Source organism: Cryobacterium sp. TMS1-13-1 (assembly GCF_004403125.1).
Lineage (GTDB): Bacteria > Actinomycetota > Actinomycetes > Actinomycetales > Microbacteriaceae > Cryobacterium > Cryobacterium levicorallinum.
In genome coordinates this window covers 115,344-172,829 of the sequence record NZ_SOGX01000019.1, presented here as the reverse complement: position 1 = coordinate 172,829, position 57,486 = coordinate 115,344, and the positions used below count along the sequence as shown (strand labels likewise).

The 57,486-nt window shown below is 62.8% G+C and carries 54 protein-coding genes and 1 pseudogene (2 of these 55 running past the window's edge); 44 read left to right on the top strand and 11 right to left on the bottom strand.

Translation table 11 applies throughout. The annotated features are described in order from the left end of the window. From E3T31_RS16790 to E3T31_RS16770, 5 genes are all read left to right on the top strand, one after another. Positions 1-875, top strand: the 3' portion of a protein-coding gene (locus E3T31_RS16790) for an ABC transporter permease (protein ID WP_241978064.1). 262 nt of this gene lie to the left of the window's left edge; 875 of the gene's 1,137 nt are visible here — the last part of the coding sequence; its start codon lies off the left edge, out of view; the stop codon is at positions 873-875. A 20-nt stretch (positions 876-895) separates the two neighbouring features. Continuing rightward, positions 896-1,897, top strand: a complete 1,002-nt coding sequence (locus E3T31_RS16785) for a dihydroxyacetone kinase subunit DhaK (protein WP_134470445.1) — start codon at positions 896-898, stop codon at positions 1,895-1,897. 7 nt (positions 1,898-1,904) lie between these two features. Beyond that, positions 1,905-2,555, top strand: a complete 651-nt coding sequence (locus tag E3T31_RS16780; protein WP_134470443.1) for a DAK2 domain-containing protein — start codon at positions 1,905-1,907, stop codon at positions 2,553-2,555. Continuing rightward, on the top strand, positions 2,552-3,442 hold the full coding sequence (locus tag E3T31_RS16775) for an NAD(P)-dependent oxidoreductase (RefSeq protein ID WP_134470441.1): 891 nt from the start codon (positions 2,552-2,554) through the stop codon (positions 3,440-3,442). The genes E3T31_RS16780 and E3T31_RS16775 overlap by 4 nt, the downstream gene beginning before the upstream one ends. 427 nt (positions 3,443-3,869) lie before the next feature. Beyond that, on the top strand, positions 3,870-4,604 hold the full coding sequence (locus E3T31_RS16770; protein ID WP_134470439.1) for a VOC family protein: 735 nt from the start codon (positions 3,870-3,872) through the stop codon (positions 4,602-4,604). 108 nt (positions 4,605-4,712) lie between these two features. Here E3T31_RS16770 and E3T31_RS16765 read toward each other — a convergent pair whose 3' ends face one another. From E3T31_RS16765 to E3T31_RS16750, 4 genes and pseudogenes are all read right to left on the bottom strand, one after another. Continuing rightward, positions 4,713-6,518 (bottom strand): type IV secretory system conjugative DNA transfer family protein, encoded by a 1,806-nt coding sequence (locus E3T31_RS16765; RefSeq protein ID WP_134470437.1) that lies wholly within the window; start codon positions 6,516-6,518, stop codon positions 4,713-4,715. Positions 6,519-6,682: 164 nt separating this feature from the next. Beyond that, positions 6,683-7,459 (bottom strand): annotated as a pseudogene (locus E3T31_RS16760) (ATP-binding protein); the annotation flags it as partial. A 431-nt stretch (positions 7,460-7,890) separates the two neighbouring features. Next, positions 7,891-8,820, bottom strand: coding sequence for an ornithine cyclodeaminase family protein (locus E3T31_RS16755; protein WP_134470435.1), 930 nt, complete (start codon positions 8,818-8,820; stop codon positions 7,891-7,893). Next, entirely contained in the window at positions 8,817-9,839 is a 1,023-nt protein-coding gene (locus tag E3T31_RS16750) for a proline racemase family protein (protein ID WP_134470433.1), read from the bottom strand. Before E3T31_RS16750 ends, E3T31_RS16755 begins: the two co-directional genes overlap by 4 nt. Before the next feature lie 83 nt (positions 9,840-9,922). Here E3T31_RS16750 and E3T31_RS16745 point away from each other — a divergent pair, with 83 nt between their 5' ends. From E3T31_RS16745 to E3T31_RS16680, 14 genes are all read left to right on the top strand, one after another. Then, complete coding sequence (locus E3T31_RS16745) at positions 9,923-10,594, top strand: GntR family transcriptional regulator (protein ID WP_134470431.1); 672 nt, start codon at positions 9,923-9,925, stop codon at positions 10,592-10,594. A gap of 211 nt (positions 10,595-10,805) precedes the next feature. After that, positions 10,806-11,981, top strand: coding sequence for a branched-chain amino acid ABC transporter substrate-binding protein (locus E3T31_RS16740; protein ID WP_134470430.1), 1,176 nt, complete (start codon positions 10,806-10,808; stop codon positions 11,979-11,981). A gap of 79 nt (positions 11,982-12,060) precedes the next feature. Further along, positions 12,061-12,954, top strand: coding sequence for a branched-chain amino acid ABC transporter permease (locus E3T31_RS16735; RefSeq protein ID WP_134470428.1), 894 nt, complete (start codon positions 12,061-12,063; stop codon positions 12,952-12,954). Position 12,955: 1 nt separating this feature from the next. After that, positions 12,956-13,996 carry a branched-chain amino acid ABC transporter permease gene (locus E3T31_RS16730; protein ID WP_134470426.1) on the top strand — a complete coding sequence of 347 codons (1,041 nt, stop codon included), beginning with the start codon at positions 12,956-12,958 and terminating at the stop codon, positions 13,994-13,996. Beyond that, complete coding sequence (locus tag E3T31_RS16725) at positions 13,993-14,787, top strand: ABC transporter ATP-binding protein (RefSeq protein WP_134470424.1); 795 nt, start codon at positions 13,993-13,995, stop codon at positions 14,785-14,787. Before E3T31_RS16730 ends, E3T31_RS16725 begins: the two co-directional genes overlap by 4 nt. After that, positions 14,780-15,484, top strand: a complete 705-nt coding sequence (locus tag E3T31_RS16720) for an ABC transporter ATP-binding protein (protein ID WP_134470583.1) — start codon at positions 14,780-14,782, stop codon at positions 15,482-15,484. Before E3T31_RS16725 ends, E3T31_RS16720 begins: the two co-directional genes overlap by 8 nt. 2 nt (positions 15,485-15,486) lie before the next feature. Beyond that, the gene (locus E3T31_RS16715) at positions 15,487-16,785 is read left to right on the top strand and encodes an aconitase X catalytic domain-containing protein (protein WP_134470422.1); all 1,299 of its coding nucleotides are present in this window, start codon (positions 15,487-15,489) and stop codon (positions 16,783-16,785) included. Further along, positions 16,766-17,230, top strand: a complete 465-nt coding sequence (locus E3T31_RS16710; protein ID WP_134470420.1) for an aconitase X swivel domain-containing protein — start codon at positions 16,766-16,768, stop codon at positions 17,228-17,230. The genes E3T31_RS16715 and E3T31_RS16710 overlap by 20 nt, the downstream gene beginning before the upstream one ends. A gap of 52 nt (positions 17,231-17,282) precedes the next feature. Continuing rightward, the gene (locus E3T31_RS16705) at positions 17,283-18,476 is read left to right on the top strand and encodes an FAD-binding oxidoreductase (RefSeq protein WP_134470418.1); all 1,194 of its coding nucleotides are present in this window, start codon (positions 17,283-17,285) and stop codon (positions 18,474-18,476) included. Then, on the top strand, positions 18,466-18,822 hold the full coding sequence (locus E3T31_RS16700; protein ID WP_134470416.1) for a (2Fe-2S)-binding protein: 357 nt from the start codon (positions 18,466-18,468) through the stop codon (positions 18,820-18,822). Before E3T31_RS16705 ends, E3T31_RS16700 begins: the two co-directional genes overlap by 11 nt. After that, positions 18,819-20,279, top strand: a complete 1,461-nt coding sequence (locus E3T31_RS16695; RefSeq protein ID WP_134470414.1) for an NAD(P)/FAD-dependent oxidoreductase — start codon at positions 18,819-18,821, stop codon at positions 20,277-20,279. The genes E3T31_RS16700 and E3T31_RS16695 overlap by 4 nt, the downstream gene beginning before the upstream one ends. Continuing rightward, entirely contained in the window at positions 20,276-21,211 is a 936-nt protein-coding gene (locus E3T31_RS16690) for a dihydrodipicolinate synthase family protein (protein ID WP_134470412.1), read from the top strand. The genes E3T31_RS16695 and E3T31_RS16690 overlap by 4 nt, the downstream gene beginning before the upstream one ends. A 30-nt stretch (positions 21,212-21,241) precedes the next feature. Continuing rightward, positions 21,242-22,243: a proline racemase family protein gene (locus E3T31_RS16685; protein WP_134470410.1), complete on the top strand. Its 1,002-nt coding sequence runs from the start codon at positions 21,242-21,244 to the stop codon at positions 22,241-22,243. 7 nt (positions 22,244-22,250) lie between these two features. Next, complete coding sequence (locus tag E3T31_RS16680) at positions 22,251-23,840, top strand: aldehyde dehydrogenase (NADP(+)) (protein WP_134470408.1); 1,590 nt, start codon at positions 22,251-22,253, stop codon at positions 23,838-23,840. Between the two features lie 57 nt (positions 23,841-23,897). Here E3T31_RS16680 and E3T31_RS16675 read toward each other — a convergent pair whose 3' ends face one another. Together E3T31_RS16675 and E3T31_RS16670 are read right to left on the bottom strand one after the other, a co-directional pair. Next, on the bottom strand, positions 23,898-25,361 hold the full coding sequence (locus E3T31_RS16675; RefSeq protein ID WP_134470581.1) for an ATP-binding protein: 1,464 nt from the start codon (positions 25,359-25,361) through the stop codon (positions 23,898-23,900). Between the two features lie 23 nt (positions 25,362-25,384). Further along, complete coding sequence (locus E3T31_RS16670) at positions 25,385-25,786, bottom strand: hypothetical protein (protein WP_134470406.1); 402 nt, start codon at positions 25,784-25,786, stop codon at positions 25,385-25,387. Between the two features lie 143 nt (positions 25,787-25,929). On the opposite strand from E3T31_RS16670, the gene E3T31_RS16665 reads away from it, so the two are divergent. Continuing rightward, entirely contained in the window at positions 25,930-26,241 is a 312-nt protein-coding gene (locus tag E3T31_RS16665) for a thioredoxin family protein (protein WP_134470404.1), read from the top strand. A 259-nt stretch (positions 26,242-26,500) separates the two neighbouring features. On the opposite strand, the gene E3T31_RS16660 is transcribed toward E3T31_RS16665, so the two are convergent. Together E3T31_RS16660 and E3T31_RS16655 are read right to left on the bottom strand one after the other, a co-directional pair. Then, positions 26,501-27,964 (bottom strand): SCO6880 family protein, encoded by a 1,464-nt coding sequence (locus E3T31_RS16660; protein ID WP_134470402.1) that lies wholly within the window; start codon positions 27,962-27,964, stop codon positions 26,501-26,503. Between the two features lie 2 nt (positions 27,965-27,966). Continuing rightward, the gene (locus tag E3T31_RS16655; RefSeq protein WP_134470400.1) at positions 27,967-29,268 is read right to left on the bottom strand and encodes a conjugal transfer protein TrbL; all 1,302 of its coding nucleotides are present in this window, start codon (positions 29,266-29,268) and stop codon (positions 27,967-27,969) included. A gap of 5 nt (positions 29,269-29,273) precedes the next feature. Here E3T31_RS16655 and E3T31_RS16650 point away from each other — a divergent pair, with 5 nt between their 5' ends. The 10 genes from E3T31_RS16650 to E3T31_RS16605 all read left to right on the top strand — a co-directional run bounded on the left by E3T31_RS16650 (position 29,274) and on the right by E3T31_RS16605 (position 40,836). Beyond that, the gene (locus tag E3T31_RS16650; protein WP_134470398.1) at positions 29,274-30,584 is read left to right on the top strand and encodes a hypothetical protein; all 1,311 of its coding nucleotides are present in this window, start codon (positions 29,274-29,276) and stop codon (positions 30,582-30,584) included. Between the two features lie 376 nt (positions 30,585-30,960). Then, a complete protein-coding gene (locus tag E3T31_RS16645; protein WP_241978061.1) occupies positions 30,961-31,764 on the top strand; it encodes a restriction endonuclease in 804 nt (267 codons plus the stop codon). A gap of 450 nt (positions 31,765-32,214) precedes the next feature. Further along, positions 32,215-35,721, top strand: coding sequence for a MobF family relaxase (mobF, locus tag E3T31_RS16640; RefSeq protein WP_134470394.1), 3,507 nt, complete (start codon positions 32,215-32,217; stop codon positions 35,719-35,721). 141 nt (positions 35,722-35,862) lie between these two features. Then, entirely contained in the window at positions 35,863-36,216 is a 354-nt protein-coding gene (locus E3T31_RS16635; RefSeq protein ID WP_134470392.1) for a type II toxin-antitoxin system RelE/ParE family toxin, read from the top strand. Between the two features lie 65 nt (positions 36,217-36,281). After that, on the top strand, positions 36,282-36,584 hold the full coding sequence (locus E3T31_RS16630; protein ID WP_134360672.1) for an XRE family transcriptional regulator: 303 nt from the start codon (positions 36,282-36,284) through the stop codon (positions 36,582-36,584). Between the two features lie 185 nt (positions 36,585-36,769). Further along, entirely contained in the window at positions 36,770-37,450 is a 681-nt protein-coding gene (locus tag E3T31_RS16625; RefSeq protein ID WP_241978060.1) for an alpha/beta hydrolase, read from the top strand. Positions 37,451-37,762: 312 nt separating this feature from the next. Further along, positions 37,763-38,524: an SDR family oxidoreductase gene (locus tag E3T31_RS16620; RefSeq protein WP_134470390.1), complete on the top strand. Its 762-nt coding sequence runs from the start codon at positions 37,763-37,765 to the stop codon at positions 38,522-38,524. Positions 38,525-38,875: 351 nt separating this feature from the next. Next, entirely contained in the window at positions 38,876-39,295 is a 420-nt protein-coding gene (locus tag E3T31_RS16615) for a sulfate permease (protein WP_174844898.1), read from the top strand. 36 nt (positions 39,296-39,331) lie between these two features. Beyond that, positions 39,332-39,598 (top strand): hypothetical protein, encoded by a 267-nt coding sequence (locus tag E3T31_RS16610; protein WP_134470388.1) that lies wholly within the window; start codon positions 39,332-39,334, stop codon positions 39,596-39,598. Positions 39,599-39,606: 8 nt separating this feature from the next. Beyond that, a complete protein-coding gene (locus E3T31_RS16605; protein ID WP_134470386.1) occupies positions 39,607-40,836 on the top strand; it encodes a hypothetical protein in 1,230 nt (409 codons plus the stop codon). A 1,069-nt stretch (positions 40,837-41,905) separates the two neighbouring features. Here the strand turns inward: E3T31_RS16605 and E3T31_RS16600 are convergent. Next, positions 41,906-42,211 carry a hypothetical protein gene (locus E3T31_RS16600; RefSeq protein WP_134470384.1) on the bottom strand — a complete coding sequence of 102 codons (306 nt, stop codon included), beginning with the start codon at positions 42,209-42,211 and terminating at the stop codon, positions 41,906-41,908. An 827-nt stretch (positions 42,212-43,038) separates the two neighbouring features. Here E3T31_RS16600 and E3T31_RS16595 point away from each other — a divergent pair. Continuing rightward, the gene (locus E3T31_RS16595; RefSeq protein ID WP_134470382.1) at positions 43,039-43,233 is read left to right on the top strand and encodes an AlpA family transcriptional regulator; all 195 of its coding nucleotides are present in this window, start codon (positions 43,039-43,041) and stop codon (positions 43,231-43,233) included. 203 nt (positions 43,234-43,436) lie between these two features. Next, positions 43,437-43,910, top strand: coding sequence for a hypothetical protein (locus E3T31_RS16590; protein ID WP_134470380.1), 474 nt, complete (start codon positions 43,437-43,439; stop codon positions 43,908-43,910). A gap of 605 nt (positions 43,911-44,515) precedes the next feature. Here the strand turns inward: E3T31_RS16590 and E3T31_RS16585 are convergent. After that, entirely contained in the window at positions 44,516-45,097 is a 582-nt protein-coding gene (locus E3T31_RS16585) for a hypothetical protein (RefSeq protein WP_134470378.1), read from the bottom strand. 1,605 nt (positions 45,098-46,702) lie between these two features. Next, positions 46,703-47,125, bottom strand: a complete 423-nt coding sequence (locus tag E3T31_RS16580) for a hypothetical protein (protein ID WP_134470376.1) — start codon at positions 47,123-47,125, stop codon at positions 46,703-46,705. Between the two features lie 282 nt (positions 47,126-47,407). Here E3T31_RS16580 and E3T31_RS16575 point away from each other — a divergent pair, with 282 nt between their 5' ends. The 12 genes in view from E3T31_RS16575 to E3T31_RS16520 are tightly spaced (at most 40 nt apart) and all read left to right on the top strand, a layout consistent with a single transcriptional unit that may run on beyond the window. Further along, a complete protein-coding gene (locus tag E3T31_RS16575; protein ID WP_166788547.1) occupies positions 47,408-47,698 on the top strand; it encodes an acyl carrier protein in 291 nt (96 codons plus the stop codon). Between the two features lie 40 nt (positions 47,699-47,738). Continuing rightward, the gene (locus E3T31_RS16570) at positions 47,739-48,959 is read left to right on the top strand and encodes a beta-ketoacyl-[acyl-carrier-protein] synthase family protein (RefSeq protein ID WP_134470372.1); all 1,221 of its coding nucleotides are present in this window, start codon (positions 47,739-47,741) and stop codon (positions 48,957-48,959) included. Beyond that, positions 48,956-49,858, top strand: a complete 903-nt coding sequence (locus tag E3T31_RS16565) for a hypothetical protein (RefSeq protein ID WP_134470370.1) — start codon at positions 48,956-48,958, stop codon at positions 49,856-49,858. The genes E3T31_RS16570 and E3T31_RS16565 overlap by 4 nt, the downstream gene beginning before the upstream one ends. Continuing rightward, positions 49,855-50,913: a DUF4872 domain-containing protein gene (locus E3T31_RS16560; protein ID WP_134470368.1), complete on the top strand. Its 1,059-nt coding sequence runs from the start codon at positions 49,855-49,857 to the stop codon at positions 50,911-50,913. The genes E3T31_RS16565 and E3T31_RS16560 overlap by 4 nt, the downstream gene beginning before the upstream one ends. Then, positions 50,910-51,527 (top strand): 4'-phosphopantetheinyl transferase superfamily protein, encoded by a 618-nt coding sequence (locus E3T31_RS16555; protein ID WP_134470366.1) that lies wholly within the window; start codon positions 50,910-50,912, stop codon positions 51,525-51,527. Before E3T31_RS16560 ends, E3T31_RS16555 begins: the two co-directional genes overlap by 4 nt. Next, complete coding sequence (locus tag E3T31_RS16550) at positions 51,524-52,711, top strand: ABC transporter permease (RefSeq protein ID WP_134470364.1); 1,188 nt, start codon at positions 51,524-51,526, stop codon at positions 52,709-52,711. The genes E3T31_RS16555 and E3T31_RS16550 overlap by 4 nt, the downstream gene beginning before the upstream one ends. A 23-nt stretch (positions 52,712-52,734) precedes the next feature. Beyond that, complete coding sequence (locus E3T31_RS16545) at positions 52,735-53,193, top strand: thioesterase family protein (RefSeq protein WP_166788546.1); 459 nt, start codon at positions 52,735-52,737, stop codon at positions 53,191-53,193. Continuing rightward, positions 53,180-54,622, top strand: coding sequence for an NAD(P)/FAD-dependent oxidoreductase (locus tag E3T31_RS16540; protein ID WP_134470360.1), 1,443 nt, complete (start codon positions 53,180-53,182; stop codon positions 54,620-54,622). Before E3T31_RS16545 ends, E3T31_RS16540 begins: the two co-directional genes overlap by 14 nt. Then, on the top strand, positions 54,619-55,716 hold the full coding sequence (locus E3T31_RS16535; protein WP_166788544.1) for a beta-ketoacyl synthase N-terminal-like domain-containing protein: 1,098 nt from the start codon (positions 54,619-54,621) through the stop codon (positions 55,714-55,716). Before E3T31_RS16540 ends, E3T31_RS16535 begins: the two co-directional genes overlap by 4 nt. Then, positions 55,713-56,456, top strand: coding sequence for a 3-oxoacyl-ACP reductase FabG (gene fabG, locus E3T31_RS16530; RefSeq protein WP_134470357.1), 744 nt, complete (start codon positions 55,713-55,715; stop codon positions 56,454-56,456). The genes E3T31_RS16535 and fabG overlap by 4 nt, the downstream gene beginning before the upstream one ends. 2 nt (positions 56,457-56,458) lie before the next feature. Next, a complete protein-coding gene (fabZ, locus tag E3T31_RS16525; protein ID WP_134470355.1) occupies positions 56,459-56,887 on the top strand; it encodes a 3-hydroxyacyl-ACP dehydratase FabZ in 429 nt (142 codons plus the stop codon). Then, positions 56,884-57,486 carry the 5' portion of an ABC transporter ATP-binding protein gene (locus tag E3T31_RS16520; protein WP_134470353.1) on the top strand. 99 nt of this gene lie beyond the right edge of the window, so only the first 603 of its 702 coding nucleotides appear in the window; its start codon is at positions 56,884-56,886; its stop codon lies off the right edge, out of view. Before fabZ ends, E3T31_RS16520 begins: the two co-directional genes overlap by 4 nt.

Here is a 57,486-nt window from a genome sequence, read left to right as displayed (position 1 = left end):
TGATGCTCGTGATGCTTACCGGCGGCATCGACCTGTCACTGGTGGCGATCGCCAATTTCTCGGCCATCACGATCTCAACGTTGCACACGGCGGTCGCCGCAAGCGACCCTGGCCTGGCGGATAATCTCGGATTTCTCATCGTGCTTGCTGGAATCGTGGCCGGGATACTAGGCGGGGCCTTCAACGGATTCCTGGTGAGCGTCGTTGGGATCACGCCGATCCTGGCGACTCTGGCGACCATGCAGATCTACAATGGAATCGCCATTGTTTGGACGGGCGGATCGACCCTCTATGGGGCCCCGACCATGCTCGGCGCAATCGGTCAAGCTGCGGTCGCCAACATCCCCTTGCTGTTCATCATCTTCGTCTTCACGGCCGTTCTGGTGGCCGTGCTCGTGAATCGCACGGCCCTGGGTCGCATGATTCAACTTGAGGGCGCCAACACGGTGGCGGCACGCTACTCGGCAATTCCCCGACGCGCGGTTCTCATGAAGACCTACACCGTGGGTGGCCTGCTCGCGGGCCTCGCCGGAGTGCTGTTCCTGGCGCGCAACCCCACGGCATCCGCCGACTACGGGTCTTCCTATGTTCTGCTCGTGATCGTCATCGCCGTTCTCGGGGGAACAAATCCGAATGGTGGCTTCGCCTCGGTTTTCGGCGTGGTGCTCGCGACACTCACGCTCCAGGTCGTCTCGAGCGGATTCACCGCGATTCGACTCTCGTCGTATGAGTACGCCATGGCCCAGGGCGTGATCCTGATCACGGTCATGATCATCGACTCGATTTCATCAACACGAACGAAACGGCCGAAGAAGACGAAGGCGCCGCCCGGCGCCGACACGACGACTTCCGACGCTGCCCTAGTACGAACCTGAGCTGGAAAAGGACCAAGACAATGAAAAAAATAATCAATGAGCCCAGCGCCTTCGTGGACGAGTTTGTCGAGGGGATTCTGCTGGCCCACCCCACCCTGCTCAAGACTCCCGGCCCTGACCGTCGTGTGCTGGTGCGAGCGGATGCTCCCGTCGCCGGCAAGGTCGGCATCGTCACGGGCGGCGGATCGGGACACCTGCCCCTCTTCAAGGGCTATGTTGGGCGCGGCCTGTGTGATGGCGTGGCCATCGGAAACGTCTTCTCGTCTCCCTCCTCCGCCCAGGTCTTGGAAGCGACCAAAGCGGTGAGCGGCGGGGCTGGGGTGCTGTACCTGTATGGCAACTACGGCGGCGACGTCTTCAACTTCGACCTCGCGACCGACATGGCTGAACTCGAAGGCATCGAAACCATGACGGCTGTCGGGCGCGACGACGTGGCCAGCCAGCCGCAGGAACGATCCGCTGACCGCCGCGGCGTTGCGGGCATCATGTTCGCTTTCAAAGCGGCCGGCGCAGCCGCCGAGCGCGGCGACTCTCTGGCGCAGGTCGCCGCCGTTGCGGAAGACATCATCGACAACACCGCCACGATGGGCATCGGCCTGTCGCCAACCATCCTGCCCACCACCGGCAAGGCGAGCTTCGAGCTCGGTGACGGCGAGATGGAGGTGGGCATCGGCATTCACGGTGAGCCCGGATTCCACCGTGGCGCCGTTGAGACGGCAGACCGCATTGCCGAGATGCTGACAGAACGTCTGGTGGCCGACCTCGGCATCACCTCCGGCGCCCGAGTCGCCGTGCTCGTCAACGGCATGGGCGCGACGCCGCTCGAAGAGCTCTACCTTCTCTTCCGGCGGGTGCACCAGCTGCTGGCCGAGCAGGGCATCTCGATCGACAAGAACTACATCGGCGAGTACGCCACGAGCCTCGAAATGGCCGGAGCATCCATCTCGTTGCTGACGCTGAACGACGAGCGCCTCGCTTTGCTCAATGCCCCCGCCGAATCACCGTTTTTCAAGGAAGCGTGAGTCAACCATGAACGGAATTGAACTAAGCATCGCGGTTCGCAACTGCCTCCGGGAGTTCACCACCCACTCGGACGAACTGGGCGAACTTGATCGTGCCCTCGGAGACGGCGACCTGGGCATCACGGTGTCGCTGGGTGCCGCAGCCGTCGAAGAGGCGCTGGCCGTGCTTCCGGACGGGGCCACCCCCGCCGAGGTCGTGCTGGCCTGTGCCAAGGCATTCGCGAACGCGAACCCGTCGACCATGGCCGCGCTCGTGGCCGGCGCCCTGCTCGCTGGCTCGCGAGTGTGGGGCAAGGCCGAATCGATCGCCGGAGAGCAGATCGGGCAGTTTGCGCTCGCTGCCGCGGAATCCATCAGCCAGCGAGGCAAATCCCAGGTCGGCGACAAGACGATTCTTGACGCGATGTTCCCCGCGGCCGAAGCGCTGCTCAACGCTGCGCCCGAGGAAGACGCACTCGGCTCGGCTATTACTGCTGCCGAGAACGGAGTCATCGCGTCGAAGGAACTCCAGTCCCGACGCGGGCGAGCCTCTTGGCTGCAGGAACGCAGCATCGGACTTCAGGACCCGGGGGCAACGGCGTTCCTCAGATTCCTTCAGTCCTGGCAATCCACGAACACACCGGCAATCGCAACGACAACAGGAGAGCAGACAAAATGACGCAGATCGCATTCCTCGGACTCGGAACCATGGGGCTCGGCATGGTGAAAAACCTGCTCGCGGCCGACCACAGCGTCACCGTGTGGAACCGCTCAGACGCCCCTGTTGCGGAGGCCGTCGCGGCTGGCGCGACTTCGGCGCCCAGCGTGGCCGCAGCGGTCGACGGAGCAGAGGTCGTCATGTACTGCTTCAGCAATGACGAAGCGGTGCGTTCGGTTGTGCTCGAAGCCGGGGGACTCGCATCCGTCGTTGACAGCAGCTCCATCGTGATCGACCTTTCCACGATCAGCCCTGAGGCCAGTGCCGCCGAGCGGGAAGCGTATGAGGCGAAGGGTGTTCGTTTTCTGGACGCTCCCGTCTTCGGTTCGCGGGGGGAAGCGAACAGCGGCGGTCTGTGGATCGTGGTCGGCGGAGATTCCGAGGTTTTTGATCTCGTGAAGAACGTTTTCGAGCCCATCAGTGAGACCGTGCACCTCATGGGTCCCGGCGGCTCCGGCGTGCGGATGAAACTCGTGGGCAACCTCGTAGTGGCGTCGCAGCTGCTGGCCCTGGGGGAGTCGCTCTCCTTGGCAGCGAAGGCGGGGCTCGATCTGAAGAAGGTTCTTCAGGTGCTCGAGGTGACCGACTTCCGTTCGCCCATCTTCGACGGTGTCGGCCCGGCCGTGCTCGCCGATGACTACTCGCCGTCGTTCGCCCTGAAGCTCATGCAAAAGGACGTCGGGCTAATCCAGGACTTCGCCTCCGGGCTCGGAGCGGCTGTGCCCACCGTGACGGCGGCCTCGCACTACGTGAATGCCGCGATGGATGCCGGCTGGGGAGAGGAGAACGCCTCCGCGCTCATCAAGGCGCTCGCCGACGAATCGGGAGTGTCCCTCGCCAGTAGCTGAGTGCCTGGAGGGGTCTCGCCGGGTCTCGACACGCTTGCAAGCTCGCGGCTCAACCAGCGGGTTGGTCGCTCTCGCACCCCACGAGGCCAACTCCCCGTGGTCACAATTCAGGACGAACGCCGCCGAGCGGCGTCCGCTTGCCCGGACCAGTACGGCCGCGGTGCTTCATATATATAGGGGAGGCGTGCACTTGGCGGGAGCACTCCCAAGACCTAGTGGATGACAGCTCTCGAACGTGATGTGTTGCGAAGCGGTGTGTGTCGGTGGCGGCGCTCATGCGCCCACAACCTACTCAGGTGCACCTGCCGCACCATAGCGTTCGCGCCGGCAGTCGACGGGAGCCAGCCAGCGCGGCGGTTCTGGTACCTGAAGATTGACATGGGCATTGTCTGGTCTCGAATGAGACCGGCCAATAGGCTTGGGCGCCATGGCCCTTCGACTGGTTCAGGTGAATTTCAAGGCACGGGATGATTCAGCGCTCGGCCAGTTTTGGGCGGATGCGCTCGACTGGGGCGTGTCCAGCGAAGGTCCCGGCGTGACCAACCATGAGCCCCCCGGCTTGGTCCTGCCGGATCCGGCCGCCGTCTGCGTCGATGTCGTCACTGTGCAAGACCCCGAGTCCGTCAAATACCGTGCACACCTCGACCTCGCCACCTCTTCATTGGCTCATCAAGCGGAACTGGTCGCGCGATTGAAGACGCTGGGCGCGACATCCGCTGATATTGGTCAAGGCGACGTGCCGTGGACGGTTCTGGCCGACCCAGAGGGCAACGTCTTCTGCGTGCTCGAGCCTCGAGCGATCTACGGGGATACCGGGCCGATCGCCGCAGTGGTCGTCAGCTGTGCGGATCCACGGGCGATGGCACGGTTCTGGAAAGTGGCTATGGACTGGACCCTCCACGAGGTGACCGACGATTTTGCACGGCTGCGGTCGGCGGCGGGAGTCGGTCCATATTTGGAGTTCGTTCGCGTAGCCGACATCACCGTGTGGACCCGCGTCCACCTCGACCTGCGACCGTACCCACACGACGACCAAGCGGCTGAAGTCGCTCGACTGCGAACCCTGGGAGCGATGGATGCCGACATTGGGCAGGGCGACGTGCCGTGGGTAGTTCTCACTGACCCCGAAGGCAACGAGTTCTGCGTTCTCACTCCGGGGTGAGCACGCAGTGGTCGGGGTCACACAGGTATAGCGGATGCTCCCAGTTCGGAAATAAGGTTTTTCGCACGTAAACGTCGGCGAACGCAATCTCGAGCGCCGAGTTCGCTGTCAGTCCGGCTCGTTGACCTGCTCAGGCGCGGGCACCTTCCGAGTCGGTACTCGCATCATCCCTTCGATTTCCTCTCGGTTCGCCCGCAGGTCCTTAGCATCCGACCGCGCGGTCCACATCTGCAGGCTCGCGATGATGGGCGGCGCCGCGCGCAGCATAATGAGGCCGGTGCCGAAGGGCAGGGTACGGATTGTGTCGGGCGGCATGATCGGCACTCGTCGGATCGAACGCTGCGATGACCGTGAACCGCGATCGCCGATGGTCGTCGAGTCGGTCGTCTCGTCGCGGTCGCCGATCAGGGTCGAGAGGTCGTGCAGGTCGCGCGAGTTGGAGCCGCCGCCCAGCACGATTTTGACGATAGAGGAGTCCCAGATGGTGCCAGCGGCGTTGTCGCTCCACTTCGTGCGGGCCTGAGCGAGCGACTGCAGCACGGGCATGGTGGTGATCCCGGTCCCGCCGCCCTCTGCCATGAGCGTGGGGAGCGAGGGGAGCGGTGCAAGGTTGCCGATCTCGTCGAGGGCGAGCAGCAGCGGCGGGTCTAACCGTGCGCCCGCACTCCGGGCAGCGATACGGCGAGCAGTTTCGACGAGGTCTTCGACGAACGCCGACACGAGAGCGGCCGAGTTGTTCGAGCCGGCGCCGGTGGCCAGTAGGTAGAGGGTGCCGTTGCTGCGCAGAAACGCTTCGGGGTCGAACTCCTCGCCCTCCGGCGGGGAGACGGAATCCAATACGCGTGGGTCAGCCAAGGCACCGAGCGAAAGTGAGACGCCCTGCCAGATGGAGTCGCGCGTGCGCGGGTCGGCCTCGAGCGTGGCCCGGAGAGAGTCGCCCCAGCCGGTGGCCGCTGCGGGAGTGCTCAGCAGGATGGAGACGGCGTCGTGGGCGGCGGCCGGGTCGAGGGTCCAACGAAAGAGGTCCGCCGGAGAGCAGCGGTCGAGCGCGGCAGCGTGCAGCATCGACTGCAGTGCAGTGCGGGTTTTGGCTTCCCAGAATCCGCCGCCGTCGACGCCGCCCGCGGCCAGTCCGGTTCCGGCAGCGAGACCGGCCGCGCGGATCATCGCCGTGAGCGGGTCCTCGCAGCCGCGGATCGGTGACCATCGCAACCCGACCGGCACGCCGGCAGCCAGTTGCTGCGGATCGAAGACCGCCACCGGCCCTCGCCGTTGCCGCGCGCGCAAGGTCGTTGTGAGGTTGTCGGGTCGCGTCGAGGTGGTCACGACCGGGCCCGGCGCATCGAGGATGGTATTGATCACAATGTGTGCGCCCTTGCCGGAGCGCGGCGGTCCGATCACCAGGATCGAGTCCTCGACGCTCGCCCACACCGCACTACCGCGCGATCGCCCGATTCGATAGCCGACGTCGGTCGGTACGGCCTTCGCGAGCGATGGGCGAAGGTGCTCAGCGCGCTTCATGATGGCCGAATGCGACGCGGCATGTGCGACCTCGGCACGGGTCGCTAGGCCGGCAATGCGGTTCGGGTCGACCGTCTTCGTGACGCTGCGAAATATGTGCCACAACCCAAAGGCCAGAGCGGATGCCAGCCCCACCAGCACGATCATCGTCACCCAGTATGCGACCGGGTTCAAGCCGGGTGCCCTCAGGGCAGTTGCGCGGCTGCCCGGGTTTAGAAGTACAGCCAGCCCAGTCTCTGGCCCGCCAGTTGGCTGCGCGATCCCTATTGCCCAGGCCGCGACAGTACCCGAGCCGCGAAGCAGCAGAGCTAGCACCGCGGCAGCGATCAGGAGCCCAATGCCGAGATTGGTCAGCTCGTCGCCGAGGTCGGTCTGCGGTCGTTGGGTAGTCATCCGCTTATCAATTCAGACGGCCGAACCGCCGCGTCGGGGGGGAGCGAGCGAAGCTTCGCCCGCAGGAGAAGCAGGCACACACGGCGCTGGGCTCGGGTAGCCCGCGAGCATCGTTCGGGCTCTTGTTCCATGGCTAGCCTCCTCATTCAATACACGGTGCGCAGCTACCGCCCCGACGTCATGCGCGCCGTCGTATCAAACGCCGCGAGCTCGTCAGGGTGCAGTTGATGCTGCACGACAAAGCTGCGATCCTTCACGCGCCACAACCCCTGCCCGGTGCCGAGCGCAGGCAGCAGTTTCTGCTCAGTGCGGCTCAATCCGAGCGCACTCGCCGTGGATCCGAGCTGGTCCGGTTCTTGCCGGTACACGATGCGCGTCTCGGCGTTCGCCAGCAGCGACGATGCCAGTGCGCGCATCGCGGACCCGGAGTCGCCGACGTTGTCGAGGTCGCTCAGCTTGTGAAAAATCAGCATGTTGGCGATGCCGAAGTGGCGAGCGAGCCGCCACTGGGCATCCATTCGGCGCAGCAACACCGGATACGCCATGAGCCGCCAGGCCTCGTCGTAGATGACCCAGCGCTGGCCGCCGGCCGGGTCGGCGAGGGCCGATTCCATCCACGCCGACGAGCACGTCATCAGCACCGAGATGAGCGTCGAGTTCTCGGCCACCCGCGACAGGTCGAGCGACACCATCGGCAGCGACGGGTCGAAGCGCACCGTCGATGGTCCGTCGAAGAGTCCGGCGAGGTCTCCAGCCACCAGTCGGCGCAACGCATGGACGACGAGGCGGCCCTCGTCGTCCTCGGGGTTGGGGGAGAGGATGCGATCAACCACCATCGGCAGGATGGGTACCTCCGCGCTCCGCACCGCATCCGCCAGAGCGAGATCGATAGCCGTGTGCTCGAGCGGGCTGAGTGGTCGCTCGAGCACGGTTTCGGCGAGGCGGTGGTAGGTGATGGGTCGTGGCGTGGACAGAAATTTGTGTTGAGATTCTATTGAGGTACGTGTGGGAGAGCGCCAGGCCCACTCCCTTTAGCCACCAATCAAAGGACGGAGTTGCGCAAGTCGAGGCCGAAGAAGCTGGCGTAATTTTCCCGATGGTAGCTGGTCAGCGGTACCGGCAGCGGCAGCGGCAGGGGCAGGGGCAGAGTAGAAGGCGCGCCAAAAATGGTTGATTCGGCACTGTCGTCAACAACGACTTGCCCGCAATCAGAGATAACGTGACATTCCAGGTGACGGCGTTAATCGCTCTACCGGTTCGTGAAGCAGCGAGAGTGAACGGCGTTCGAAGACGAGCCGACATCAATGCACTCTGCTTTGTCTCGTGGGTTAGGCGCACGAAAAAAGGAGCTGAGTACCCCCGTGCGGTTTTGTCACCTCTCAATTCGATAGACTTCCGCGGCAACGACCAGGTCTTCCCACGACATTCCGGAGCTCTTGAAGACGCGTGGTCGCATGCGATCGACGGCGGTCTCCTCGACGATGATCTGTCGCATTGGCACGAGCGATTCGGCGGAAGCGAGACCTTCACGGATCGGAATGATCAAATCGCCCGCCTCGCGCAGGGCGGCCGTGGTGTCTTCAACCACGATTTGTCCGCGAGCGACGAGTGCAGAAGGCAACTCGCGAGCGTCAGGTTCGTGCGATCCGACGGCGATCGTGCACGAATCATCCGGAACCAGCATTCCGTCAAACAAGGGCTCCCTGGCAGTAGTCGCGCACACGATCAGCTGGGCATCGCGTACATCGTCCGCGGTACCGACGCGCGCGGCAAGGCCAGTCGCCTCGATTCGCGCTGTCAGCTGGCCGGAACGCTCCTGGTTGCGTGCGACTATTACGACCTTGCCGATCAAACGGATCGACCGTAGGGCCTGGATGTGGCCCCAGGCCTGCGGGCCGGACCCGAAGACCACGAGGTTCTCGATTTCGGCGGGCGCGAGAAAGTCCGCGGCCGCGGCTGAAACCGCTGGGGTGCGCAGAGTCGTTAGCGCCGTGCCGTCGAGCAGGGCAACCGGGCTGAGCGTCGCAGCATCCATCAGCACATAGATTCCCTGGATACGCTGTCTACCGATCGCCGGGTTGTTGGGCGCGACGCTGGCGATCTTGACGCCGACGAACTCAGGCGATTCAGTCGGCATGAGGAGAAGCTGACCGTTCCTTAGATCCAGGATGCCGCGGTCGAAGTCGGCCGCAGGGTCGAGACCGGCTAATAGGTCGCGCTGAACAGCGCGAACGGCCGCGCCGAAATCTACGCGGGCGAACACCTCATCGGCGGAGATCCAAGGGAGCGCGCCGGCAGTCATCGCAACACCAATCCCGTTCCAACCGGGTCCGACGGGTCAAGAGTAAAGATGTGTTCTCCGGTCTTGTATGCCATTCCTTCTACCTCGGGGATGATTGCGCCTGGTTTCCCGGCTGGCCCGGCAAGGCGTGCCCGGCCGAGGAATCGGGTGCCCACGATGGAGTCGTGCGTGAACGTCTGCCCGGTGCCGAGACGACCGGAGTCGGCGAGAAGCGCCAGCCGCACTGCGGTGCCTGATCCGCAGGGGGAGCGGTCCACCCGTCCGTCCGCGAACACGGTCACGTTCCGCTGGTGGGGACCATCAGCGGTGTCACCGAGGTCGTCGAAGATGATCGTGCCATAAATTCCGCTCAGTCGATCGTCATCCGGATGCTGCGCCATGTCGCTGTCGTTCAGCGCCCACTTGATCTCGCGTCCAATCCCGAGGAGCGCGTCGTAGTGCTCCGGGACGACGGACAGACCGAGCTTCGACGCTTCGACGCAGGCGTAGAGGGCACCGCCGAAGCCGAGGTCGACTGACACCGGCCCGCGGGAGGTCTGCACCAAGACATCGCGGGCGACCGGATACGAAGGCACGTTTTCGAAGACTACGCCGGTGATCGCACCGGCTGTCTGCCGAACGTGGGCGACGACCCGGCCGGAGGGTACGTCGATCGTGACCGGCGTCACTCCGTCCGCCGCCGCCGAGACCCGACCGGTCGCAACTGCCCAGACCCCGAGCGCGATTGTGCCGTGACCGCAGGCGGTCGAGAATCCGTCGCCGTGCCAGAACAGTGCGCCGAAGTCTGCGCCCGCGTCGTCGGGCGGAACGATGAATCCGCCGTACATATCTGCGTGACCGCGTGGCTCGCGGCAAAGGAGCTGTCGGACCGCATCGACCTCGTCCGAACCCTGCGCGTACACGCGTCGTTCGGCGACGGTTGCTCCGCTGATTTCGGGCATTCCATCCAGCACGATTCGGAAGGGCTCACCAGCTGCGTGGTAATCGATTGTCCGAACAGTTGACGTAATATGGCACATATCATGATCGTATCGAGGCCGAGCAGTCGTCGCGAGTCCTCCGCGAATAGTCTTGGTCGTTCCGCGATGAGAGGGAGTGCACAATGACCGTCTCCGCAATTCACAAGGTTGAGCAGGGGGTGAGCCTGCGCGGTCGCATCGGTGAATCCCTCTCGGCAGCCATCATCTCCGGTGAGCTTGCGCCAGGCGCCCTCGTATCTGTGCCCACTCTCGCCGCCCAGTTCGAAGTTTCGGCCACGCCCGTACGCGAGGCGATGCTCGACCTCGAGCAGCGAGGATTCGTTACCTCGGTCAGAAACAAGGGTTTCCGAGTTACCGAAGTCAGTGAAAAGGACCTTCGGGAAATCGTCGAACTGCGCCAGCTCCTCGAAGTCCCGGCCATGCGCTCGCTCGCTTCCAACTTCCCGATAGCCACGCTTCCGATGTGGCGGGCCATGGCCGCAGAGATCACCTCATATGCGGACAGCTCCAACCTCAGTGGGTTCATCGAACGTGACCGCGATTTTCACCTCGGTCTCCTTGCGCTGTACGGCAACAAGCGACTCGTCGACGCGGTGCGAGAACTGCGGCAGCAAACCCGCATGGTCAACCTCGTCCGTATGCGGGAAAGCAACAAGCTGCACGATTCCGCCCAGGAGCACCACGAGATGCTCGATCTCCTCGAGCAGGGCGACGGCGAGGGGCTCGAAAAGCTCATCATCGTGCACCTCAGCCACGTCGTCAGTTGGTGGTCCGGAGCGCTCGCGGGGCAGTGATGGGGCTTCTCGCCCGCCCCGGCAGAAGCGACAAGAACTTAATCCAATTGTAATATGTCACCCATTACATTGTTGTTTTCCACGTTAGCCTGAGAAAACATCGCCCGCGGGGCGAGGTGCAGTCGGGGAATTTCATAACGTTGACGGCGCAGTGGGTGTTATGTCATATTTTACTGGATCCCTGATTGTCACCATCAATGGAGAGGCAGACATGAAATTCGGAAAACGCGGCGCAATACTGCTCGGCATGGCCACAGCGATACTGCTCACGACTTCGGCCTGTAGCGGCGGCCTGCTCGGCGGTGGAGGCAGTGGGGGCGACAGTACGGACGACTCGGGCCCGATCAAGCTTGGCATGGTCATTCCGATCTCGGGGAGCAGCGCTCCGACTGGTGCGTATATGAAGAACGGTGCTCAGCTGGCCATCAACGAGATCAACGAGGCTGGCGGAGTGCTCGGTCGACAGCTCGAGCTGGACGTGGAAGATGAAGCCTGCGACGCTCAGCAGTCCGTGGCCGGTGCCAACAAAGCGGTCTCCAATGGTGTCGTCGTCTCGGTCGGCGGATACTGCTCGGGCGCGACCCTGCCGGAGATCCCGATCTTTGAGAAGGCCAACATCCCGATGATCATCCCCGCGGCGAACTCGCAGGATTTGGTCAACCAGGGCGCAAAGAACGTCTTCATGATCAACGGTACGGGCAAGCAGCAGTCCACCGCGGCTCTCGCCTTTATAAAGAAGCAAGAGTTGGGGACCGTTGCCCTAGTCGACGACAATACGAGCTATTCCAAGGACATTAACATCGAGACGAAGTCGCAGATCGAGGCAGACGGCTCCGTGAAGGTCGTCCTGAGCACCTCGGTGACGGCCGGGGAGAGTGACTACTCGTCAGTCGTGCGCGACATTATGGGCGCTAACCCCGCACTCGTCTATTGGACCGGTTATTACCAGGAGGGCGGCCTGATCATCAACCAGCTGAAGAATGCTGGTTTCGCAGGGCAAATCATGGTGGCCGACGGAAGCGTCGATGCGTCACTGTCTCAGATCGCGGGAGCGGGAGCTGACGGTGTCTACGCCACGATGACGCAGACTCCTGACACGCTCAAGGGTGCCGAAGACTGGATCGCCAACTACAAGAAGGCGTTCGACTCTGACCCCGGGCCGTACTCGACCCAGTCCTACGATGCGGTCCGCCTCGCGGCCGAGGCGATCAAACAGGCCAAGAGCACCGATGGAGACGCCATCATTACGGCGCTTGAAGCCGTTGACGGGTTCCAGATGTTCTCCGGTCCGCTCAAGTTCACCGCCGAACACACGCTGTCCAGTGGCGGCTTCGTGATCCTCGTGATCGAGGACGGCAAATTCGTGCTTGAGGACGACCTGTCCTAAATCCGTACTGATGGATGCCGCAGCCGACTGCTCAATTTGGCTGCGGCATCCATCACCCAGGCTCATGGAATGGATTGGCATGATTCAACTCATTTGGGACGGGCTGTTCGTCGGTTCCTTCTACGCCCTGATCGCTCTGGGCTACAGCATGGTCTACGGCATCATCAAACTTCTCAACTTCGCGCACGGCGACATCTACATGCTGGGCGCATTCATTGGTTTTGCCGCTCTCACCTCGGTGGGCGGTATCCCCGCGTCGCTCTCCATCGGCGCACTGCTGGTCGTAATGCTGGTCAGCATGCTGCTCACCGGCACGGCCGGCGTCCTCATTGAGAGACTCGCCTACCGTCCGCTTCGGGGCGCGCCACGCCTCGCTGTGCTGATCACCGCGGTTGGAGTCTCGTTCTCGCTTGAGTACGGCATCAGCGCACTCGCCGGGCCCAACCCGCGTGCGTTCCCCATCAGGCTCGAAGGCAACGTCTTCGTCCTGCTCGGGGCCCGCATCTCGCTGCCGCAGATCATCCTTATGCTTATCGCTGCGTTGCTCATGGTCCTACTGAACTTTTACGTTGAGAAGACCTCGACGGGGCGGGCTATGCGCGCCATCTCGTTGGATCGCAACGCCTCGCTTTTGATGGGCATCAACGTCAACCAGGTGATCACCCGCACCTTCTTCATCGGCTCGGCGCTGGCGGGAGCTGCCGGCGTAATGGCGGGCGCCTATTACGGCAAGATCGATTTCCTGATGGGATTCATCATCGGGCTCAAGGCGTTCACCGCCGCGGTCATCGGTGGCATCGGCAACATCAAGGGCGCCATGCTCGGTGGACTGGTACTCGGTTTCGTCGAAGCGTTCGGCGCCGAGTGGTTCGGTGGCCAATGGCGCGACGTCTTCGCCTTCGCCGTTCTCATCCTCTTCCTGACACTGCGGCCCACCGGAATTCTCGGACAGCGCGTTACGGAGCGTGTCTGAAATGAGCGAAAACGTCAACACGACCCTCGCGCCCCGGAAGACGAGGCCGCCCGCCTCGCGGATCTCTCGGCTGTTTGAAAGCAAGCAGCTCGGCTGGATCGCCCTTGCCATCGCCCTGCTCATCCCGCTCCTGATCGCGACACCGTACTCACTGAACGTGATGACAACTGCGGCGATCTTCGTGCTCCTCGCCTCGGGCCTGAACATCGTGGTCGGCTACTGTGGTCTGCTCGACCTCGGCTACATCGCCTTCATGGCTGTCGGTGCCTACACCGCCGGGATCGTCGCCAAGGCATTCGACCTGCCGCTGATCTTCACGATCCCCGTGGTGATCGTCATGACGGTTCTAGCTGGTCTCATCATCGGCGCGCCAACGCTGCGGCTGCGCAGCGATTACCTAGCCATCGTCACCCTCGGCTTCGGCGAGATCACCCGCATTACCGCCAACAACCTCTCGATCACCGGCGGTCCGTCCGGCATCTTCGGTATTCCCGGGCTGCTGAAGATCGGCGACTTCGACCTGCAGGAACCGGCCGTCTTCTACTACGTCACCGTTCTCGTGGTCGCCGCCTTTGTTCTCGCGGCCGCTCGCTTGGGCAAATCACGACTGGGCCGGGCTTGGCGTTTCGTCCGTGAAGACGAAGACGCCGCGGAGGCCATGGGCATCCACACCTACAAGGTGAAGCTGATGGCCTACATCTTCGGCGCGGTCTGGGGCGGGTTCGGCGGCATCCTGTTCGCCGCGCATCTCTCAGCAGTCTCACCACAGAGCTTCATTTTTCTCCAATCGGCGCTCGTGCTGATGGCCGTGGTGCTCGGCGGCATGGGCAATATGCGCGGTGTGGTCATCGGCGCCGTGGTGATCAGCCTGCTGCCCGAGCTGCTGCGTGACCTGTCCAGCTACCGGTACCTGGTCTTCGGACTATTGCTGGTCGTGGTGATGGTGTTCCGTCCGCAGGGATTTTGGCCAGCGCGTGGGTACGAGCCTGAACGCGTGGGCGATGTCAGCGACCGCAGACTCGCGAAGGGAACGGTTCGATGACCGCCGTTCTCGAAGTCACGGACCTTCACATTGCCTTCGGCGGTGTGAAAGCCGTCGACGGGTTGAGTTTCTCCGTCGGCGCTAAGGAGATCATCGCCGTGATCGGCCCGAATGGTGCCGGCAAGACCAGCGCGTTCAACTGCATCACGGGCTTCTATAAGCCTTCCGGCGGGGCCGTGTTGCTCAACGGGCAGAATATTACCGGCAAGCGCCCAGCGGACATCGCCGCGGCCGGGGTGTCACGTACGTTCCAGAACCTGCGGCTATTCCCGGACTTGACGGTTCTTGACAACGTGCGCGCCGGGATGCACCTCTACGGCGGACAGAATTGGCTGGACGCTATCCTGCACACCCCCCGGTTCAAGCGCAGTGAGGCCGCCTACACGGAGGAGGCTCACCGCTGGCTCGACTTCGTGGGCTATTCCGGCGCCCGAGGGGTGCCCATCCGCAACCTGTCCTATGGTCAGCAGAAACACGTCGAGATTGCCCGGGCGCTCGCGCGCAAGTCTGGGCTGTTACTGCTGGACGAGCCGGCGGCCGGGCTGAACTACACCGAAAAGCGGGATCTGCTTGACCTGTGCCAGCGAATCCGCGAATTGGGTACCGCGATCGTGCTGATCGAGCACGACATGGGCCTGGTGATGGAGCTCTCGGAGCGCATCGTGGTGATGAACTTTGGCAAGGAGATCGCGGACGGCACTCCGGCCGAGGTCAAGGCGAACCCCGCCGTGATCGAGGCGTATCTCGGTAAAGACGATGACGAGGAGGTACCAGCTCGTGGCGATGCTTGAATTCGACAATGTCGCGGTGTATTACGGCAAAGTGCAGGCGTTGCGCGGCATCAGTCTCACTGTGGAGGAGGGTGAAATCGTCGCCCTGCTCGGCAACAACGGCGCGGGTAAGACCACGACCCTGTCCACGGCCTCCGGGCTAGTCAAGTCGCACAGCGGCCGAGTCTCGTTCAATGGAACGGACATCACCAAGGCGCAGCCCTGGAATGTCGTCGGCGCCGGCCTGATCCACGTGCCGGAGGGACGCCGCATCTTCAGCACCATGACGGTGCTCGAAAACCTGCAGCTCGGCGGCTACCTGGTGAAGGACCGGGCCCTCGTCGCGCAGCGGATCGCGCGGGTCTACGAGCTACTGCCGCTTTTGGCCGAGCGCCGCGCCCAGCAGGGCGGAACGCTATCCGGCGGTGAGCAGCAGATGCTCGCCATCGGGCGTGCGATGATTGCCGGACCAAAGATGCTCATGCTCGACGAACCGTCGATGGGACTGGCCCCGTTGATTGTCGCTCGGGTGATGCAGGTCATTTCTGAGATCCGTGACCAGGGCACGACGGTGCTGCTCGTTGAGCAGAACGCGCGTGCCGCGCTCAAGGTGACCGACCGGGCGTACGTCATCGACGGGGGAACGACCACGATCGAGGGCCGCGCGGTCGACCTGTTAGGTGATCCCCGCATCATTGACGCCTACCTCGGCGCCTGAGGATGACAACCCTGTCTGGACAGGCTCGGCAACCGGTGGAACTGCACCTCACTGCCGACGATGAGGCGAAGCTCTCCGGCGCTCTCGGGCCCGGCATGGCAATGGCCATGCGCATCGTCGTGGCGTTGGCGCGCCTCTCGCTCGCGCCGCAGCTGATCGACGTGGAGTCCGCGCACATCGACGGATGTCTGTACCACGGCCAGGCCGGACTCGACTTTGCCGAGAAACTGGTCGACCTGGGTGCCGTCGTGACCGTACCGACTACGCTGAATGTCAGTTCACTCGACCTCATGCATCCGGGGCTCGTGCGGCAGGGCCCGGCCGAAACGGCAGCGGCTCGCCGGCTGATGGACGCGTACGTTGCGCTCGGTGCCCGGTCGACCTGGACCTGCGCGCCCTACCAGCTGGGCGGGCGGCCAACGGCGGGCACCAATATCGCCTGGGCCGAGTCGAACGCGATCGTCTTCGCGAACTCGGTGCTCGGCGCGCGCACTGCTCGCTACGGCGACTTCGTCGACATTTGCGCCGCCATTACTGGCCGCGTTCCGCTGGCCGGTTTGCACGTGCCGGAAAACCGAATTCCGACAATGCAACTGGATTGCTCGGCGATCCCGAGCCGAGTGCTCGACTCCGACGCGGCATGGGCTGCGCTCGGGTTCGTCGTTGGCCAGCAGGTCGGCGAGAGCGTCTGCATCCTCACCGGAATCGCGCCGGAAGTCGCCGACGAGGACCGCCTCAAGGCGCTCGGTGCGACCGCGGCATCAAGCGGCGGGGTCGCGCTGTTTCACATCGAAGGGGTCACCCCGGAAGCGGTCGCCGCCGCCGCGTGGCCCGCCGACGGGGTACCTCGGGTGGAAATCACCCCGACGATGTTGCGGGCGGCCCGCGATGAGTTGACCACCGCCACCATCGGCGATCGCCTCGATGCGGTGTCGATCGGTACACCCCACTTCTCTCTGACCGAGTTCGCCAAGTTGGCCGAGATCCTCGGCGACGGCGTACCGTTCCACCCATCGTGCACGGTCTGGATCTCCACCTCGCGCGATGTTCTCGCGACGGCCCAAGCGGCCGGGTTCGCGCAGATCTGCGAGGCGTCCGGCGCGAGAATCGTTGTCGACACCTGTACCTACCTGGTGCCTATTCTCGCCGAGACGGTGCGCACGGCCATGACCACCTCTGGCAAATGGGCCTGGTACGCGCCGGCCAACATGGGCATCAACGTGGTGTTCGGCTCCATGGCCGAGTGCATTGACTCGGCACGCGCGGGGCGGGTGATTCGCAATGAGTCGGCTTGGCAGTGACGCTGCAGTACGGCAGATCCGCGCGCTCACGCTCTGCGCAGGAGACGGATTCGGTGACATTCTCTGGCTCGATGAACCGCTATCGTTCTGGGGCGGAACTGACCTCGCCAGCGGGGTCATCACCGACGTGCACCACCCGCAGCGAGGGATCTCCCTGGTTGGCCGCGTGGTCGTGATGAGCGCCTCCCGCGGGTCTAGCTCCTCCTCGAGCGTGTTGGCCGAGCAAGTGCGCGCGGGCGTCGGCCCGGGCGCCATCCTGTTGTCGTCCCGCGACCTGATCGTGACGCTCGGTGCCCTCGCGGCGGCCGAGGTTTACGGAATCCGGATGCCCATCCTGCTCCTTGATGCGGCCGGGCTCGCCCGGCTGCCGCGGACGGGACCGGTCGTGGTTTCCGCGACCGACGCTGCGGCATCCGTCAACTGGTCCGTTCCGAGCACCTTGTAGTGTGTAACATATTATTATCGGGCGAACCAGCGCAGAGCAAAGGCGGAGCGAAATGACCAACGACGTGATCATCGTCGGTGCGGGCATCATTGGCGCTGCTTGCGCACGGTCGCTCGCCGCCGCCGGCTGTGATATCACCGTGGTGGACCGCGGAACGACCGCGGGCGGCACGTCCTCCGCCTGTGAGGGCAACCTTTTGGTCTCCGACAAGGGCCCGGGCCACGAACTCGTGCTCGCCCAGTACGCATCGACGCTGTGGAAGGCTGCCACAGCCGACCTCACCGAGCAGCTCGGCCCGCAGTTCCCATCGGTCGAATACGACGCGAAGGGCGGCCTCGTGGTCGCCACGACGGAGGCCGGAGCCCGCGTGCTGCTCGACTTCGCGGCGAGCCAGCGCGCCGCCGGCGTCGACGCGCGTGTGCTGGACGCCTCCACGGCCCACGAACTCGAACCCGACCTTGCTCCGGGAATCACGGCCGCGGTGCATTACCCGGACGACGCGCAAGTGCAGCCAACCATCGCTACCGAGGCCCTCATTGCCTCGGCCAGGCGCTATGGAGCTCGACTCCTCGAGAACACGCCGGTGACCGGGCCCATCCTCGATTCAGCTGGTGCCCTCGTCGGGGTGAAAACAGCCGCTGGCGACCTGCGCGCGAGCCGGGTACTCATCGCGGCTGGACCCTGGTCGGGCGAGGTGGCCGCGCTTCTCGGGGTACACCTACCGGTGCGCCCGCGCCGCGGTGAGCTGCTCGTCACCAGCCGCATGCCGCACCGAATCTTCCATAAGGTCTACGACGCCGACTACGTGGGCGCCGTCGGCTCCGACGACAGTGCCCTTCAGACCTCCAGTGTGATCGAATCCACGGCCGGCGGCACCGTGCTGATTGGTTCCTCGCGTCAGCAGGTCGGGTTCGACGCGCGCCTCCGCGTAGATGCACTCAGCGAGATCGCGGCTAAAGCCATCCGCCTCTTCCCGTTCCTCGCTGGCGCCGCGGTGATCCGCAGCTACGGCGGATTCCGCCCGTTCATGCCAGACCATCTACCGGTAATCGGCGAAGACCCACGGATGCCGGGCCTCTGGCACGCGGCCGGCCACGAGGGTGCGGGAATCGGCCTCAGCCTCGCCACCGCAGAACTCCTCACCGCGCTCATGCTGAAGCGCCCCACCCCGCTCGACGCGTCCCCCTTTTCCGCAGCACGCGCCTCACTCGCGCCTCACCTCCAGGCGGTCGCATATGCCTTCTAGACTGCTTCCCTTTCGCAAGGACTCGATCCGGCCCGTGTCGCCGACCCCGGTGACGATTACCGTGAACGGCGAACCGACGACCGGCGTGGCCGGGCAGAGTCTCGCCGGGGTCATCCTGGCCGGTGGAACGCTCGGGTTCCGCCAGACCTCTGTCGCCGGGCGTCCGCGGGGCGTATTTTGCGGAATAGGTGTCTGCTACGACTGCTTGGTTGAAGTCAATGGCCAGCGGGACGTACGCGCCTGCCAGCGCCGCGCGGCCGAGGGCGATGTCGTCAGATCTCAGCATGATCCCCTTCCGGCCGGGCCCGGCGAGGCGACCCCAACGCAGGGAGGAACAGCCTCATGACCCAGGTCCTCGTCATCGGCGCAGGGCCGGCCGGGCTTGCCGCCGCCCTCGCAGCGCGCGCGCTGGGCGCTTCCGTGACAGTACTTGACTCGTCCGACCAGCTCGGCGGCCAGTTCTGGCGCCATCTCCCCGCCGCCCGCCCCGCCGCGCGAGAACGCATCCTGCACCACGGCTGGGACACGTTCCTATCCCTCAGCGCCACGCTTGAATCCGACGACGGATGCCGCATCATCTGTTCCGCAAACGTGTTCGCCCTAGAAACGGCGGCGCCCGGCCCCGGCACGGTGCACGTCATCGTCGGCGCCCCCGACGGTGTCGGCCGAAAACGCCTGCGCTTCTCACCCGATGCCATCGTGCTCGCCACCGGCGCGCACGACCACACCCTGCCATTTCCCGGTTGGGACCTGCCCGGTGTGTTCACCGGCGGCGCCGCGCAAGCCCTTGCCAAGGGCGAACGACTCGCCATCGGCCGCCGCGTCATTGTCTCAGGCGCTGGCCCGTTCCTGCTTCCGGTCGCTGCATCGCTGGTCGCGGCTGGGTCCCGCGTGCTCGGTGTGTACGAAGCGAATCGACTCCCTGCGCTGGTACGCGGTTGGCTGCCGCGGCCCTGGCAGCTGCTCGGCGCGTGGAAAAAGGGCGCAGAACTCGGCGGGTACGCGCGCGGCCACCTGGCCCATCGCATCCCGTACAAGCTCGGCCGAGCCGTCGTAGCCGCGCACGGAACCGACCGGGTCGAATCGGTGACCGTGGCGAAGGTCGCGGCCGACTGGACGCCGATCCCGGGAACGGAGCGCCGCATCGCGGTCGACGCCGTGTGCGTGAGTCATGGCTTTACTCCCAGGCTCGAATTAGCAATCGCGGCGGGCTGCGCACTCACCCGGGAACGGTTCGTCCGGGTCGACGACTGCCAACACAGCAGCATTCCTGGTGTTTTCGCGGCCGGTGAAATCACGGGAATTGGCGGCGTCGATCTGGCCCTGGCCGAAGGCACCATCGCCGGCCACGCCGCGGCCGGCGGAGCTGCCGGAGACCGGGAGCTTCGTCCGATACTGCGCAAACGGCGCACCTTCCAAGGGTTCGCCGCGCGCATCGAGGCGGCCCACGGCATCCGCGCCGGCTGGCCGGAGATGCTGACGCCCGACACGATCGTCTGCCGCTGTGAAGAAGTGACCTACGGACAGTTGTGCGAAACCGCGGAGAGCACCGGCTCGAGATCGCTGCGCGCCATGAAGCTCAGCACGCGCGCGAGCCTCGGCATCTGTCAGGGTCGCATCTGCGGGCGCAGCGTCGAAGAGCTCCTCGCCTGCCGCGCCGGGGGCGGATTGGTCGACGGCGTGAGTACAGACCGCCGACCCATCAGCGGCACGATCAGGCTTGGCGAACTGGCCGCCGCGGCGACCCCCACAGACTCCTACCGTCTAACCAGCAAGTCTGAACCCTCGAAAGGAACGTTATGACCAAGCAGGCCTTCGACCTCGGCGGCGTCATCGTCGCTACCACCCTCGCCTTCAAGGAAGACGCCGCTTCCCCCGCCGGCCTCGCAGTCGACTACGACAAGTTCGCCGCCCACTGCGACTGGCTGATCAGCAACGGTTGCCGCGGAGTCGGCCCGAACGGTTCGCTCGGCGAGTACTCCTCCCTGACCGACGACGAGCGCCGCAAGGTGGTCCAAGTGGCCGTCGAGGTGGTCGACGGTCGCGGCCTCGTCATCGCTGGCGTGCACGGTGTCGGCTGGCACCAAGCGAAGCAATGGGCCCAGTACGCCAAGGATGACGGCGCCGATGGCGTGCTGCTACTTCCGCCGACGATCTACCGTGCGAACGAGTCAGAAGTTATTGAGCACTACAAGCGCGTCGCCGAGGTTGGCCTGCCGATCATGGCTTACAACAACCCGTTCGACACCAAGGTCGACCTCCTACCCAGCCTCGTCGCGAAGCTCGCCGAGATCCCGGAGGTCGTCGCGATCAAGGAGTTTTCCGGCGACATCCGCCGAGTGCTGGAAATCAAGGAACTCTGCAATTTAGACGTCATCTCGGGTGCGGACGACCTGCTCTTCGAGTCGCTTGTCGTCGGCGCGACCGGCTGGTTCGCCGGCTACCCCAACGCATTCCCACGTGAGGCTGTCGAGATTTACGACCTGGTCAAGGCCGGAGAAATCCCCGAAGCGCTCGAGCTCTACACTCAACTTGTCGCCGCGTTCCGGTGGGACTCGAAGACCGAGTTCGTGCAGGCGATCAAGCTGTCGGTCGACCTCGCTGGCGGCAGCTACGGCGGGCCGACTCGCCCGCCTCGTGGACCGCTCAACGCGGTGCAGGAAGCCCAGGTCCGGGCGGACACCAAGAAAGCGCTCGACTATATCGAGGCTCGCCGCGTCGTCGTGGCCGCGTAGCTCAGCCATCGCTCCTGAGAGGACTGCACCATGCGTTCGAAACGGATGTTCACGGCCGTCGACTCCCACACCGAAGGGATGCCCACCCGGGTGATCACCGGTGGTGTGGGGGTGATCCCTGGCGCGACCATGAACGAGAAGCGACTGTATTTCATGGAGCATCTGGACGACATCCGTCTGTTCCTGATGAATGAGCCCCGCGGCCACAAGGCGATGAGCGGTGCGATCCTGCAGCCCTCGACCCGACCGGACGCCGACTGGGGCGTCGTATACATCGAGGTCTCCGGATGCCTGCCCATGTGCGGCCACGGAACCATCGGCGTTGCGACGGTCCTGGTCGAAACCGGCATGGTCAACGTGCAGGAACCGGTCACCACGATCCGGCTCGATACTCCGGCCGGGCTGGTGATCGCCCGTGTCGCCGTCAGCGATGGGCACGCCGACTCGGTGACCATCGAGAACGTCCCGTCGTACAGCGTGCGACTCGACGACACGGTGGACGTGCCCGGCTACGGCACCGTGCCATACAGCCTCGCCTTCGGGGGAAACTTCTACGCGATGGTCGACCTCGACTCAGTGAACCTCCCGTTCGACCGTGCCAGCCAAGAAGAGATCCTACAGGCGGGTCTGGCCATCATGGGCGCGATCAACGCCACCAACCCGCCACGGCATCCGGAAATTGACGGTCTCGACCACTGCCACCACGTCGAATTCATCGCCCCCGGATCGACCGCGGAGTATTCGCGGCACGCGATGGCGATCTACCCCGGCTGGTTCGACCGCTCTCCCTGCGGCACTGGGACCTCGGCGCGAATGGCCGAACTCTGGGCACGCGGCGAACTCCCCCTCAACCAGGACTTCGTGAATGAATCGTTCATCGGGTCAAAGTTCACCGGCCGCCTCATCGGGGAAACCACCGTCGGCGGCATCCCCGCCGTCATCCCCACCATCACCGGCCGTGCGTGGGTCACCGGCATCGGCCAGTACCTGCTCGATCCGTCCGACCCCTTCCCCACCGGATTCCAGTTCTAGGAGCACCATGACGTCTGCCATCGCTGCCACCGCTGCCACCGCTGCCACCACGACTCCAGCGCCAACTTCGCCCGCCGAACTCGGACAGATCGCGGAGCGGGCGACAGATGCCGCGCCCCTCTGGGCAGCACTGCCGCCGCGTAACCGCGCGCGCGCCCTCGTCGCCGCAGCGGACGCGCTGGAGGCCAATCGGGCGGAACTGGTTTCCGTCGCGATGAGTGAGACTGGCCTCAGCGAGGCTCGTCTCACCGGCGAACTGACCCGAACGGCCGTCCAGCTTCGACTGTTCGCGGATACCATCGTCGACGGGTCATACCTTGACGTGCGCATCGACGACGCAGACCCCCACTTCGCGCTCGGCGTGAGGCCCGACCTCCGCCGCTACCGCATCCCCGTTGGTCCCGTCCTGAACTTCGCGGCGAGCAACTTCCCCTTCGCGTTCTCTGTGGCTGGCGGCGACACTGCGGCCGCCTTGGCGGCCGGTAACCCGGTGATCGTGAAGGCCCACTCCGGGCACCCCACGCTGTCCGAGCGCACGGGCGCGATCGTGGCCGCAGCCCTCGAAGCTGCGGGAGCCCCGGTCGGAACCTTGCAACTCATCCATGGCCAGGCGGCCGGCGTCGCATTGTTGAAGGATCCCCGCATCGCAGCTGGCAGCTTCACGGGATCAATCCGCGCAGGCCGTATCCTCGCTGATATCGCGGCGGCCAGGCCAGCGCCGATTCCCTTCTACGGTGAGCTCGGCAGCGTCAACCCTGCCTTCGTCACACGGGCCGCACTCGCCACGGGTGCCGACGCAATTGTCGACGGATACATCACCAGCGTTTCCGGGTCGGCCGGCCAGCTCTGTACCAAGCCCGGTTTCCTGTTCTTGCCCGCCGGGCACGGACTCTCGGCCGCACTTGCTGCCCGAGCGGATGCCGTTGCCGAGCACCGTCTGCTGAACCCCGGAATCGCCGCCGGTTACCGCGCTCGGCGAGCTAGCATCCTCGCCGCTCCCGGTGTCATCCCGATCGCGGAGGGCTCACTGCGCTTTGATGACGAGGGGCAAGGCTGGGCCACACCGACAATCGTCAGCGTTCGCGCGGACGACCTGATCGCCCAGCGCGACGCCCTGCTTGACGAGGCCTTCGGACCGCTGTCGATCGTGGTCGAGTATGACAATGAAGACGAGCTGGCCGCTCGTGCCGAGAATTTGTTCGAGGGTAACCTCACCGGAACCGTGCACGCGGGAGTTGGGGAGGCCTCGCCGTCCCTTCGCGCGCTGATCCGGTGGATCGCCGAGCACGCCGGACGGGTGCTCTTCGGCGGCTGGCCGACCGGGGTAGCAGTCACCCCGGCGATGCAGCACGGGGGCCCGTGGCCGGCGACCACCAACGACACCAGTACCTCTGTTGGCAGCGCGGCGATCGAGCGGTTCCTGCGCCCGGTCGCCTATCAGGACGTGCCACAGCCGCTCCTTCCCGAACCACTTCGCGACGAGAACCCCTGGGGTGTTCCGCAACAGCGTGGCCGTGAGGGGGAGTCCCTGACTTGGGGTCAACTAGAGGACGCCGACGAGGGCCTACAACCGGACACCATGGAACCCGCTCTGTAGCACTTCCTTGATTTCGTTCATACTGACCCCCATGGAGCACAGAGCCGAGGTGCGCAGCTATTGCCCGGACGTCATCCGCGCAGTCGTGTCGAACGCCGCGAGCTCATAAGGATGCAACTGGTGTTGCACAACAAAGCTACGATCCTTCACCCGCCACAACCCCTGGCCGGTGCCGAGCGCAGGCAGTAGTTTCTGTTCGGTGCGGCTGAGCCCCAGCGCGCTCGCCGTGGATCCGAGCTGGTCCGGTTCTTGCCGGTACACGATGCGCGTTTCCGCGTTCGCGAGCAGTGACGATGCGAGTGCGCGCATCGCGGACCCGGAGTCGCCGACGTTGTCGAGGTCGCTCAGCTTGTGAAAAATCAGCATGTTGGCGATGCCGAAGTGGCGAGCGAGCCGCCACTGGGCATCCATTCGGCGCAGCAACGCCGGATACGCCATGAGCCGCCAGGCCTCGTCGTAGATGACCCAGCGCTGGCCGCCGGCCGGGTCGGCGAGGGCCGATTCCATCCACGCCGACGAGCACGTCATCAGCACCGAGATGAGCGTCGAGTTCTCGGCCACCCGCGACAGGTCGAGCGACACCATCGGCAGGGATGGGTCGAAGCGCACCGTCGATGGTCCGTCGAAGAGTCCGGCGAGGTCTCCAGCCACCAGCCGGCGCAACGCATGGCCAACCAGGCGACCGTCGGCGGCGAGGCGGCCCTCGTCGTCATCGGGGTTGGGGGAGAGGATGCGATCGACCACCATGGGCAGGATCGGCACCTCGGCGCACCGCACGGCATCGGCCAAAGCGAGGTCGATCGCGGTGTGCTCGAGCGGGCTGAGTGGTCGCTCGAGCACGGTCTCGGCGAGGGCGCCGATCAGGTCGCGGCGCCGGGCTGCCAGCTGCGCCGACCACTCCGCATCTGAAACGGATGCGGCCCGGTGGCCTTCATCGAGCGGGTTGAGCCGATTGCGCAGGCCGTGGCCGAGAATGATGGCCTTGCCGCCGACGGCCTCGGCGACGGCGGTGTGCTCGCCCTTCGGATCGCCCGGCACGTAGACGCGGCGACCGAAGGGGAGTGAGCGGGTGTAGAGCGACTTCGCCAGTGACGATTTGCCGGAGCCGACGATGCCGGCCAGTACGATGTTCGGCGCGGTGATCATCCCCTGTTGGTAGAGCACCCATGGGTCGTAGACGAAGGATCCGCCGGAGTAGAGATCCTGCCCGACGAAGACGCCGGCCGAGCCGAGCCCGGCCTCGGCCAGAAAAGGGTAGTGGCCAGATAACGTCGCCGTGGTGTCCTGATGCTTGGGAAGTTTCAATCGCCCGGGCGTCCGCAGTTGTGAGGGACCGGCCTCGCCGGATTTGGGCAGATAGGCGTCCGATCGCGCTTCGTCCCGCTCGGCCTGCCAGCGCGTGCGCGCCGCGAGGGTCGTGGCCTGCCGCGCATCCGCTTCGATCTTCACGGCCTCTCGCCGGCGCGCTCGACGGTCACGGCGCAGCTCGCCGCGCGGCTCGACCAGCGCGGCCGTGTGCATCCGCTCGGCTACATCGGAGTCTTTCACAGCGTGACCGTGCGCTCGGCCAGGCGGGCTGACCGCGGGGCGGCCCAGATATCGTCTCGACGTGGAGCCGGGCGGGCCGGCTGTATTTCAGTTTCCAGCGGATGCCACCGCAACAACGAAACATACCGGTACGTCCTGCTGTAGGTCAGCGCGTACGGTGAGCCGTCGTGCTCGATGATGTGGTCGGTGCGGCCGGCCGGGATGCGGTCGTAAACGTACCCGTCCTCGAGGGCGGCGTTGGTCGTGGCCTCGCCGAGGTCCCGTGGCTGCAGGTAATCGAAGGCAGCGGATGCTCCGGTTCGGTCGATGAGGCCGAGCACCGCGTCGGCCTCAGTTCCTTGCAGGAAGGCGACACTGATCCATCGAGATGTGCGGTTTTTCGATTCGTACCCAGCCATGCGTCGCTCCAATCACGATTCGCTTCGTCTTGGAGGTGCGCAGTGAACTACGCGGCAGGGGACTGCGGTGACAGAATTGGCAAAGAGGCTCCGCACCGGTCGTTCGATTCGGATCTGGACGACTCCCGCGGAGGACGAAATTAATGGCGATCATCGAGCTGCTCCACATTGCAAACTGTCCGAATTCGGAAGTAACCCTTCAGCGCCTGCATCGCGCAGTCGCGAACACGATGTCCTCGAACACATCGGTTAAGCCGACGCTGGTCGATTCTGCCGAGACGGCCGCACGTTTGCCCTTTGCCGGATCGCCGACGATCCTCGTCGACGGAGTCGATCTCTTCCCGACGGATGGCCGCACCAGGGACCTCGCCTGCCGGATCTATCCCACGCCGAACGGCATGGCGGGAGCTCCGACCCAGCAACAAATCGAAGCCGCGCTCGTCGCTCATGGATGACGCCTCAGAATTAACCTGTTCCTGCTGCGGTGGTTTCTACGCGCGCCGCAGGCTGCACGCACTCAGCGACACCGTCTACATTTGCCGTCGATGCGGGTTGTGGGTCGCACTCCGGTTCAAGGCCGATCCTCTCGGGCACGATCAGCACTGATCGAGATCCCTCGAGCTGTGGGTTCATTGGCGGAGTGGCTCAATATTGACCGTCGCTCCGGCTCAGTTTTCACCGTCGCCGACCCCGACCCCTACGGCGAGGCGATAGTCACACGCTCCGACATAACGGCAACGCCGCCGCCGTGAACGCCTGCGCCTGCTGCCCCACCAGCCGCCGCGTCTCACACGACGCCTGAATTGCCGCCTGCTCGATTGACGCCACAGCGGCGTCGAGCTCATCCACAGTCGGCGCGGTCACGCAGATGAGCCCGGTGGTGCGCAGCACGCCGTGCCCCGCGGTGAGGTCGGCTTCCTGGTGCAGGAGGTCGTCGTATTCGGCGGTGGCGGAGGCATCCTCTATTTGGCCGATTCGGGTGCGTTGGTGGGCGTCGCTGATCAGCTCGGTCTTCTTCTTGCGCAGGTCGCGCGCGGCTTGGTCGGCGCGCACGGGCAGGTAGTGCAGCGATACCGTGCGCAGAATGCCGTTGGTGAAGACCAGCGGCGACAGAAACCCGGGGAACACCTGCGACCGGGGCCACTCGCTGATCCACAGCACCGCATGAAACGCACTGTCCGTGCGGAGATGATCCCAGCTCTCGGCGACCGCGACCGGCCCCGCCGTGGCCAGTGACCGCCCAACCAGAGGATGCCGCTCCAGATCGATACCAACGGCGGGGTCGTAGGCGGTTCGTAAAACCACAGCGAGCTCGTCGGCGGTGAGCCAGCCGCCGACCGTGAGGTCCGCCGCGCGCAGCGCCCCGGTCAGAGCGGTCATTTCCTGCCTCAGCACCGTCGCGGCGCCGCGCATGCCGCCGCCCTGCGTGCGCACCTGACGAGCCGCCGCGCTGAGATCCAGCGATAGAGCGATCGTCGTGGCATGGCGTTCCCCGGCAGGCCCGGCCCGCTCAATCAGATCGCGGTAGGTCGTGGCGGCCCAACTGTCGTCGTCGATGCCGTGCCCCTCCCACCACTCGGCCAGTCCGGTGCCGGAATCGGGCAGCGTGCGCTCCGACACCTGCAGCCGCGCGATCCGCCCGGACCGACAGGCGCCGGCTAGTACGCGCCCCCAACCGACGACGCGGCGATGTTGCTCGTCCGGGTCGAGCAGCGCGAACGCCGGGTGCGACACCGCCACGACCGCGGTGAGGGTTTGCGCGTGCGGGTCGTGGATCATGACCGCCCCCGACTCGGCATCGTTCCACTCGCGCAGCGCGGCCGCGTCGCCCGGCAGCGATAGGGTTCCCACCGGGCGCGGGCGGATGATGCGGCGCCGGTAGGTCAGCTGCTCATGACCCGACCGCCACGCCCAACGGGTGACGACCGGCATCCACTCGACGATCTTGCGCCCGCCGACCGGGATACCGGCGATCACCGCCGCGGTACCCCAGATCGGACTCGTCCACGCGACGCCCGCGGCGCCCGCCGTGTACAGAGCGGCGACGATGGTGAGAGTACCGAGCGACAGGGCGACCAGTTGCGGCGCTGACAGACCCAGCAGGATGCCGCGCTTGGTCAGTCGCGAGAATTGCACCGGGGCGAGGCGGTAGTCGGCGCGGTTCGTGTCGGTGTCCATGGCTACACGTCCTTGATTTTTCGTCCGGCTGGCAGTTCTTGCGGTGAAGCGGATGCCGATGGTCGCCTTGGGTTGGAAGCGGGCGCGCTCGGGGCGCTTGCGTTGCCGGCGTGCTGAGTGTGGGCATCCGCTTTCTGCGCGACCGCGTTGCCGATCTTTGGGCCGGCCTTGGCTGTGGCGCTGATGACCGCAGCTCCGGCGCCGACTCCCGCGGTGGCCACGCCTGCGCCGACTCCGACTGCTGCGCCGCCCGCTCCAGCGCTCGAGCCGGCACCAGCGTTCGCAGACGCGCCTGCACCCGAAGCGCCGGCAGCCGACGATGTGGGACCGGGGCCGCCGCTGCTGGACGAAGGGCCAGCCTGTATCGCTCGACCGCTGCCACCCGGGCCCAGAACCTTCTGCGCGCTGCTCATCATTGGTGCGCTCGGCACCGGCACGGGCCGGTTCAGCGCCGACTTGGCCTCTTGTTCGCTAGACATGGCGTGGTACATGTCGAGACCGACGAAGTTGAGGAACTTATAGGTGATGTAGGGCGCGAAGGCGGCGATGAACATGAGCACGATGCCGGCGATGGGGTCGCTGACGGAGGCCAGATCCGCATCGATCGGGGCCGAGACCTGCGCGACCGCCACCAGAAAGATCACGACGAGCACGAGTTTGGAGAGGATGAGCGCGACCACGAATGCGACCCATTTGGAGAACCAGCCTTTGGCGGCGTCCCAGGTGGCGCCGGCGAGGGCGATCGGTCCGAAGACGATCGCGACCAGCAGGAGTGCTTTGCGGATGAGGAGGGAGAACCAGACGATGGCCGCGCCGCTGATGGCGAGGCCGGCGAGGAAGATCGTGAGGATGGCGCCGACGCCGGGTGCGCCGGGGCTGATCGCGGTGAGGCCGACGGCGAGAAGCGCGATGCGGTGGCCCATGCCTTCCATCGTGTTGCCGCTGGCTTGCACGATGCCGATGGAGAGCTGATCGGTGATTTCGAGGAGCAGGCCGGTGATGGTGATGATAACGAACGATCCGAGAACAGATTTAGCGACGCCGAGCGCGGCACGGGAGAGCGCGGAGGGGTCGCGGTGCACGAGTCCGGTGATCAGTTGCAGGCAGAAGAAGATCAGGGTGACGAAGACGGCGAGGCCGAAGAGCACGTTGTAGACGTCGATGTAGGTCGGGTCGGTGAGGTCGACGAGGGTGGCGGTCGAACCCTTCCAAGGATGAGGTGATTTCGCGACCGGTAGCGATTTGGGAGCACCTGCGAAACCGCGGCGTTCCCGCGGACGAGATCGCGATCTATACCCAGACAAAGGTCGTGCCGGAAGACGCGACTCGTGTTACGTCTCTCGCGGAATTGCAGCCGCACCACACCCACATCATTTGCAACCGGGCACTGCAGGAAGGTTGGGATGATCCGGAGGCGTACATAGAGTACTTCGATGATGAATCGAACTCTTACGTGCGAATTGCACAGGTGATTGGCCGAGCGCTTCGGCAGCCCGGTGCGCAACACTACGAAGACGACCGGCTGAACACTTCAACGCTGTTTGTCAGGGTCGCAAGTAAGACGTTCGACGCTATCGTAGCCGGGCTTAAAGCTGAGTTGAGTCTCTATGCGACCGATGACGCAAATCCGAGCGGTTCGAGCGCGATCCGTGTGGTGACCCGGAAAGATCCACTGCCGGCGATCCCAGTAAAGCTTGGCATCGGCGTAGATGTTTTCCTGCCGCAGTACCAGCTCGGGGAAGCTGAACTTGACGAAGAGATCAAACTGATTGAGGCCCTCTCCCGCCAGCCTTTTGCAAACGATGATCTTATTTCGAGCGGGCAGAAGAGCATACAAAAGATCTCACTTCGGGGTGAAGCCGATAGCACCCGTTATGAGTTAATAGCGGCAAGCATGCGCCGAAAGAACGGCGAATACCTACGTCGCCGAATTCAGATTCGTAGCCGGCACTGTGCGCACCTCTTGGAGCCCGAACTTTTCACTGGAACGGCCTTCGACCAGTGGTCGTGCGGGGGATCAGCTGCCCAGGCGCTGCTGTCGGAACGCGCCGCACACGTCGTTGAAGCGTTCGAATCGACGGTCGAGCTGGTGGCCGTGGAGATACATGGCGAAGAGACTTGGCGACCGACTGCGCATGTACCGACGGTAAATCGATTCCACGAGTTCGAGCACTCTGTCCATGAAAAGTATGCACAGAATGCGTTCTTGCCCGAGGAGCTGGCGTTCGCGAGAGCTCTTGACTCGATGGGTCAAGGTGTTTGGATGCGGAATCCTGTTCGCGGTGACGGCTACGGCATGCAGCTTCCAATCAAGGTTGGAAGTTCCAGTACTTTTTATCCGGACTTCCTCTGGTGGGTCAATGGTGAGTGCTTCGCGATCGACCCGACGGGTGCCCATATTCTCGAAGACAAGGTTCGGGGCAAACTCTTGTCCATCGATCTGCCGAAAATCGTTCTTATTACGAAAGGCAAGGTCAGCTCTGATTGGAGTACCACCACCGATACGGATGGATACACCCTCGTACGGCCAAGGAAGAATCGGAATCCTGCTCCCGAATACGTGGCATCGCTGCCCGAAGCGTTGAAGCGGATCGCCGGTAAGGCCATCACCGCATCCTGATCTGCCCACGCCTCTTGCAGATTGAGGCGGACAGGGCATTATCGCTGCAGAAGTCACGCTGCATGCCGTTGTTGGGAACGACGTTCTCGGTCTGCAATGATCAGAGTCTGAACAGTAGGGATATAACTTGGGTGCAGCGTGGGTTGTTCGATCGGGCCGGCATGGGGAACGAGACGCGTGGGCGCTGACTGCCGGGGTTTCCGGTGGCGGTTGGCAAGAAGTGCCTGATCTGACTGAATGCAGCACACGCGAGGAGGTCGGCGCAGTTCTATCTCAGGTGTTCCCTGACTTCAGCGGACCGACCCTCGCCAACTACACAGGTCAGATGTGGGCGCTGCGGTCCCGCGTTAGTTCAGGCGATCTTTTGGCTATGCCCATGAAGACGACGAAGCAGATCGCACTCGGAAGAGTCACGAGCGGCTATCAGTACATGGCCGATGAAGTCGATCCGGACAAGCGTCATGTCGTGCGGGTGCAGTGGCTTATGACGGATCTGCCGCGCTCGGCTGTGAAACAGGACCTACTGTTTAGCCTCGGCTCAGCGCTTTCCATCTTTGCCCCCTCGAAGAACCATGCAATATCTCGCCTTGAGGCGTTGCTGGCGACTGGCATCGATCCGGGCCAGTTGCCCTTCCAAACTGCAGTCAAGATTCCGGGTGCAAAGTCAACGATTCCCGAAGAGGACGATGTCGATGAACCCGAATTGCACACCGACATTGTCGAGGTAGCGAGAGACCGTATAAGTGCGCGTATTGCCGAGGAGTTCGCAGGACATGAATTGACCGCGCTTATAACGGCGATTCTTGAGGCAGAGGGCTTTACTTGCACCATGTCTCCACCTGGCGCTGATGGCGGCATAGACATCGTCGCTGGCCGTGGTGTCCTTGGGATGGATTCTCCGCGTGTAATCGTCCAAGTGAAATCCGGCGGGCAAACAGGAGATTCCGTTGTTCGTGATTTGAGTGGAGTTGTTCACACGCAGGGAGCAGATCAGGGCCTCCTCGTCGCGTGGGGCGGTCTCTCGAAACAAGCGCGTGGGACCGTTCATGGCCAACAGTTCAGGATGCGCGTTTGGGCCGCTGAGGATGTCGTCGACGCGGTCATGCGTTTATACGAGAATCTTCCGGAAGACATACGATCCCGACTTCCCCTCAAGCGCGTTTGGATGCTGGCAGAATAGCCGTTTTGCACGGCATATTGCTGATCGAATGGTTTGGTCGTCATGGAGACCGCGATACGCAAATGTTCTGGTTGAGCGGGCTGCCCTAGTGAGCTTGTGGGTGGATTCGTGGTGAAATGTCGGTGATTCCTCCTGAGATACGACAGCATTTTCTTTCGGAGTTCCAAGAGAATTGTGGCGCTGGAGCGCTTCCGGCTTTGTGCTGCCGGTGGCACGCGTTCCAAAAGTGGGTTCCACCGCGGTGTAGGACCGTGGACCCCGTTCATCACCGCCGGCCCTAGCGCTGTACCGCTGGGTGCCTCCTCCCGAACCGGTTGGGCGGTCCGGACCATGCGTGACGATACCTGAGGCTTCTCGACCCGTTCCGTGTGTATTCCACGACGTAGAAGGGTCCATTGAAACCACTCGTAGCTCGCGGCGCACCTCTCTTGCAATGGTGGAGGTGGCCGGATGACTGTGTCGATGCGGGTGATGAGCGCCGGCGACGGGTACAAATACCTGCTGCGCACGGTCGCTGCTGGTGACGGCAAACGCCTTCTGTCGACCCCGCTCACTCGGTACTACACCGAGGAGGGCACGCCGCCGGGCCGGTGGATGGGCGGAGGGCTCCGGGGTCTTGGCGATGGGCTCGTGGTTGAAGGCAATGTCATCACCGAGGCACAGTTGCAACTGCTCATCGGATTGGGCCGCGACCCGGTCACCGGCGACCCCCTCGGGCGCGCCTACCCGGTCTATCGCACCGCCGCCGCGCACGCCCTGGACGGGCCACGCGGCGACGGTCACGGACCTACCGAGCGGGCCGCGGCATCCGCTGTGGAACAACCGGACGAGAAGCGGCGTCGCGCCGTCGCCGGCTATGACTTCACGTTTTCGATTCCGAAGTCGGCAAGCATCCTCTGGGGTGTGGGCGACGCGGCTACGCAGGAGCGCATCGTGGCGGCCCACCATACGGCGGTGGCCGAGGTGCTGGCGTACATGGAGCGCGAGGTCGCGGCGACGCGCACCGGCACGACGGCGCAGGGCGGCGCTGTGGCGCAGGTCGATGTGACCGGGCTGATCGCGACGGCGTTCGATCATTTCGACAGCCGGGCTGGCGACCCGCACCTGCACACGCACGTCGTGATCAGCAACAAGGTACAGACCGTGCTCGATGGCAAGTGGCGCTCGCTCGACGGTCGGCCGATGCACGAGGCCGTGGTGGCGCTCTCCGAACTGCACGAGAGCCTGTTCGCCGACGAGCTCACGCGATCGCTCGGCGTGCAGTGGCAGCAGCGGGAGCGGGGGCGAGATCGCCACGCAGCCTGGGCTCTGACGGACGTGCCTGACGCGCTCGTTGCGGAATTCTCGACGCGGTCCCGCCACATCGATGTCGAGACCGACCGGCTGATTGAGGAGTATGTGGCCAGTCACGGGCGGCGTCCGACGCCGGTGACGATCATGAAGCTGCGCGCGCACGCGACTCTCGCTACGCGGCCGGCGAAGCAGGTGCACTCGCTGGCGGACCTCACGGCGGCGTGGCGCGAACGGGCTGCACGCGTGCTTGGGCACGAGATGTCGACGGTCGCCGAGTCATCTCCGGTGTTGCTGAATGCGGAGGATTTGCCGCGCGCGGCTGTGGATGCGCTCGGGGTGAGCGTGATGACGGCCGTCAGTGAGAAGCGCGCCACCTGGAGGCACTGGAATCTCACGGCCGAGGCCGCGCGTCAAATGATGCCGTACCGGTTCGCGTCGGCCTCCGATCGGGAAGCCGTCGTCGGCCTCATAGTGGATGCTGCCGAGCGCGCGTCCCTGCGCCTCACTCCACCCGAGCTCGCCCCGAGCCCGGTGGAGTTTCAACGCGATGACGGGACGTCAGTGTTTCGGCCGAAGCACTCCGTCGTGTTCACCTCGACGGAGCTGCTGGACGCTGAGACTCGGCTGCTCGAGCGTGCTGGGCTCTTGACGGCGCCACGGGTGGCGCTCGGTACGGCTGCTTTTTCGCGGTTGACGGGTGGCGGGCGGCTTGCCGAGGACCAGCTTGCGGCGCTCGCGTCGGTTGCTGGTTCGAGCCGCGTGATCGACGTGCTGGTCGGACCGGCCGGCGCGGGCAAGACGACCGCGATGAACGCCCTTCGGCGGTCCTGGGAATCGGTGCACGGTGCGGGCTCGGTCGTCGGGCTGGCTCCCTCGGCCGCCGCCGCGAAGGTGCTGGCGACGGATCTTGGGATTGCGACGGAGAATCTGGCGAAGTGGTGGCAGACCCATATTGACGAGGGTTCGTCGTTTCAAGCTGGGCAGCTCGTGATCATTGACGAGGCATCCTTGGCCGGCACCATGCCACTCGACCGGGTCACTGCGCTGGCCGCTTCAGCCGGCGCGAAGGTGCTCTTGGTCGGCGACTACGCCCAGCTGCAGTCGGTCGATGCGGGTGGTGCGTTCTCGCTGCTCGTGCACGATCGAACGGATGCGCCCGAACTCACGGACGTGCACCGCTTCGTGCACGAGTGGGAGAGGACCGCCTCCCTCGGTCTGCGCCAGGGCAACCCTAACGTGATCGACCTGTATGCCGCGCACGACCGGCTGCGCGATGGCAGCACGGAGGCGATGGCGGATGCCGCTTACGGGGCGTGGCGGGCGGACATCCGCTCGGGCAAGTCGACCGTGCTGATCAGCGACTCGAACGAGGCCGTCGCGGCGCTGAACGTGCGCGCTCGCAGCGAGCTGATTCTGGAGGGGCGGGTCGACGCGCTGCACGAAGTTGCCCTGCACGACGGAACTCGCGCCGCTGTCGGTGACACGGTCATCACCCGCCGGAACGATCGGCGGCTGTACGCGTCCAAAAGCTGGGTGCGCAACGGCGACCGGTGGGCCGTGATCGGGGTGCATCGGAACGGTTCGGTCGACGTGCGGCGGCTCGGACGCCGGTGGGGAAGCACAGTGCTGCTGCCCGCGTCGTACGTCGCTCAGCATATCGAGCTGGGCTACGCGGTCACCTCGCACCGTGCGCAGGGAATCACGACCGACACGGCCCACGTCGTCGTCGCGCCGAGCATGCCGCGCGAGAACCTCTACGTCGCGATGACGCGGGGACGCGAGGCGAACACCGCCTACGTCGCCGTCGACCGGCCCGACGTTGCTCACGTGGGGCCGCGGCCGGGCGACGCTGCGGACGTGACGGCGCGCAGCATCCTCTGTGGCATTTTGCAGCACGTCGGCGCCGAGCTGTCCGCCTACGAGACTCTGGTCGCCGAGCAGGATGCCTGGGGTTCGGTGGCGCAACTCGCGGCGGAGTACGAGACCCTCGCGGCAGCAGCGCAGCACGACCGGTGGGCTGCGCTCGTGCGAGCGAGCGGGCTTTCGCCTTCGCAGGTTTCGGATGTGGTCCATTCGGATGCCTTCGGTCCATTGACCGCGGAGCTGCGGCGAGCCGAGGCCCACTTCATCGACGTGGCAACTCTGCTGCCGCGTGTGGTCGCGGCCCGCGGGTTCGAGGACGCCCAGGACATCGCGGCGGTGCTCCGGGCCAGGGTCGCGGCGGTCGTTTCACACGACACCGGCGCAGGACGGACTCGCCGCACGCCGCGTCTCATAGCCGGGCTTATCCCGCGTGCGCTCGGGCCGATGGATGCCCCCATGCACCAGGCCTTGGCCGAGCGCGCCGACCTGATCGAGGCGCGAGCCAGTGTCGTGCTCGATCAAGCGTTGCTCGCGGGGGAGCCGTGGACTCGAGCCCTCGGGGTCGCGCCGCGCGGGGCGGCATCCGCTGCGTGGCACCAGAACGGATGCACCGTCGCGGCCTACCGGGACCGCTACGGCATCGTCGGTGCGAAGCCTCTTGGTGCACTACCGGAGTCCACGGCACAGAAGCTCGATGCCGCTCGCGCTCGCGCCGCGCGTGAGGCGGCGCAGCGCCTGGGTCAAGACCAGCGCGTCGATGCTCTGAGCCGGTCGAGAGTACTCGCAGGACTCACTCGATGAGGACCGTCCACAGATTGCGCCAAGGACGTTCGACACCGCGACCGTCCCGAATACGCTCTATGCACTGGCTAGGCATGAACCACACAATCTCACGTAAACCGTAGATGTAATACACCCTGAGAGTTATAGTTTGGATATGACATGTGGGCCGTTGACCTGACGCTCATCGAGGATTGGCTGAGCGACCTCGACGATGATTCGTATGAACAAGTGATCGCCGCGATCGAGCTGCTCGCCGAAAGGGGACCGCAGCTCGGCCGACCGATCGTTGACACCGTGACTGATTCTCGCCATAAGAATATGAAGGAGCTCCGGCCGGGTTCGGCCGGAAGATCCGAGTTGCGCGCACTGTTTGCGTTCGACCAGCGACGGAAAGCCATCTTCCTCGTGGCAGGTGACAAGGCCGGAAATTGGAAACGTTGGTACAGAACGAACATCTCGATTGCCGATGACCGATTCGATGAACACCTCAAGGGATTGAAGAACGACAACTGAATTGCCCGCCCCTCAAGCCCAATATCCAACCACGATGTTCTAATCAACCAGAAGAGACCGAGACTATGACCAGCCTTGACGACATGCTCGCCCGGCGCCCAGTAGATCGGGCCGCTGTCGACGAGCACAAGAAACGGATGCTCGACGAGGTGCGTGCCTATCGCCTCCGTGAGCTCCGCGAAGCGAACGACCTCACTCAAGTTGAACTGGCGGCGTTGCTGCACGTCACTCAGAACCGGATCTCCCGCATTGAGCACGGTGACATCGAACGAACCCAGGTCGACACACTCCGAAAGTACGTTGAAGCAGTCGGCGGCCGGCTCAAAGTTGAAGTCGAGATCGGCGAAGAGACCTACCAGATCGCCTGACTGGTTCGGCGGCCGTGCAGGCCGGGTCTCCGCTTCTCGCTGACAGCGGTATCGAAACCCAGCAGTCCATCGCCACAGTCACGTCGGCGGCTGTCTCGATGCCACAACCGACGCCGTAAGGGACGTTGGTCTAGGAAAATGGCGCGACTCTCGACCCGCGGGGGGAGGACTGGCAGGATGTGTGCATGACAACCCAGATCGTTTTGGTTCCTGGATTCTGGCTCGGCGCGTGGGCCTGGGATGACGTTGCACCCCTTCTCGCTGACCGCGGTTACGCCGTTGCCGCCCTGACACTGCCGGGCCTTGAGCCGGACGATGCAGCCCGCGGCGAGGTGACGCTCGATGACCACGCCGAGGCCATCGCCGCCGCGCTCGATCGCGGCGCCGATCGGCGGGTGCTCGTCGTCCACAGCGGCGCGGCGCTGCCTGGGACGATGGTGCTTGACCGCCATCCCGGCCTGGTCGATCACGTAGTCTTCGTCGACACGGCGCCTGTCCGCGATGGCTTTGCTATGAATGCCGAGCTGCAAGATCAGGAGTTTCCGTTATCGGCGGCGTGGGACAGTGAGATGGCCGCGGGCAGCATGCGCGATCTCACGGATGAGCAACTGAGCACTTTCCGGGGCCGCGCCGTACCGCAGCCCGGTCACACCGTCAGCGACCCGGTGGTTCTGTCCGACCCGGATCGGCTCGCCGTGCCCGGCACTGTCATCTGCACGGGTTTCCCGAGTGCGGAGTATCGCTCCTATGCTGAACAGGGGTGGGATTTCTCGTCGGGCTGCTGGATCACACCGCGCTCGTTCTCGTCGATCTGCCGACGGGTCACTGGCCGATGTGGTCGCGACCGGTCGACCTCGCCGAGCTGATCGACCACGCCGCAGTCAGCTGACGGCCGGTGGCAACCTTCGAGCTTGGGCGCCCTTGCCGCGCTGCCGTCAAAACCTTCGCTGAGACTCACACCGACCATGAAATCATTTGTGTCAGATTCAGGACTTCCGGCGGCACGGTTGCTTTCATTGGCTACGCGACCCTGTCGAGAACATCCTCCACCCGGGTATGCGAGCCTAACTAGCGTGAACAGCGGGAGTGAAAGCTGATGACGGTCCCTCACACGCTCAAAACGTCTGCCAGAAGGGCAGTGACGGCGTCATTCCACTCCACCGGAAGGATTTCTAACCATGAAGATCGCCATCGCCGGAGCAACCGGTGCCATCGGCACACACGTGCTGAGCACAGCCCGATCCGCTGGCCACGAGACCATCGCGTTGAGCCGCGCGGCGGGCATAGATCTGACGTCGCCTCGTGGTCTCGCGGATCGGCTCGTGGGCGTAGAGACCGTCATTGACCTCACCTCCACAAGGAGTCTCTCCGCCAGGGTTTCCGTCGCGTTTTTCGCCACCGTGACCGAAAATCTACTCGCTGCCGAGCATGAAGCAGGGGTGCGGCACCATGTGGCACTCTCCATCATCGGGGCTTCGACGGCGAACTCCGGATATTATGCCGGGAAGGCCGCTCAGGAGCGGAAAGTAAAGAATTCTGATGTCCCCTGGTCGCTGCTGCGCACAACCCAATTCCACGAGTTCGCCGAGCAAACCGTGAGTCGCGGCAGCATGTTCGGCCTTCAACTTGTTCCCGCCATGCGGTCCCAACCGATTGCCGCCAGAGAAGTGGCCGTGGAAGTCCTGCGCATCGCCACGGGCGAGCCGCTTGGCCTCGCGCCGGACCTCGCCGGTCCGCGCGAAGAAGACCTGCCCGACATGGTGACACGATATCTCAACGTTCTCGGCCAGAAACGTCCCGTCTTACGTGTTAACCTCCCCGGTGCCATGGGCCGGGCCATGCGCCATGGAGGACTGCTCCCTGCATCCGGCACGAGGCTGGGCAAGCAAACATTTCAGCAGTGGCTCGACACGATCGCGAGCGTCCGGACGAACCCCTGACCCAACACATTGCGGATGTGTTCTTGGCCGGCGCAGGGACTAGACCCGGCTGGAAGAATCAGATCTCGACGACCAAGACCCGGTCGATGTCCACCGCGGCGTCACGGTCTGCGCGCGCAGTACCGGACATTTTCGTTCGCCCGCCATACTGTGCCGAATGTCGTTGAGCGGATGCGCTCGAACAGGCGCGGGGGAGCATCCGCCCTGAAGCGTGCGAGCGGCTCTTTCGCCTGCGGGCATCCGGTTCTACAGTGTTGGTAGGCAACCTCTATTGCGCGCCGTGGCTCGTTGCGATGGCATGACTTTCCGTCCTTTCAGGTTCTTGTTGCCGAACATCTGAAAGGCCGCGCCATGTTCGAGCCCATTCTGGCCACCGCCGCCCGCAGCTACTTCTTCATGCGCCGGTTCATGCCGACCGCCATTGTGATCGACACGATCAACACGCGGCGCGGGCTGAAGTGGGGCGTGCTGGCGATGCTGCTCGCCGTCCCGTATGCACTTGCCGCTATCTATTGCCGAGCACAGGTCGAAGCCGGTGCGCCTGCCTGGCTGAACCTGATCGTGATCTTGTGTCTGTGGAACACGCTCAAGTTGCTTTTGATTGGGCCGATCAGCCTCCTGAAATTGATGGCGGCGCGCGTTCGTGAGGCCGTGGCCCGCCGTCGCATGACCAAGGCACTGCACGCGTCGGCCGCTTCGACGAGCCGGTGCTCGTGTCGAGACACGGCTGACGCCACGTCACAGCCGGTGCACCTCCTGATAGCGGCATGATTGGCTCAGACACGACCGCGCACAGGAGGCTTCGCTATGACGATCCCGCAGGAGCAATTCGACGACCTGCTCAGCCGCACCGCGCTCGCTGCGTTGTTCTACTATCCGGAGGTCGCTGTCGACGATGACGGTCGCAACCTGCAGAATGACATCGCGTACTGTCTGGAACCCGTCGCCGGGATCGCGGACGAGGACGTTGAGCGGATCCGCGTCGCAGTCGGGCGGGTGATTACCAATCCGACGGCGCATCGCTCTGAGCTCCTTGCTCTGGTCATCGAGCTGGCTCCGCCGCTTGCCGAGTAGCCGCGATCATGAACGACCCACCCGAGGAAGCTGCCGCGCCGTCGAAGGCGCGGGTGGAGCATCCGTCTGTTGATGATGAGGCGGAGAGGCGGCGTCAGTATGTTGCGGCGAATCGCGACCGGATCCGCGAGCTGAATCGGCTCTGGCGATCGGAGCACCTGGACCGGGCCCGGGAGCTGAATCGGGATTCGATGCGTCGGGCCGCGGCTCGCCGGCATCGGGAGGCGGAGGTGCGGGCGCGGGGGAGGGAGCGGGCGAAGCTGTGGCGGGTGGCGCATCCGGAGCGCCGGCGGGAGTATCAGCAGCGGTGGGTGGCGGAGAATCGCGAGAAGGTGCGCGAGTACTACAACCGCTATTACGAGTCTCATCGCGACGAGGTGAATGCCCGGGCCGCGGACAGGCGGGATGCGGACCCGGAGCGCACGAAGCAGATCACGCGCCAGTGGGCCGAGCGCAACAAGGAGCGCCGGGCCGAACTGCAGCGCAATCGTCGCAGCGACCCGGAGATCTACCAGTCCGAGCTGGAGGCCAACGCGGCGGCGCGACGGCTGAAGCGCAGCCTGAGTCGGGCCGGCCTCCCGCCGAAACTTCTGCACGCGACGACCGCGGCCGAGCGTAGGGCGAACGAGCGCGAGGCCGACGCCTATTTCAATGACCCATCGCGGCCCGAGCACCTGCGGCAGTTCACGGTGTTCGCCGAATCGCTCACCGAGCACATGCTCAAGAACGGCGCCCGCTTGCGCGAGTTCGCCGACGCCTACGTGGAGACCAGGTCGCGTATGGGACTCCCGCCAATACCGGTGGAGACCATCGTGTACGCCCGCGTGGTCGAAATAGTCGCAGAGCGGATGCGGCGGGTCGACCTGTTGACAGGCCGCGACGTCGCGGCGGCCGTGCGGACCACTCAAGCAGAAGTTCGAACAGTGGAGCGGCGAATGCAACTCGATCAACTCGTGAAAACGGTAGTGGCCCACATTCACCGCGACGATGCGCGTCTCAGGCTCGCCGCGAAGGAGGAGAACGCAGCAAGGGCTCACCGGGGAAGGCCGAGTGTGCCAACCGAATCGCTCGTCATGAAGATCGCACTGCACGAGATTATGGAGCGTACGCCCAGAAACGGCCTGACGATCGAGGATGCTCGAGTCGCCGCTCGCATCGCGAGGCTGCAACTTGCGGTGTCGATTGAATCTCGCCGTTGCGTGGTGGAAGAGAAGTATCACCAACGGTCACTTGGATAAACGGCGGTCGCTGGGTGAGTCGGCGCTCTGACGCTCAAGGGTCATACGATGAGCGGCGTCATCTGTTGCGGCCATCCCCAACACTCGCGAGTCTTTTGATCGCGGCGTCGTTCCTGGCGCAATCAGTCCTGCAATCCTCGACCCGGAACTACGTGACCCGACAAGCCACGACGGTCACTGGTCAAGAGGACATCCAACGCTGCGGGTATTCCCGAGATGTGCGGGCGAATGGGAGCAGTTTTGATATCGGCGGCGATCCGAGCGTCCATGCCATACCGGAAGCGAGTGCCAGGCGAACCGCCCAGAATGCTGAGACGCGAGATCCAGATTGTTTTCGACGTAGCCGAGGTGTTGGTCTGCGTCGTGCAGGGCGTTTGCCGTCCGGTCTGCGTGAGCAGCGTCGACACTATCACCCGAGTCGGTGAAGGCTCCATCTTGATGCTCCAGATTAGCTGATGCGACCTGGTCGAGCACCTGCTGTAGAGAACGTACAGCAGAGAGCAGGTTGCCGATCACGTCGTACGTTTGCGCTGGGTCGCTGAACCTGCGCGTCGCGTGTACCAAGGCGCGCAGAGCCTCGCGGGCGTCGTCGGTATCAGCGATGGAATCGCGGCAGTCATGACGTCGCCGTCGTCAGATGACGCGGCGGACAATACCTCGCCGCGGATCGTGGGGTCGCACCGATGGACCGGAAATCATCGACGTCCCCCACGCTGACGTCCTCACCCCAAAAAGGCGCCAGCTACCGGGCTGCACAGCACCGGGATTGAATCTTTACCTTCAGTCCGCGCCGAAAACGCGGTACGACAATGCATATAAAAAGTGGCTCAGTTTTGACCGCCGATCGTGGCTCACTTTTTAACCGCCGTCGACAAGTCATCGAGATTTCCTACTCGGCGGCCAACACGGGTGGTCGCGAAGTGCGGCTATCTTGGCGAGCCCCTTGGGGTCGGAATCCTCACCAGAAACCGGCCCGAACTCCATAACCAATAAGTCTTAGCGTCGGATATTCGACGAATTCACAAGCCCTGCTCGCGGTAGAAGGTTCCGTCGATTGATCAGCGGCGGGTCATCGAGCGGCGGGGCGGCGTGCGGATGCGACCGTCGATTGCGGGGCGGCCGTCCGGCTGCGGAGTCTTCCTGTGACGCCGGAGAGGGCGGCGGCTGCCGAGCCCTGAGCAGCGAGGGCACGGGCGCGCTTGTTCTTGGCGCTGATCAGGCGCAACAATTCGTTGCAATTCGGGTTCGAGCACTCGAAGAGCACGACGTTCCCGACACGCGTCATGTCGCGGCGCTGGTGGCAGCGGTAGCAGTCCAGCCGGCCCATGACGATGAGCAGCTTGGGGTCGGTGAGCTCCTCAAACGTGGGGTGCAAACATTTGGGGCAGGTATCACGCGCGCAGGCTCACTCGGTGACGCGGCCGTGCATGACTCCCTCCGTCGGTAGCTCGCATTAGGCACAGATCGGCGGAGGAGCCTTGGAATTGAACGCGGTGACTCCTGTGGCGTCATGAGCGTCCGTCATGGGGAGAGGACAGCGCCGTGCAGGTCGGCACGGAAGGGCCAGTAGATCGTGATCACGTCCCCTACGCGGTGGCCCCACCCGACTGTTTGTCCTGACCATTGACGCGCCGAAAACTCGCAATTTCCTGTTACCGCGGTCGTGCGCGCTCATTCTGTTTGCAGAGGAGCTAGCCTCGCGCATTCCTGGAGCGGTCTCTTTCGTCGCAGCGATTCCATTGGCAATCGCTGGTGGCCGCGGCTTACTCCACCGTCGCTGAGGGTTCCGCCTGCGGGCACCTGGCCGGGGATCATGTCACGACAGTCGTGCCACTTTGGGCACCAGAAGCCCTTCGAAAGTGCCAGAATCAGTCCGTTTCAACCCGTAGGAATTGGGTAGATATATCTACCAATTTCCGCCAAATCACGCGGAACCTGGGGGAGGGGAGCTGCCAACATTGGCGGTTCGGTTCGAATCATTTCTTGGTTCGAGTCCAGGTACCCCCGCACTAAAGGCGCAGGATTCCGCGGCAAAATTGACCATCGCCCACCCTGCTCGGTAGGCCCAAAGTGGGCCAAATTACCATGAAGTACACCACAAACCCTCTCGAGGATTGTTTGGTCGTTGTTGAGCCCGGCCCCGTACGGTACTGTCCCGGCCTGATCAGGCTGCTCACGGCTCCCGTGGAGCACCTGTTGGGTATGGACGCAACGACGCAAATCACACCCACGTTTCTCGCCCAGCGGGAACTCGCGGAGCTGCTCCGAATGCCCGAGCGCACACTCGAGGACTGTCGCCTGATGCAGACCGGGCCGCCCTATTTCAAGCTCGGCCGGCTCGTGCGGTATGACGTGCACGACGTGCTTACCTGGGTTCACGAACACCGTCACGGTTAGATCGACGTGCAGCAATTGGCGAACGGGAGGTATCGTGCCCGCGGCACCAGCCGTGACGATAGCGGGGCCCGGCATCGCCACGCAGTGACGGCTGATACCCGCGACCAGGCTATTGCCGAAATCCATCGACAAGCGAGGGCGATGGCTACCGGTGGTGCCGGGGCCCTGTCACCGTCGAGCACGGTCACCGACACGGTAGAACTGTGGCTGTCACAGGTGCTTACCGCGCGCCGCGGTGCGGGGGAGTGCGGCTCGAGCACCTGACCGTCGGTCGCTGCGATCGCATCCTTCAGCGAATTCTGGAGGAGAAGAAGACCTCCAACGCCCGGCGTGCGCGTGCGGTGCTCAGTCTCGTTTGTGGCTACGCCGTGCGAGACGACGCCCTTATGCAGAACCCCGTGTGGGACGTACAGAACCTGCCGGTGTCACCGCGCAAGGAATCCGCCCTCACGCCAGCGCAGATCACCGCCATCCGTGGGCGCATGCAAGTGGGGCGGTTCAACCGCGACGACGGGCACCGCCCCAACTATCGGGCGCTGATCGACGGAATTGACACCTTGATCGGCACCTCGCTGCGCGTCGGCGAGTGCATCCGTCTCGGCCGCTGCGACGAGGACATGAGGACCCTGCCGCCGACCCTCATCGTCAGCGGCAGAATCGTCAGCAACGAGGCGTAGGGAACGCACCGCAAGAACTCGCCCAAGCGGTCTCGGAAGCGGCGCAGCATCGCGCTGCCGTCGATGGCCGAAGCGGCTGCGCGGCGTCGTCTGGCGCTTGCCGAACCGGATCCGGAGGCGTTCCTATTCCCGACGAAGACCGGCCGCTCATTGAGCGTCAGCAATTACGAGCGACTGCTGCGCACATTCGTCGAGGACGAGCGCATCCACCTTCTCGTACTGGACGTTGACGTTAACGAGTACACGACGCACATCTATCGGCGCACGGCACTTCGGCAGTGCCGGATGCGCTGCGAAATGCAGCGTTTCACTTCCAGCGAGACCACGTTCAGAACGCGTTCAGGATCTTCTTGGTCCACCGGGAACGGCGAGTTGGGGCACAAAGTCGTTTCCGTCGGCGTGATCGTCAACTTTGATGCAGCCCCAGAACTCTGCCTAGATTCCAGCAGGCCCACCCTTCCCACCTCCCCAAATGGTTTCTGCGAAGAACGGCCGCGGACTTCCACCGGGGGCCAATATCTTCCTTCTCGTGCGCCGCTAATGCGACATCGATCGACTGGGTAGATTCAACAGCCCATTTCGATGATCGTCGTGAAATTTTTCACCTAAGCTCCGCTTTGGTTCGAGCTGCTCTTGAAGTCGATCCAATCCAGTATCTGAAAACGCGCCGGTGCCTTTATGGACGCAATAAACCGTTTCAGCTTCCGCTGATAAGTCGCAGACGTCATGTAGTTGGACAAGTCTCGAACCAAATCAGACTTCAATTCCTGCATGATATCCGGAACGGTAGCATTGCCAGGAATTCGTTCAGCCTGCGCATAGTCGAACTCACCACGCATCAGAACCAGCAGGTTTCTGTCGGATCTCCCTAAATGGATCTGCAAGCCATTGAGGATCTTCTCGGTAGCGATAGTGAATTCCGACGAAAGATCGTTCCGGTCGGACTCCGCCTCGAAGCGCAACAGATCGATCTGTGCAAGTGCATAGTTCATCCCGGCAAGGCGTCGTTCACGAATTCCCTGTCGTTTGCTCCCGATCGCAACTACCACGGCGATCCCGATAGTGGCGATCAGACTCATGATGCTGACGGCGAGCATCAACTGGTCGAATGGGCGAACCCCCGCATTTAAATCGATAGCGCAGAGAAATTGCTGCAGGTCAGGGATTCTTGGATTCAGACAGTTCATGCTGAAAGGCTACTGTAGCCGACGCAAGAATACAGCCAAGAGACCTCTCGATCCTGGAGTGGGCCCCTCAGATGAAAGGATTCTATCAACGCGATTTGACCAGCCGCGAAGTCGTTAGATCCTACGGATTAAACTGAAGTGCGCGACTTCACTCTATTTTGTGGCGGCTTTCAGATCCTCTCATCGACCGCTTGTGTGCCTAGGCGCAGCCTATCGAATTCGATACGCGGGTGCCAATACCTAGAATTGCGCTCGCATTTCGCCAGGTTATCCCGAGGCTATGCCCGTGCTCAAAGTCCATGGAATTGAATTCGTACGTGAGTCGACTCCGAGCACCTTTCCGCCTTTCGTCTATACCTCAATAGGTAAATCCGCGATCCAAAGTGCGGGGGCTACGCCATCGACCCAGGCATGCAAACCGAGGTGAACCCTTGCTGGCATGTTCAAAGAAGATAGCAAAAAAGTGTGGTAGGGGCCGTAAATAATTTGATAGGAGACCAATCCGCGGCCTGCCCGTCTTATCCAATAAGACTACAGTTCCCTGGCGAGTTGCTATTCATTGCAGCTCCTGCGTATGTTGGAGAATTTATTGGCTAGGCAATGTAAAATGTGAGCCACTGTGAAGACCTGTGTGAGTTGAAAAGCAATGGAGAGTATGACCTAATCAGATATGACCACGACGCTAACGACGACATGTTCAACCAATATTCTTATTCAGGGTGGATTTTGGAGGTACGTATTGAATACTTGATATTTTTGCGTAAACGAGTAAACTGCTCTCAAACCTTGATTTACTTCTATGCATAGAAGTGATCGTGGCGGAATTAGTGTTTTTAGTCCTAATCAACAGTCTGAGTTTAATTTATATTCGCTTGGCCGCGGAAACACTAGGTAGACTGAGCGCGGCCTGCCGAGGCGCCTCATCCCGGTCAGGGCAGTCCCAATGGCGGTGCATCCAAAGACCCTGTCGGAATAGTCACCTGTCTCGATGCCTGAGAGGTTTCCGTCGCTCGGGATCAGTGGTATCCAACGACAGGCACCAAGGACGACGCGGGACAGATTAGTACCTGCGCGGACCATTCCTCGGGGAAGTGGCTCCTTATATCGGCTGGATAACCTCTAGATGCGCTTGGGTCTTTACCAGGAGCAATGGTGTCCTACTTTCGGATGGTGCCGCCGATGGCCCGGACGTGTAGCTCACCACTTCCGGAAGCTTCGAAGATGCCGCGTGCACGGTCACGACCTGCTGCTTGCGTCGGCACGATGGCCCTAGCGCGGTCGGAGCCAGGAACTCGGTCTTCCTAGTGTCTGTCATTATGGCGTTGGACAATTCGCTCGCTAAATCGTTCGGCTTTCGTGTTGCGGCCTATTGATACCTACGGCTTAGGCGTCGTGCCGACGCATGTTCGATTGGCTCACAAATCTACTCATGCATTTTCGGCCGCTTCTGCCCCGCCAGTATGAGTGCTGATCTTTTCTCAGACCGGGCCAATAACTCGCTCGTTCTGTCGCCGCCAACGGGGTGGCAGAACGCGGCTCCATATTGGGCAGCTCAGCTATTCGCACTCCCGGAAGCTGCCACTTTGTGAACCGCTTGCGGCAGTCCTAGACCACGCGATCCACTGGCGGCACAATATATGCCTTTCCAAAATAGGTAGTTAGTAGAAGGATCAGTGCTGAGCACGCCAGAATTCCATCCACTATCCCCGCGGGAAGCATGAAAACCATCAACGTCATGGTAACGACACTGTTTAAGCATGCTAAAACGAGTCCCCAAAGTCGATTTCTCAGCACGCCAACCGCTCCAATGATTCGAGTGATGCCGAAGATGCCGCTGAGAAGCATCATCTCAATGAGATGTTCTTGAAAGAACGACACGTTAAACGAGAAGTATCGACCCGTGGTTGTAATATCGATGCCGAACGCGATAAGTGGAATGATTGCAAGAAATGCCCCCAGCTCCATGAGGCCTCCATGGACAATCATCAGGATTGCGGCAATACGGTATCGGATGTCTTGATGCGCCATGCCTGAATCTTAGGGTGATCGATAGGCATGCGTGTGCCGGCGATTACGTGCATCCGCTCCGGCCAATTCTGGGGACGCCCCGCCACCCGATACGCACTGCGCTGCGCACTTTTGGCCACTTAACATCATCCGTCCTCCCCCACTTCGGGGCATCCACCCATAAACGTCTCTGATTCGGGTTCCCCGTCAGCTAAGTTATTTGCATAAGGAGCTAGCTGTGAGTAACAACAGCTCTGCCGTCTTCCGTGGGGGAAGCGGGAATTTATTGGGGGAGTATTTTTGATGTCGAATGCAAGTCTGGAATACAGAATCGTCGCTGCAATCATTGAGCGGCTGGGCCTTGAAGTCGAGGCTTCTGACGTCAACGCAGATGCTCCGATCTTTGCCTCGCTCTCCGAGGGCACCGAGCACGAGGAATCATCTCTTAACCTTGACTCGATTGACATCCTTGAGGTCGTTCTAGCACTTAACAGTGAGTTCGACGTCGATATACCTGACGACCGACCGGAGGTGTTCACCTCGGTGCGCACTATCGCTGAATTCGTTCGGGAACAAGAAACCGACGCCGCCTGATCGTCCGCCGTTCGCGCTTTACGAACAAGGGTTGAAGATCATGAATACTAAGGTTTATATTACCGGAATCGGGCTTCTTAGCCCGATTGGAAACACGGTGAGCGAATTCACCGAATCATTGCTGCACGGACGAGACGGTTTCCGACCCGTCCTTTCTTTCGACACGACGGCATTTCCCTACGATCGCGGTGCGCTCATCGGGGAATTCCCGCAAGATTACGCAGACGTTGTTGCGCAAAACCCGAGTTGGGAAACCGCGGAGCACTATGGCGTTCACTGCGCGACCAGGGCCCTTGCGGATGCCGGTCTGACATCCGACGATTTGGATCCCTTTCGCACGGCAGTCGTTGTCGCATCATCGACTGCTGGGGTCGAGACGAGCCACCACTATGCAGAAAGCAAGCTCCGGGGCGACCTAATCGTCGGTACCACTCTGGTACACACGCCAGGCACTGCTACTTCCGCCATCCGGCACAGTCTTGGTCTCCGCGGCCCTCAGGCCTCGGTCTCGACGGCGTGCGCAGCGGGTAGCAATTCGGTGGGACTCGCCTACGATCTGATCAGAGCTGGAAAAGCGGACGTAGCGATTGCAGGTGGTGTGGAGCCGATTTCTATGCTCTCGTACTCCGGGTTCACCCTCCTGAAATCGCTGACTCACGACGCGCTGCGGCCGTTCGACGAGCACCGTGACGGTACGGGTCTCGGAGAGGCTGCCTGCATCTTTGTTCTAGAAAGTGCGAGCTCAGCTATTGGTCGTGGAGCAACGATCTATGGGGAAGTCGCGGGCTACGGAATCTCGAACGACGCCCACCATGCCACGGCTCCTGACCCCAGCGGTCGGGGCGCTGTGATTGCCATCGAGCAGTGCCTCGAGGACGCTGGACTCGAGATCACCGATGTCGACTACATTAATGCGCACGGGACCGGAACTCGGTACAACGACGTGATGGAACTGACGGCACTCGCGGGAGTGTTCGGTAGCCATTTGAAGAATGTTCCGCTCAGTTCGACCAAGCCTCTCCATGGACACACTCTGAGTTGCGCCGGGAGCATCGAACTGCTCGTGTGCCTTGTCGCTCTCAAAGGGGGTTTTGTTCCGGGCAACCTTAATACGGACGAGACGATGCATGAATTCGTCGGGCTCTTTATGCCGAAAGACACGGTGGAGATGCCGGATATGCGGGTGGCGATCTCCAATTCATTCGGTTTCGGCGGCAATAACACCTGCATCGCCGTTCGCCGCTACGTTACAAACCAGTGACGCCCGACGAGCAGGCAATGCCGGCTCGGCGCAGCGAGCACCCGGTTTTGGAACCAGCAAGGCTGGTGTTCGGCCAATTGGGCATATCCGTCGAGCCGTTAGCAGTCGTCGTGATGGCTTCGGGCGTGAATTACCTGGGCCAATACGCTAAGACGTTGGAAGCCTTCGGAGGATTTGATGGAGCCTTCGATCTGTTCGAAGCGGCCGGATTCAACTGCGAACAATTCCGCTCCAGCGATCCTCATGTCTTCCTAGAGGCAGCGCGTCGGGAGCATGATCTCTTAGAACGGCGGTGGAAAGCGACGGCTATGTTCTCGTATTTTCCCCAGCGACTCCCGCATTCCGACGTAACAGCGATTCTGCCGGTGGCCCTAAGCGAGTTCACGGATGAATCGGTGCGAATTACTTCCATCTCCGACGACCGCGCCGTTTCCTACGCCGACTTCGTTGAGACAGAGCTGGAGGTATGGGGATATGCGGCGCCGGTACCTTCCCTCCACGCCATAATCACGCCCAAGCGTTACCTATTCGCCGAACGTGCGCGTCGTTCCCTCCGGCTGCTGCTTCAACGCATGCTGAACGCAAGTGACGGACTGTGCGTCCTCGACCAGTTTCTCGCGAGCCGACCCGACCGGGCTGAAATAGACCGATATCGCGCGCGACTCCGCGCGTTCGGCTGCGGCGATCTCTCCTTCTTTCGTTCAACAATCACGGGGGCGATCGACACTTACGGAGAGTCATTCGTCTCTGAAAAGACCCGACAGGGATTCGACAAGTCCGCCAAGTTGCACGTTGCATTTCTCGCCGGCGACGACGCAGCCCTAGCCGAAATTGCTCAAACCGAACGCACCGCGCTTTGTAATCCGCGCCGTGCCACGATGCTGCAACGAAAATCATGAAACTCACCCGGCGCACGGAATGGCCCACACCATATCTCCGAGGATCGCACTGCTTCTCTACGATGCTGGCGAACGTGTTTGCTGATACAGAATTCGATATCGGTGAAGAGCTCGCCTACGTCATCGGCGGGGGGCTTAGTTTCCTTTTCTACCGTGAGAATGACACCTATTACGTGAACAGCAGAATCCACGATCTCGAACACTTCTTTGCGCGCCATACGGGCTCCCGAGTCGACTTCGTGTCGCACTCCACAGCAGATGAGATGTTGCGTGTCGCTGGGGAATGGGCCGTCGCGGGCTTCCTTCCATACGTATATTGCGAGGCCAGAGAACTTGAAAGTTTCCGGAGGGTGCTGCCGTGGGGCCAGGTGCATCCCTTCGGCGAACACGCTCTTCCTATCCGATCGATTGCCGCCGACGGCTCGCTCATGTGCAATGACTACTTGTGGAGTGAGTTGTTTTCTGTCAGCCGGGACAACATCGACGCGGCGTCGTCGATGCCCAGCGACGGTCTGTTGAGCATGGCGGCTCCCGCGCGTCGTTTCGCAGTGGGGAGGATCGTACCCCCGGATCAAGTCCCGGACATGCGGGAGGTGCTCGCCGTTTCGCTTGAGGAGACTGCAGAACTTTTTCTGACTCCAACCAACAACACGCAAGGGCAACGTGCACTCAAAGCGTTTGAGCGTGAATTGGCCTCAATGCCTGAGATAGTCCCACACGACCGGATGCGCACCGAATTACTGTCGATGGCGACGACGCTCGAAAAGATCGGAACAGGTGGGGGCGCTGGCCGGCACTTGTTCGCTCGTGGTCTGCGCGTTTCTGCCGACCGGTGGGAGATCCCAGAACTAAGAACGGTCGCGGGCAGATACGCCTCGCTGGGCGGTCGGTGGCGTTCACTCGCCCGGCTGATGCATCGCCATTCTCAGCTAGTGGATCCAACCTTGGGCTGGCGAGAGTTAGTGCTCACCGTACGTAACATTCGTCGAAGCGAAGTCGAAGCGGTCAGCGAACTCCTCGACGTGTCGTCGTCGATTCTTGGCGGACGCTCGTGATTGCGGTTCAATGGATTGACCGGTCAGACAATTCCATCGCCTCTCAGCTCGGAGGCGGCTGGCGGTTGCGTCGTGCGGCGAGTCGCGCATTGCTGACCGAGACTATCGATGCGTTCGGTGTCGGTCCGTACTCGGTCCGACGGGAACTAGGTCGCCGTCCGGTATTGGACCCGGCAACCCATCACTTCTCGATGTCGCATTCGGGCAACCTCACGGTGTGCGCGGTCGCCGAACGAAACGTCGCCGTTGACGTCGAACTGCTGGGGACTGCGCGAGCGATCCGGCTTTCGGAGTCCCCGCCCGCCCGTTTCTTTACAGAGAAGGAGCTCCGTTCGATTACAGCTGACCCTGCACGGCTGGTACACCTTTTCACGCTAAAAGAGGCATGGTCCAAGTACGGGGGAATCGGGCTCGGCATAGGGCTGGGGTCGTTCGACGAACAGTCGATCCGCGCCCAGCACGAGCATGTTGAGTTCAGCGCCGTCAATTTACCCGGCGCCGCCTGCACGGTCTGCCATCACGCCGACGAAACGCTGATCGTACAAGCTCGTGCCCTGAGCGCTTCTCAAGTGAATGCCGCCGAAGTAACCGACCGCAGGGAGCGCACACAATGATTCGAATAGCACTGCGGGACGTCATCCACTTTCGACGCGAAGCCGTTGGCGTCGTCAGCCTCATCACAGTGGGCATAGCCCTATTCGTCGTCGCCCTGTCATTCGTCGGGTCGATAGGGCAAAACGCTGACCGATTGCTCTTTGGAACCATCGGCGCAACCTGGGTTGTTCAGCCCGCGACGACTAGCGATGTGATCCCCTATAACTCTTCATCGTCCCAGCGTTTCCTCAAGACGTCGGGAGCCGAGTCCCTGCGAGCGCGTTTGGAGATGACGGCAACAATTTCCAACCCGAAGGCGGGCACCGACCGCCCGGCCAGCGCGTCGGTCGCTCTCGTCGGCACAGATCTTAGCGAGGAGACTGAGCTCGCCGACAATTTCGGCGTACCGAGCCAGGGCATCGAGTCCGGCACGATAGACCTTCACACTCAGGTGGCGCGGCAACTGGGAGTCACGGAGGGCGACGAGGTGCTTGTTCAGGTAGGTCCGGAATCCCTGACATACCGGATTGCGCATGTCTTCACGCCCGAGTACCCGAGCTTCTTGCTCGACAGCTGGGCAATCGTCGATCGTTCGGAGCTCGCCCAGGCGGTTTACTCCGACGACGCCCGTGTCAACACGCTTCTTGTCGATGCTGCGGAAACCGATAGGTCGCGCGCCGCAATTCAAGACGCAGTGGACGAGATCGACGGAAAAGCAAAGTTGTCGCTCTGGGCAGACACTTCCTGGTCGTCCCTTATGCTGGCGCCACAGATCTGGGGAATCCTGCTTGTGGTGATCTCGAGCTTCACGTTCGCGGTAATTTGTATCGGGCTTACGTCCCTCGTGTATGCGGCCATGCTCGCCAGGGTGCGTGATTTTGCTGTAATCAAGACCGCCGGGGCGCGCTCAGGGTTCCTTCGCCGCATGTATCTCGCCGAAGTGATCGTCCAGTACGTCGTCGGGTACATTGCGGGCGCGATCGTCGCGACTCTAGTAGTCACGGTCGTAAATGCCGCGAACATATCGTCAAGCAATTCGGCCTTCAGCTTCGCCGTGGGCAGCACGGCTCTCGCGCTTGTTCCCACATGGTGGGCGTTCCTGGCACCGCTGGTGGTCGGGTTTGTTCTGACGATTGGTGTGCTCTGGTTCCCCATCCGTTCTGTATCTTCCCAGCCCGTCCTCGAACTTCTGGAACTCCGCTAATGACAATTGAGACAAACACACCCGTGAACGAGACAACCTTTACGATTCGTTTTTCTGAAACGGATATGGCCGGCGTTTTCCATCACAGCAACATGTTCGTCTGGTTCGAAGTCGGCCGGTTCAATCTTCTGAGCCACCTTATGAACGGCGACGGGTTGAACGACCTGAATGGTGAAGAAATCTTCGCTCCGGTGACCAAGACACGCGTGTCGTTCACTGGTTTCGGGCGTTTCGGTGAGGAATTACGCGTTCAGACGTTCCTAAAGCCGCAAGAGACCACCAAGCTCGTTTTCTACTACCGGGTGACAAAGATCAGGGATGGCTCAGCGGTGGCGACCGGGATGACGGAACACGTCGCGCTCACGTCAGGCCACCGATTCCTCTTCCGCTGGCCAGAACCGATCAGAACGCGGCAACAGAATTTCTTCCGCGACTATGCATACGTGCTAACAGACGGGAGTCCCTTCGATGCAAAGCTCTAGTTTCATCATCGTCGGCAGCGGTATGGCAGGTCTGGTCGCCGCCTGGCGGCTACTCGAACGCGGCCACAAGGTTCTCGTACTTGAGCAGGCCGATCGGGCTGGCGGCTACTTCGGTGGGTTCACAAACGCTGCGGGTGATCGATTCGATCTCGCCGTCTCACACCTACTGGGTGGGCTGCCCGGTGACAATCTCTCGACCCTCATTTCCTCCCTTGGCTTGGACGACCAGGTTTCGTTCGAGGCCGTTGACATCGCTGATGTGATGACGATCAAAGGTAGGCGGGTGGAGCTGCCTACTGGCTTCGACCGGCTGGAGCAGAGCCTGGGTGAGCAGTTCCCGGACTCTGGCCCAGACATCCACATATTTTTCCAGTTTATGCGCGCCTTCCTCGGCGAAGGCAACGGGGACTCTCGGGAAAAGGGCCGTTTCATGATGCGCAATTACCGCCGAGAATTCGAAGCCTTCTGCGCGGAGACAATCGTCGACCCGGTGCTGCGGAGCGCACTCGCCATGCGGATCCAGTGCGACGATTCTTCCCTCATGATCATGGCCGGCTTCATAACGGAGTGCTATGCCAAGGGGATGGTGTACCCGAAGGGCGGTGTGCACAAGCTTATCGACGCCATTGTGGAGCGAATCCGCCAGGTGGGAGGTACGGTGGAATTTGGTGCGAAGGTGACCGACTTCATCATCTTGGACGCTCGAGTCGACAGTGTCGTGCTTGCGGACGGATCCGTTCGAACAGCCGATGTGATTCTCTACAACGGGGACGCTCCCACACTCAGCCGCACTCTCGAAGCGCGCGGTCACCCTGGAATCGATGACGAGTGCCGTAGACGAGGACACTCGTCATTGAGCATTTTTCTCACGCTCCTCGACGCTGACCTGTCGAGATTCGCGGGCGTGGCCCGGTTCTACCTGACCGAGACAGACGACGTCTTCGAGACATACCGCGTGCTCGAGACCGGCGTCCTGCCTGAGAATCCAGTGATCAAACTGCATTTCATGAGCAGGATCGACGACGGTCTGAGCGTAGATGGTCGCGATCTCATTCGTGTGGAGGTTGACATGTATCACGATTCTGCTGTGCACGATGAGGACTTTTACGCCGATTACGCCCGACAGATCGAGACCATCATCGCCCATGATCTTGTGCCGGAAATCGATACACACGTCGTCTATCGACGCGTGGTGACTCCCATCGACTACGAGCGTTGGTTCGGGCACACCGGGGGGTCCGCGACAGGGTGGGCGCACGACGTCAATAACTACATGATCCACCGAATGAATCAGCGGACAAGCATCGAGAATCTGTTCATCACCGGACAGTGGGGGGAGCACGGATCGGGCCTGCCTCAACTTATCGCCTCGGCTGACAAATCCGTCACCTTGGCCGAGCAATGGTTACGAAAGCGAGCAGCAGCATGAACGATCGACTCATAATTACAGGGCTGGGTGCGGTTTCACCGCTAGGTCTCTCAGCCCGCGACCAGACGATCGTGGCGAATGGCTGGATATTCGACGACATCGACGCGGCAGCTAGGGTTAAGGTCCAAGAGTACCGCCACACAGTGCTTTCGATTCCCGAAACGTTCTCGATCAAGGACTATGTCACACCTGTGGCACTCCGCCGGAAGCAGCGCTTCAGCCAGATCGCGATGGCCGCGGCCGTCGATGCCTTCGCCGACAGTGGACTTGCGGACCGCCCCGCCAACCTCGAACGTGTCGGACTTGTCGCCAGTACCGAATACGGGCCGCAGCGAGCCGTGGGTAAGTATCTGGACGGTCTCATCGGCGGAGGCCTCTTTGAGGCGAGTCCAGGGCTGTTCACACAGACGGTGTACAACGTCGCGAACGGTCAGGCGAGTCTTGCCCTAGGGCTGAAAGGTGCCAATTCAACGATAGTGGGCGGCTCCTCGGTCGCCTACGCGGCACTACTTATTGCGACGAGAAAGGCCGACGCTATTTTCGCGCTCTCGGTCGACGAGACCAACGAGATCATGACGTCCTACTTCGACGCGGCTGATTTTGGACCTGGTGATCTCGCCTTCACATTCCGAACGGGCGAAGCGGCAGCGGTGGTTGTCCTCGAGTCACAAAGCTCCGCCCTGGCACGGGGTGCGACCGAGCTCGCCGAGCTCCTTGGGTGGAGTAGTGCTTCTGCCCCCGGCCTGGGAGTCAGCTACGCCGACTGGGCAGAAGACGACACCACTATCGCCCACGCCATGCTAGGGGCGCTGAGGGACGCAGACCTAGCTATCAGCAATATCGACCTGGTCGTCGGTACCGCGAACGGCCTCGGCGTTCTCTCTCGGAGCGAGTTCAGCGCCATTAGGGGCCTTGGTTACACAGGCCCCGTGCTTTATCCGCGGCTAATGACCGGCGAGTGTTTCGGAGGCAACGAAGCCCTCGCCTACATACTCGGGCTCAACCACGCTGCACCCGGATCCACAATGTTGATCACCGTCTCAACCGCCAATGGCGGCGTCACGTCAACCGTTGTGAGAAAGGCTGCATCATGAAAACCGGCCTGAGAGTGTGCGTGACTGGTGCCACACGTGGCATAGGTTTGTCCATCGCTGAACGGTTCCTACTCGAGGGCGCTAACGTTGCGGTGAACTTCCGCAACGACAAGCCCGAGACAATCGCGGTGCTGGAACGGCTCGAGTCCCAGCACGCCGGACGAGTACTAAGGGCAAAAGCGGATGTTTCGTCCTTCGCCGAGGTCAAGCAGATGTTCGATTCGATCAAGGCAGCCTGGGGCGGTCTCGATGTTCAGGTCAACAATGCCGGACACGCTCGCGACGGCCTAGCCCTCATGATGAGTGAGGACTCCTGGCAGTCCGTGGTCGACACAGATCTCTCGGGTGCCTTCTACTGCAGCAGGCAGGCCGCATGGCTGATGGCGGCCAGCAAACGGGGAACAATTATCAACATCGCATCGGTGAGCGCGTTCACCAGCCCAGCAGGACAGGCTAACTATGCGGCCGCAAAGGCCGGAGTTGTTGCCTTCACCCGCACCCTGGCGAAAGAACTTGCTCGAATGAACATCCGGGTGAACTCCATAGCCCCCGGTTTCATCGAGACCGATATGACCGACGACCTGTCCCCTGCCGCGCGCGCGAGCTATTTGTCGCTCATTCCTGGAGGCCGCCTTGGTACTGCGGACGAAGTGGTGGAGGTGGTGCATTTTCTTGCCAGCCCCGCTGCCTCATACATTAACGGACACTGCCTGGTCGTCGATGGGGGCCTGACCGCATGACCATGAGTGTCAGCACATCCGAGATCATGCAGCGCCTTCCTCATCGTTATCCGTTTCTCATGGTTGACCGGGTGGATGCGCTCGCATCGGGTGTGTCGATCGCGGCCGTGAAGAACGTGACGGCGAATGAGCCGTACTTCACCGGTCACTTTCCGGAGAACCCGATTATGCCGGGAGTGATGATCGTGGAGGCTCTCGCCCAAGCGGGGGGGCTCCTGTTCGATATCGGCGAGCGGCTCTGCGTTCTCGCCCGGATCGACAATGTTAAATTCCGAGGAATCGTGCGTCCCGGCGACCAGATGATTCTTGAGGCGGAGGCCCTCGCAACGATGTCCGCGATGGGTAAGGTCCGGTCGAAGGCGAGCGTAGAGGGAAGGATCGTCGTCACAGCGGAGATCACATACAGCTTTATTGAGAGAGGGATCAAATGATCTTGATTGAAGGTCTCACCAAGACGTACGGCGACGGGCCGAACCGAGTAGAAGCTAATCGGGACGTTTCCTTGCAGATCAACCGGGGCGAGTTCGTCGTCCTGGCTGGTCCTTCAGGCTCGGGCAAAACAACTCTCCTCAACCTTATCGGCGGGCTAGACACGGCGACGTCCGGTTCAATTAGCGTCAACGGCATCGAACTGTCGTCTCTGCGCGCCAATGCTCTTTCGGATTTCCGGCGCGACCACATCGGGTACGTATTCCAAAAGTCGAATCTGGTCAGCTCGCTGACCGTGTATGAGAACGCTGTCCTGCAGCTCCGCCTCCAGCGGCGCCTCACGCGGGCAGCTCGTGATCGTACGCGTCGCCTATTGAACGACGTCGGCCTCGGCGACAAACTGCAGGCTCTTCCCTCGCAGTTGTCCGGAGGGCAACAGCAGAGGGCGGCGATCATCCGGGCTGTGACCAGTGGCACTGACATCGTCGTCGCGGATGAACCAACTGCAAGCCTCGACTCAAAGAACGCCGACAGCGTCCTTGAGCTGCTACGTACAATGAACGACGAGAACGGCGCGACGATCATCGTCTCGTCCCACGAT

Bases quoted from the DNA above. Each gene is read 5' to 3' on its own strand.
- E3T31_RS16785 (WP_134470445.1), top strand. From the start codon at position 896: ATGAAAAAAATAATCAATGAGCCCAGCGCCTTCGTGGACGAGTTTGTC.
- E3T31_RS16780 (WP_134470443.1), top strand. From the start codon at position 1,905: ATGAACGGAATTGAACTAAGCATCGCGGTTCGCAACTGCCTCCGGGAG.
- E3T31_RS16775 (WP_134470441.1), top strand. From the start codon at position 2,552: ATGACGCAGATCGCATTCCTCGGACTCGGAACCATGGGGCTCGGCATG.
- E3T31_RS16770 (WP_134470439.1), top strand. From the start codon at position 3,870: ATGGCCCTTCGACTGGTTCAGGTGAATTTCAAGGCACGGGATGATTCA.
- E3T31_RS16765 (WP_134470437.1), bottom strand. From the start codon at position 6,518: ATGACTACCCAACGACCGCAGACCGACCTCGGCGACGAGCTGACCAAT.
- E3T31_RS16755 (WP_134470435.1), bottom strand. From the start codon at position 8,820: ATGACTGCCGGCGCGCTCCCTTGGATCTCCGCCGATGAGGTGTTCGCC.
- E3T31_RS16750 (WP_134470433.1), bottom strand. From the start codon at position 9,839: ATGTGCCATATTACGTCAACTGTTCGGACAATCGATTACCACGCAGCT.
- E3T31_RS16745 (WP_134470431.1), top strand. From the start codon at position 9,923: ATGACCGTCTCCGCAATTCACAAGGTTGAGCAGGGGGTGAGCCTGCGC.
- E3T31_RS16740 (WP_134470430.1), top strand. From the start codon at position 10,806: ATGAAATTCGGAAAACGCGGCGCAATACTGCTCGGCATGGCCACAGCG.
- E3T31_RS16735 (WP_134470428.1), top strand. From the start codon at position 12,061: ATGATTCAACTCATTTGGGACGGGCTGTTCGTCGGTTCCTTCTACGCC.
- E3T31_RS16730 (WP_134470426.1), top strand. From the start codon at position 12,956: ATGAGCGAAAACGTCAACACGACCCTCGCGCCCCGGAAGACGAGGCCG.
- E3T31_RS16725 (WP_134470424.1), top strand. From the start codon at position 13,993: ATGACCGCCGTTCTCGAAGTCACGGACCTTCACATTGCCTTCGGCGGT.
- E3T31_RS16720 (WP_134470583.1), top strand. From the start codon at position 14,780: ATGCTTGAATTCGACAATGTCGCGGTGTATTACGGCAAAGTGCAGGCG.
- E3T31_RS16715 (WP_134470422.1), top strand. From the start codon at position 15,487: ATGACAACCCTGTCTGGACAGGCTCGGCAACCGGTGGAACTGCACCTC.
- E3T31_RS16710 (WP_134470420.1), top strand. From the start codon at position 16,766: ATGAGTCGGCTTGGCAGTGACGCTGCAGTACGGCAGATCCGCGCGCTC.
- E3T31_RS16705 (WP_134470418.1), top strand. From the start codon at position 17,283: ATGACCAACGACGTGATCATCGTCGGTGCGGGCATCATTGGCGCTGCT.
- E3T31_RS16700 (WP_134470416.1), top strand. From the start codon at position 18,466: ATGCCTTCTAGACTGCTTCCCTTTCGCAAGGACTCGATCCGGCCCGTG.
- E3T31_RS16695 (WP_134470414.1), top strand. From the start codon at position 18,819: ATGACCCAGGTCCTCGTCATCGGCGCAGGGCCGGCCGGGCTTGCCGCC.
- E3T31_RS16690 (WP_134470412.1), top strand. From the start codon at position 20,276: ATGACCAAGCAGGCCTTCGACCTCGGCGGCGTCATCGTCGCTACCACC.
- E3T31_RS16685 (WP_134470410.1), top strand. From the start codon at position 21,242: ATGCGTTCGAAACGGATGTTCACGGCCGTCGACTCCCACACCGAAGGG.
- E3T31_RS16680 (WP_134470408.1), top strand. From the start codon at position 22,251: ATGACGTCTGCCATCGCTGCCACCGCTGCCACCGCTGCCACCACGACT.
- E3T31_RS16675 (WP_134470581.1), bottom strand. From the start codon at position 25,361: ATGCACACGGCCGCGCTGGTCGAGCCGCGCGGCGAGCTGCGCCGTGAC.
- E3T31_RS16670 (WP_134470406.1), bottom strand. From the start codon at position 25,786: ATGGCTGGGTACGAATCGAAAAACCGCACATCTCGATGGATCAGTGTC.
- E3T31_RS16665 (WP_134470404.1), top strand. From the start codon at position 25,930: ATGGCGATCATCGAGCTGCTCCACATTGCAAACTGTCCGAATTCGGAA.
- E3T31_RS16660 (WP_134470402.1), bottom strand. From the start codon at position 27,964: ATGGACACCGACACGAACCGCGCCGACTACCGCCTCGCCCCGGTGCAA.
- E3T31_RS16645 (WP_241978061.1), top strand. From the start codon at position 30,961: ATGAAGACGACGAAGCAGATCGCACTCGGAAGAGTCACGAGCGGCTAT.
- mobF (WP_134470394.1), top strand. From the start codon at position 32,215: ATGACTGTGTCGATGCGGGTGATGAGCGCCGGCGACGGGTACAAATAC.
- E3T31_RS16635 (WP_134470392.1), top strand. From the start codon at position 35,863: ATGTGGGCCGTTGACCTGACGCTCATCGAGGATTGGCTGAGCGACCTC.
- E3T31_RS16630 (WP_134360672.1), top strand. From the start codon at position 36,282: ATGACCAGCCTTGACGACATGCTCGCCCGGCGCCCAGTAGATCGGGCC.
- E3T31_RS16625 (WP_241978060.1), top strand. From the start codon at position 36,770: ATGACAACCCAGATCGTTTTGGTTCCTGGATTCTGGCTCGGCGCGTGG.
- E3T31_RS16620 (WP_134470390.1), top strand. From the start codon at position 37,763: ATGAAGATCGCCATCGCCGGAGCAACCGGTGCCATCGGCACACACGTG.
- E3T31_RS16615 (WP_174844898.1), top strand. From the start codon at position 38,876: ATGTTCGAGCCCATTCTGGCCACCGCCGCCCGCAGCTACTTCTTCATG.
- E3T31_RS16610 (WP_134470388.1), top strand. From the start codon at position 39,332: ATGACGATCCCGCAGGAGCAATTCGACGACCTGCTCAGCCGCACCGCG.
- E3T31_RS16605 (WP_134470386.1), top strand. From the start codon at position 39,607: ATGAACGACCCACCCGAGGAAGCTGCCGCGCCGTCGAAGGCGCGGGTG.
- E3T31_RS16595 (WP_134470382.1), top strand. From the start codon at position 43,039: ATGGACGCAACGACGCAAATCACACCCACGTTTCTCGCCCAGCGGGAA.
- E3T31_RS16585 (WP_134470378.1), bottom strand. From the start codon at position 45,097: ATGAACTGTCTGAATCCAAGAATCCCTGACCTGCAGCAATTTCTCTGC.
- E3T31_RS16580 (WP_134470376.1), bottom strand. From the start codon at position 47,125: ATGGCGCATCAAGACATCCGATACCGTATTGCCGCAATCCTGATGATT.
- E3T31_RS16575 (WP_166788547.1), top strand. From the start codon at position 47,408: ATGTCGAATGCAAGTCTGGAATACAGAATCGTCGCTGCAATCATTGAG.
- E3T31_RS16570 (WP_134470372.1), top strand. From the start codon at position 47,739: ATGAATACTAAGGTTTATATTACCGGAATCGGGCTTCTTAGCCCGATT.
- E3T31_RS16560 (WP_134470368.1), top strand. From the start codon at position 49,855: ATGAAACTCACCCGGCGCACGGAATGGCCCACACCATATCTCCGAGGA.
- E3T31_RS16550 (WP_134470364.1), top strand. From the start codon at position 51,524: ATGATTCGAATAGCACTGCGGGACGTCATCCACTTTCGACGCGAAGCC.
- E3T31_RS16540 (WP_134470360.1), top strand. From the start codon at position 53,180: ATGCAAAGCTCTAGTTTCATCATCGTCGGCAGCGGTATGGCAGGTCTG.
- E3T31_RS16535 (WP_166788544.1), top strand. From the start codon at position 54,619: ATGAACGATCGACTCATAATTACAGGGCTGGGTGCGGTTTCACCGCTA.
- fabG (WP_134470357.1), top strand. From the start codon at position 55,713: ATGAAAACCGGCCTGAGAGTGTGCGTGACTGGTGCCACACGTGGCATA.
- fabZ (WP_134470355.1), top strand. From the start codon at position 56,459: ATGAGTGTCAGCACATCCGAGATCATGCAGCGCCTTCCTCATCGTTAT.